Annotated in this window: 60 protein-coding genes and 1 riboswitch (2 of these 61 cut by a window edge); of the genes, 25 read left to right on the top strand and 35 right to left on the bottom strand. The window is 70.2% G+C overall.

The window, feature by feature from the left end; translation table 11 throughout:
- Positions 1-1372 carry the 5' portion of a circularly permuted type 2 ATP-grasp protein gene (locus tag EV193_RS29565; protein ID WP_130348231.1) on the bottom strand. 224 nt of this gene lie to the left of the window's left edge, so the window shows 1372 of its 1596 coding nt (coding positions 1-1372); it begins with the start codon at positions 1370-1372; its stop codon lies off the left edge, out of view.
- Between the two features lie 88 nt (positions 1373-1460).
- Here EV193_RS29565 and EV193_RS29560 point away from each other — a divergent pair, with 88 nt between their 5' ends.
- Both EV193_RS29560 and EV193_RS29555 read left to right on the top strand, forming a co-directional pair.
- Positions 1461-1961, top strand: coding sequence for a SigE family RNA polymerase sigma factor (locus EV193_RS29560; protein WP_130348230.1), 501 nt, complete (start codon positions 1461-1463; stop codon positions 1959-1961).
- Complete coding sequence (locus EV193_RS29555) at positions 1958-2992, top strand: hypothetical protein (RefSeq protein ID WP_130348229.1); 1035 nt, start codon at positions 1958-1960, stop codon at positions 2990-2992. Before EV193_RS29560 ends, EV193_RS29555 begins: the two co-directional genes overlap by 4 nt.
- Here the strand turns inward: EV193_RS29555 and EV193_RS29550 are convergent.
- On the bottom strand, positions 2982-3365 hold the full coding sequence (locus EV193_RS29550; protein WP_130348228.1) for a VOC family protein: 384 nt from the start codon (positions 3363-3365) through the stop codon (positions 2982-2984). The genes EV193_RS29555 and EV193_RS29550 overlap by 11 nt on opposite strands.
- A gap of 29 nt (positions 3366-3394) precedes the next feature.
- On the opposite strand from EV193_RS29550, the gene EV193_RS29545 reads away from it, so the two are divergent.
- From EV193_RS29545 to EV193_RS29535, 3 genes are all read left to right on the top strand, one after another.
- Complete coding sequence (locus tag EV193_RS29545) at positions 3395-3799, top strand: type II toxin-antitoxin system PemK/MazF family toxin (RefSeq protein WP_130348227.1); 405 nt, start codon at positions 3395-3397, stop codon at positions 3797-3799.
- Between the two features lie 83 nt (positions 3800-3882).
- On the top strand, positions 3883-4794 hold the full coding sequence (locus tag EV193_RS29540) for an SPFH domain-containing protein (protein ID WP_130348226.1): 912 nt from the start codon (positions 3883-3885) through the stop codon (positions 4792-4794).
- Between the two features lie 14 nt (positions 4795-4808).
- The gene (locus EV193_RS29535; protein WP_130348225.1) at positions 4809-5015 is read left to right on the top strand and encodes a type II toxin-antitoxin system antitoxin; all 207 of its coding nucleotides are present in this window, start codon (positions 4809-4811) and stop codon (positions 5013-5015) included.
- Between the two features lie 9 nt (positions 5016-5024).
- Here the strand turns inward: EV193_RS29535 and mscL are convergent, their stop codons facing one another.
- Positions 5025-5483, bottom strand: a complete 459-nt coding sequence (mscL, locus tag EV193_RS29530) for a large conductance mechanosensitive channel protein MscL (protein ID WP_130348224.1) — start codon at positions 5481-5483, stop codon at positions 5025-5027.
- Positions 5484-5751: 268 nt separating this feature from the next.
- Here mscL and rpsT point away from each other — a divergent pair, with 268 nt between their 5' ends.
- Positions 5752-6012, top strand: a complete 261-nt coding sequence (rpsT, locus tag EV193_RS29525) for a 30S ribosomal protein S20 (RefSeq protein WP_130348223.1) — start codon at positions 5752-5754, stop codon at positions 6010-6012.
- Positions 6013-6096: 84 nt separating this feature from the next.
- Positions 6097-6606 (top strand): acyl-CoA thioesterase, encoded by a 510-nt coding sequence (locus tag EV193_RS29520; RefSeq protein ID WP_242613765.1) that lies wholly within the window; start codon positions 6097-6099, stop codon positions 6604-6606.
- 3 nt (positions 6607-6609) lie between these two features.
- Here the strand turns inward: EV193_RS29520 and holA are convergent, their stop codons facing one another.
- Positions 6610-7578, bottom strand: coding sequence for a DNA polymerase III subunit delta (gene holA, locus EV193_RS29515; protein WP_130348221.1), 969 nt, complete (start codon positions 7576-7578; stop codon positions 6610-6612).
- Between the two features lie 158 nt (positions 7579-7736).
- A riboswitch (SAM riboswitch) is annotated at positions 7737-7861 on the top strand.
- 11 nt (positions 7862-7872) lie between these two features.
- Here holA and thrC point away from each other — a divergent pair.
- The gene (gene thrC, locus EV193_RS29510; RefSeq protein WP_130348220.1) at positions 7873-9141 is read left to right on the top strand and encodes a threonine synthase; all 1269 of its coding nucleotides are present in this window, start codon (positions 7873-7875) and stop codon (positions 9139-9141) included.
- 18 nt (positions 9142-9159) lie between these two features.
- Here thrC and EV193_RS29505 read toward each other — a convergent pair whose 3' ends face one another.
- The 6 genes from EV193_RS29505 to rsfS form a co-directional block, all read right to left on the bottom strand.
- Positions 9160-11580, bottom strand: a complete 2421-nt coding sequence (locus EV193_RS29505) for a DNA internalization-related competence protein ComEC/Rec2 (RefSeq protein WP_130348219.1) — start codon at positions 11578-11580, stop codon at positions 9160-9162.
- On the bottom strand, positions 11577-12404 hold the full coding sequence (locus tag EV193_RS29500; RefSeq protein WP_242613764.1) for a ComEA family DNA-binding protein: 828 nt from the start codon (positions 12402-12404) through the stop codon (positions 11577-11579). Before EV193_RS29500 ends, EV193_RS29505 begins: the two co-directional genes overlap by 4 nt.
- 87 nt (positions 12405-12491) lie before the next feature.
- On the bottom strand, positions 12492-13337 hold the full coding sequence (locus EV193_RS29495) for a DegV family protein (protein ID WP_130348218.1): 846 nt from the start codon (positions 13335-13337) through the stop codon (positions 12492-12494).
- Positions 13338-13354: 17 nt separating this feature from the next.
- Positions 13355-14080 (bottom strand): diglucosylglycerate octanoyltransferase, encoded by a 726-nt coding sequence (gene octT / locus EV193_RS29490; RefSeq protein ID WP_130348217.1) that lies wholly within the window; start codon positions 14078-14080, stop codon positions 13355-13357.
- Positions 14080-14694: a histidine phosphatase family protein gene (locus EV193_RS29485; protein WP_130348216.1), complete on the bottom strand. Its 615-nt coding sequence runs from the start codon at positions 14692-14694 to the stop codon at positions 14080-14082. The genes octT and EV193_RS29485 overlap by 1 nt, the downstream gene beginning before the upstream one ends.
- Positions 14691-15077 carry a ribosome silencing factor gene (gene rsfS / locus EV193_RS29480; RefSeq protein WP_130348215.1) on the bottom strand — a complete coding sequence of 129 codons (387 nt, stop codon included), beginning with the start codon at positions 15075-15077 and terminating at the stop codon, positions 14691-14693. The genes EV193_RS29485 and rsfS overlap by 4 nt, the downstream gene beginning before the upstream one ends.
- A gap of 127 nt (positions 15078-15204) precedes the next feature.
- Between rsfS and EV193_RS29475 the strand changes: the two genes are divergently transcribed.
- Positions 15205-15504 (top strand): hypothetical protein, encoded by a 300-nt coding sequence (locus EV193_RS29475; RefSeq protein ID WP_130348214.1) that lies wholly within the window; start codon positions 15205-15207, stop codon positions 15502-15504.
- Here the strand turns inward: EV193_RS29475 and nadD are convergent.
- A complete protein-coding gene (nadD, locus tag EV193_RS29470; RefSeq protein WP_130348213.1) occupies positions 15492-16082 on the bottom strand; it encodes a nicotinate-nucleotide adenylyltransferase in 591 nt (196 codons plus the stop codon). The genes EV193_RS29475 and nadD overlap by 13 nt on opposite strands.
- 119 nt (positions 16083-16201) lie before the next feature.
- Between nadD and EV193_RS29465 the strand changes: the two genes are divergently transcribed.
- Both EV193_RS29465 and EV193_RS29460 read left to right on the top strand, forming a co-directional pair.
- Positions 16202-18313 (top strand): RecQ family ATP-dependent DNA helicase, encoded by a 2112-nt coding sequence (locus tag EV193_RS29465; protein WP_130348212.1) that lies wholly within the window; start codon positions 16202-16204, stop codon positions 18311-18313.
- A 93-nt stretch (positions 18314-18406) separates the two neighbouring features.
- Entirely contained in the window at positions 18407-19696 is a 1290-nt protein-coding gene (locus EV193_RS29460; protein ID WP_130348211.1) for an MFS transporter, read from the top strand.
- Between the two features lie 4 nt (positions 19697-19700).
- On the opposite strand, the gene EV193_RS34290 is transcribed toward EV193_RS29460, so the two are convergent.
- Both EV193_RS34290 and EV193_RS34285 read right to left on the bottom strand, forming a co-directional pair.
- Positions 19701-20312, bottom strand: a complete 612-nt coding sequence (locus EV193_RS34290) for an FAD-dependent oxidoreductase (protein ID WP_242613763.1) — start codon at positions 20310-20312, stop codon at positions 19701-19703.
- Positions 20309-21007 carry an FAD-dependent oxidoreductase gene (locus EV193_RS34285; RefSeq protein WP_242613762.1) on the bottom strand — a complete coding sequence of 233 codons (699 nt, stop codon included), beginning with the start codon at positions 21005-21007 and terminating at the stop codon, positions 20309-20311. The genes EV193_RS34290 and EV193_RS34285 overlap by 4 nt, the downstream gene beginning before the upstream one ends.
- Positions 21008-21135: 128 nt before the next feature.
- Here EV193_RS34285 and EV193_RS29450 point away from each other — a divergent pair, with 128 nt between their 5' ends.
- Positions 21136-21774, top strand: coding sequence for a TetR/AcrR family transcriptional regulator (locus EV193_RS29450; RefSeq protein WP_130348210.1), 639 nt, complete (start codon positions 21136-21138; stop codon positions 21772-21774).
- Here the strand turns inward: EV193_RS29450 and proB are convergent.
- The 6 genes from proB to EV193_RS29420 all read right to left on the bottom strand — a co-directional run bounded on the left by proB (position 21761) and on the right by EV193_RS29420 (position 28864).
- Positions 21761-22888: a glutamate 5-kinase gene (gene proB, locus EV193_RS29445; RefSeq protein ID WP_130348209.1), complete on the bottom strand. Its 1128-nt coding sequence runs from the start codon at positions 22886-22888 to the stop codon at positions 21761-21763. The two genes, EV193_RS29450 and proB, sit on opposite strands and share 14 nt — an antisense overlap.
- Positions 22885-24345 (bottom strand): GTPase ObgE, encoded by a 1461-nt coding sequence (gene obgE / locus EV193_RS29440; RefSeq protein ID WP_130348208.1) that lies wholly within the window; start codon positions 24343-24345, stop codon positions 22885-22887. The genes proB and obgE overlap by 4 nt, the downstream gene beginning before the upstream one ends.
- Before the next feature lie 86 nt (positions 24346-24431).
- Positions 24432-24689: a 50S ribosomal protein L27 gene (gene rpmA, locus EV193_RS29435; RefSeq protein WP_130348207.1), complete on the bottom strand. Its 258-nt coding sequence runs from the start codon at positions 24687-24689 to the stop codon at positions 24432-24434.
- A 14-nt stretch (positions 24690-24703) separates the two neighbouring features.
- Positions 24704-25015 (bottom strand): 50S ribosomal protein L21, encoded by a 312-nt coding sequence (gene rplU, locus EV193_RS29430; RefSeq protein WP_130348206.1) that lies wholly within the window; start codon positions 25013-25015, stop codon positions 24704-24706.
- Positions 25016-25182: 167 nt separating this feature from the next.
- Positions 25183-27903, bottom strand: a complete 2721-nt coding sequence (locus tag EV193_RS29425; RefSeq protein ID WP_130348205.1) for a ribonuclease E/G — start codon at positions 27901-27903, stop codon at positions 25183-25185.
- 175 nt (positions 27904-28078) lie between these two features.
- Entirely contained in the window at positions 28079-28864 is a 786-nt protein-coding gene (locus EV193_RS29420) for a TIGR03936 family radical SAM-associated protein (RefSeq protein WP_130348204.1), read from the bottom strand.
- Positions 28865-29102: 238 nt separating this feature from the next.
- Here EV193_RS29420 and EV193_RS29415 point away from each other — a divergent pair, with 238 nt between their 5' ends.
- Genes EV193_RS29415 through EV193_RS29405 form a run of 3 tightly spaced genes read left to right on the top strand, consistent with a single transcriptional unit; the run spans position 29103 to position 31412 of the window.
- The gene (locus EV193_RS29415) at positions 29103-30608 is read left to right on the top strand and encodes a S8 family serine peptidase (protein WP_130348203.1); all 1506 of its coding nucleotides are present in this window, start codon (positions 29103-29105) and stop codon (positions 30606-30608) included.
- A gap of 1 nt (position 30609) precedes the next feature.
- Positions 30610-31047, top strand: a complete 438-nt coding sequence (locus tag EV193_RS29410; RefSeq protein ID WP_130348202.1) for a DUF6578 domain-containing protein — start codon at positions 30610-30612, stop codon at positions 31045-31047.
- Positions 31044-31412 (top strand): DUF6578 domain-containing protein, encoded by a 369-nt coding sequence (locus EV193_RS29405; protein WP_130348201.1) that lies wholly within the window; start codon positions 31044-31046, stop codon positions 31410-31412. The genes EV193_RS29410 and EV193_RS29405 overlap by 4 nt, the downstream gene beginning before the upstream one ends.
- On the opposite strand, the gene EV193_RS29400 is transcribed toward EV193_RS29405, so the two are convergent.
- From EV193_RS29400 to EV193_RS29365, 8 genes are all read right to left on the bottom strand, one after another.
- On the bottom strand, positions 31396-33327 hold the full coding sequence (locus EV193_RS29400; RefSeq protein ID WP_130348200.1) for a TIGR03960 family B12-binding radical SAM protein: 1932 nt from the start codon (positions 33325-33327) through the stop codon (positions 31396-31398). The genes EV193_RS29405 and EV193_RS29400 overlap by 17 nt on opposite strands.
- Positions 33328-33403: 76 nt before the next feature.
- Positions 33404-34318 carry a hypothetical protein gene (locus tag EV193_RS29395; RefSeq protein WP_130348199.1) on the bottom strand — a complete coding sequence of 305 codons (915 nt, stop codon included), beginning with the start codon at positions 34316-34318 and terminating at the stop codon, positions 33404-33406.
- A 162-nt stretch (positions 34319-34480) separates the two neighbouring features.
- Positions 34481-35332 (bottom strand): ABC transporter permease, encoded by an 852-nt coding sequence (locus tag EV193_RS29390; RefSeq protein WP_130348198.1) that lies wholly within the window; start codon positions 35330-35332, stop codon positions 34481-34483.
- Positions 35332-36141 carry an ABC transporter permease gene (locus EV193_RS29385; protein ID WP_242613760.1) on the bottom strand — a complete coding sequence of 270 codons (810 nt, stop codon included), beginning with the start codon at positions 36139-36141 and terminating at the stop codon, positions 35332-35334. The genes EV193_RS29390 and EV193_RS29385 overlap by 1 nt, the downstream gene beginning before the upstream one ends.
- A gap of 45 nt (positions 36142-36186) precedes the next feature.
- Positions 36187-37368 (bottom strand): S8 family peptidase, encoded by a 1182-nt coding sequence (locus tag EV193_RS29380; protein ID WP_130348197.1) that lies wholly within the window; start codon positions 37366-37368, stop codon positions 36187-36189.
- 20 nt (positions 37369-37388) lie between these two features.
- Positions 37389-38579, bottom strand: a complete 1191-nt coding sequence (locus EV193_RS29375) for a S8 family peptidase (RefSeq protein ID WP_130348196.1) — start codon at positions 38577-38579, stop codon at positions 37389-37391.
- A 172-nt stretch (positions 38580-38751) separates the two neighbouring features.
- Entirely contained in the window at positions 38752-39120 is a 369-nt protein-coding gene (locus EV193_RS29370) for a hypothetical protein (RefSeq protein ID WP_130348195.1), read from the bottom strand.
- Positions 39121-39303: 183 nt separating this feature from the next.
- Complete coding sequence (locus EV193_RS29365; RefSeq protein ID WP_130348194.1) at positions 39304-40236, bottom strand: ABC transporter ATP-binding protein; 933 nt, start codon at positions 40234-40236, stop codon at positions 39304-39306.
- A 121-nt stretch (positions 40237-40357) separates the two neighbouring features.
- Between EV193_RS29365 and EV193_RS29360 the strand changes: the two genes are divergently transcribed.
- From EV193_RS29360 to EV193_RS29340, 5 genes are read left to right on the top strand one after another with little or no spacing between them, the layout of a single operon-like run.
- Positions 40358-41227 carry a helix-turn-helix domain-containing protein gene (locus EV193_RS29360; protein WP_130348193.1) on the top strand — a complete coding sequence of 290 codons (870 nt, stop codon included), beginning with the start codon at positions 40358-40360 and terminating at the stop codon, positions 41225-41227.
- Positions 41218-41403: a DUF397 domain-containing protein gene (locus EV193_RS29355; protein WP_130348192.1), complete on the top strand. Its 186-nt coding sequence runs from the start codon at positions 41218-41220 to the stop codon at positions 41401-41403. The genes EV193_RS29360 and EV193_RS29355 overlap by 10 nt, the downstream gene beginning before the upstream one ends.
- 4 nt (positions 41404-41407) lie before the next feature.
- Positions 41408-41587 (top strand): DUF397 domain-containing protein, encoded by a 180-nt coding sequence (locus EV193_RS29350; protein ID WP_130348191.1) that lies wholly within the window; start codon positions 41408-41410, stop codon positions 41585-41587.
- Between the two features lie 27 nt (positions 41588-41614).
- Positions 41615-43219, top strand: a complete 1605-nt coding sequence (locus tag EV193_RS33860; RefSeq protein ID WP_207222858.1) for a serine/threonine-protein kinase — start codon at positions 41615-41617, stop codon at positions 43217-43219.
- 17 nt (positions 43220-43236) lie between these two features.
- Entirely contained in the window at positions 43237-43836 is a 600-nt protein-coding gene (locus EV193_RS29340) for a DJ-1/PfpI family protein (protein ID WP_130348190.1), read from the top strand.
- A gap of 21 nt (positions 43837-43857) precedes the next feature.
- Here the strand turns inward: EV193_RS29340 and EV193_RS29335 are convergent, their stop codons facing one another.
- From EV193_RS29335 to EV193_RS29325, 3 genes are read right to left on the bottom strand one after another with little or no spacing between them, the layout of a single operon-like run.
- Positions 43858-44244 (bottom strand): RidA family protein, encoded by a 387-nt coding sequence (locus EV193_RS29335; RefSeq protein WP_130348189.1) that lies wholly within the window; start codon positions 44242-44244, stop codon positions 43858-43860.
- Positions 44245-44248: 4 nt separating this feature from the next.
- Positions 44249-44659: a nucleoside-diphosphate kinase gene (ndk, locus tag EV193_RS29330; protein ID WP_130348188.1), complete on the bottom strand. Its 411-nt coding sequence runs from the start codon at positions 44657-44659 to the stop codon at positions 44249-44251.
- Between the two features lie 56 nt (positions 44660-44715).
- On the bottom strand, positions 44716-46242 hold the full coding sequence (locus EV193_RS29325) for an alkaline phosphatase D family protein (protein WP_130348187.1): 1527 nt from the start codon (positions 46240-46242) through the stop codon (positions 44716-44718).
- A gap of 77 nt (positions 46243-46319) precedes the next feature.
- On the opposite strand from EV193_RS29325, the gene EV193_RS29320 reads away from it, so the two are divergent.
- Entirely contained in the window at positions 46320-46682 is a 363-nt protein-coding gene (locus EV193_RS29320) for a GntR family transcriptional regulator (protein WP_130348186.1), read from the top strand.
- 204 nt (positions 46683-46886) lie between these two features.
- On the opposite strand, the gene EV193_RS29315 is transcribed toward EV193_RS29320, so the two are convergent.
- Entirely contained in the window at positions 46887-47264 is a 378-nt protein-coding gene (locus EV193_RS29315; RefSeq protein ID WP_130348185.1) for a DUF4233 domain-containing protein, read from the bottom strand.
- On the bottom strand, positions 47261-48628 hold the full coding sequence (gene folC / locus EV193_RS29310) for a bifunctional tetrahydrofolate synthase/dihydrofolate synthase (protein WP_130348184.1): 1368 nt from the start codon (positions 48626-48628) through the stop codon (positions 47261-47263). Before folC ends, EV193_RS29315 begins: the two co-directional genes overlap by 4 nt.
- 87 nt (positions 48629-48715) lie before the next feature.
- Here folC and EV193_RS29305 point away from each other — a divergent pair, with 87 nt between their 5' ends.
- Together EV193_RS29305 and EV193_RS29300 are read left to right on the top strand one after the other, a co-directional pair.
- Positions 48716-49678, top strand: a complete 963-nt coding sequence (locus EV193_RS29305) for an alpha/beta fold hydrolase (RefSeq protein WP_130348183.1) — start codon at positions 48716-48718, stop codon at positions 49676-49678.
- A gap of 84 nt (positions 49679-49762) precedes the next feature.
- Positions 49763-50524, top strand: coding sequence for an SDR family NAD(P)-dependent oxidoreductase (locus EV193_RS29300; RefSeq protein ID WP_130348182.1), 762 nt, complete (start codon positions 49763-49765; stop codon positions 50522-50524).
- 167 nt (positions 50525-50691) lie between these two features.
- Here EV193_RS29300 and EV193_RS29295 read toward each other — a convergent pair whose 3' ends face one another.
- A complete protein-coding gene (locus EV193_RS29295) occupies positions 50692-51582 on the bottom strand; it encodes an oxidoreductase (RefSeq protein WP_130348181.1) in 891 nt (296 codons plus the stop codon).
- 82 nt (positions 51583-51664) lie between these two features.
- Here EV193_RS29295 and EV193_RS29290 point away from each other — a divergent pair, with 82 nt between their 5' ends.
- Entirely contained in the window at positions 51665-52255 is a 591-nt protein-coding gene (locus EV193_RS29290) for a TetR/AcrR family transcriptional regulator (protein WP_130348180.1), read from the top strand.
- A gap of 10 nt (positions 52256-52265) precedes the next feature.
- Here the strand turns inward: EV193_RS29290 and EV193_RS29285 are convergent, their stop codons facing one another.
- Positions 52266-52844: a TIGR03086 family metal-binding protein gene (locus EV193_RS29285; protein ID WP_130348179.1), complete on the bottom strand. Its 579-nt coding sequence runs from the start codon at positions 52842-52844 to the stop codon at positions 52266-52268.
- A 210-nt stretch (positions 52845-53054) separates the two neighbouring features.
- On the opposite strand from EV193_RS29285, the gene EV193_RS29280 reads away from it, so the two are divergent.
- Positions 53055-53651, top strand: a complete 597-nt coding sequence (locus tag EV193_RS29280) for a helix-turn-helix domain-containing protein (protein ID WP_242613759.1) — start codon at positions 53055-53057, stop codon at positions 53649-53651.
- A 123-nt stretch (positions 53652-53774) separates the two neighbouring features.
- Here EV193_RS29280 and EV193_RS29275 read toward each other — a convergent pair whose 3' ends face one another.
- On the bottom strand, positions 53775-54866 hold the 3' portion of the coding sequence (locus EV193_RS29275) for an amidohydrolase family protein (RefSeq protein ID WP_130348178.1). Its footprint extends 240 nt past the window's final position; the window shows 1092 of its 1332 coding nt (coding positions 241-1332); its start codon lies beyond the right edge, outside the window — the gene reads right to left on this strand; it ends in the stop codon at positions 53775-53777.

Genomic DNA, 54866 nt, shown 5'->3' with positions numbered 1-54866 from the left:
GCAGTACGAACACCGATTCGCCGTCGTTGACCGCGAACGGACGCAGGTCGACGTGCCGGGGTCGCAGCCGGCCGCCGACCTTCGTCGGCACCGTGGACAACTGCACGACGGGCTGCGCGATCCAACTCCGTGGGTCGCTCCTTATCTTGCGGCGCAACGTGTTCAGCTCTTTCGCGGTGGCGTCCGGACCGAACACGATGCCGTAGCCGCCGGAACCCTCCACCGGTTTGACCACCAGTTCGTCGGTGCGGTCGAGCACCTGCGCACGCTCGTCGGGCAGCCAACAGCGGAAGGTGTCCACATTGGACAGCAGAGGCGTCTCGCCCAGGTAGTACTTCATGATCTCGGGCAGGTAGGCGTACACGAGCTTGTCGTCGCCGACGCCGTTGCCGACCGCGTTCGCGATCACCACGTTGCCCGCGCGGGCCGCGTTCAGCAGCCCGGCCACGCCCAGTACCGAGTCCGGCCGGAAGTGCACCGGGTCGAGGAACTCGTCGTCGATGCGCCGGTAGACCACGTCCACCTGGCGCTCCCCCTCGGTGGTGCGCACGTAGACCGCGTTGTCCCGGCAGAACAGGTCCCGCCCCTCGACCAGCTCCACGCCCATCTGCCTGGCCAGCAGCGAGTGCTCGAAATAGGCGGAGTTGTGCACGCCGGGGGTGAGCACGACGACCATCGGATCGGCCACGTTCGGCGCGGCCGCGGCGCGCAGCGAGCGCAGCAGGTGCACGGCGTAGTCGCCGACCGCGCGCACCCGGTGCTTGGCGAACAGGTCCGGGAACACGCGCGCCATCGTGCGGCGGTTCTCCATCACGTAGGACACCCCGGACGGGCAGCGCAGGTTGTCCTCCAGCACGCGGAAGACGCCGTCCGCGTCGCGCACGATGTCCACGCCGGAGACGTGAACGCGCACCCCGTTAGGCGGGTTCACCCCGGCGGCCTGGCGGTGGAAGTGCTGGCAGGAGGTGATCAGCCGTCGCGGCAGCACGCCGTCGCGGATGATCTGCTGATCGCCGTACACGTCGGCGAGGAACGCCTCCAGCGCGCGCACCCGCTGCACGATCCCGCGCTCCAGCCGGGACCACTCCTGCGCGGTGATCACGCGCGGGATCAGGTCGAGCGGGAACGGCCTTTCCTGGCCGGACAAGGAAAACGTGATGCCCTGGTCGACCAGCGCGCGGTCGAGCGCCTCGGAGCGGGCGGTCAGATCGGCGGCACTGGACGGCGCGAGCGAGTCGTGCAGCCGCCGGTAGGCCTGCCGCACGGTGGAGTCTGGCGCGAACATCTCGTCGTAGGCCTCGGCGTGCGGACGCTTCGGGTCGAGGTATCCACGGAACAGCTCCCCGTGCTGCTGCCTGCGTGTTCGGCCCATCTACGCATCTTGGTACACGATCCACGGCGCCCGCCAGCATCGCGTTCCGTCATATGCCAGAGTTGGCCCGACGAAGGGGATCGCGGGGATGGACTTCACGAGCTTCGCGGCGGAGCGGTTGCCGGTGATGCTCCGCTACGCCACCGTGCTCACCTGCGATCCGCATCTCGCCGAGGACATCGTCCAGGACGTGTTGATCAAGATGCAGCGCGCGTGGCCGAGGATCGGTCACGCGGACCGCCCGGACGCCTACGTGCGGCGCATGATCACCAACGAGTACCTGTCCTGGCGCAGGCGCAAGGCGTCGACCGTGGTGCCGCTGTCGCCCGACGTGCTGGCCGAGGTCGTGCCGTCGCTGGCCGACCAGGCGCACCAGTTCGACGAGCGCGACGCGATGATCGGCAAGATCTCCAAGCTGCCGCGCAAGCAGCGGGTGGCGCTCGCGCTGCGGTACTACTGCGGATACTCCGATCCGGAGATCGCCGAGGTCATGGACTGCGCGATCGGCACGGTGCGCAGTCACGTGTCCCGAGGGCTCGCCACGCTGCGGGTGCAGCCGGGCCTGGCCGCGCTGAAGGAGGTGCGATGACCGAGAAGCTGATCACCGAGGCGTTCCAGCGGCAGGCGGAACGCGCACCGGACGGCGGCCGGGTGCTCGCGGCTCTGCACGCGGCCGAGCGTGCGCACGACACGCGCCGGACCTGGCTGCGCCGGAGTGCGCTGGCCATGGCGGCGGCAGCGGTGGTCGCGGCGATCGCCGTGCCGGTGTCGCTGCTCGGCGGCGAGAGCGACGGCAACAGCGGGAACACCGGCGCGCCGGCGAACCCGCCGACCGTGCGGCCGGCGCCGGGCGCGACCGCCATGCCGTTCCGGCCGACGATCATCCCGAACGGTTTCACCGAGCGGATGCGGTGGGCCGGCGGGCCGAACGGCGAGTGGGGGCGGCTGTGGAGCGACCAGCCGCGCACCGACGCGCCCGGGTACCCGAGCGTGCAGCTCTGGTACGGGCCGAGGACGTCGTTGGCTCACCTGCCGGACGCCTCGCACACCGTCGAAGACGTCACGATCAAGGGTGCGCCCGGCAAGCTCGTCGAGGACCGCCGAACCAACGGCCGCACCGTGGACCTGTACTGGTATCCGTTGCCGGACAAGCAGTTCAAGCTGATGCTGTCCAATGTGGACACAGCGAGGAAGATCGCGACCGGCGCGGACGACCCGGTGACGCTCGACCCGTCGGCCGCGCTCGACCCGGTGCTGGCCGCCGGATGGCTGCCGCCCGGGACGCGGCAGGGTCAGATGACCGTGATCGGCTACCCGGGCCGCACGGAGATCACCATGGACGGCCGCGCCGGCCCCACCGACCTCGGGCCGGCTGCGGTGACCATGCGGGTGACCGACCAGTCGCAGCCTCCGGTGTCGAACGGTGATCCGGTTCTGGTGCGCGGCAGCGAAGGGCGCTACACCGAGGTCGCGGCGGTCCGGCACCTGGTGGTCCGCCTGCCGGACAGTCGCTGGCTGCTGGTGAGCACCTCGGAGAGGTACTCGCGCGAGGACCTCGTGCGAGTGGCCGACGGGCTGACGATCCAGCCGTCACCATCGTTCGGGTGGCTCACGCGCTGACGTCGATCCGCACGTCCGTCCGAAGTGGATGGTCGGGCGGGATCTCGACGAGCACGATCGGCACGCCGTCCGGGTCGGCGATCCACATCTCGTCGAGGCCCCACGGCTCCCGGCGCGGCTCGCGCAGCACGGTGACCGCGTCGCCGAGGTCGGCGGCCGCGGCGGCGAGATCGCGCACCTGCAACCACAGTGACACGCCGCCCGCGGAGCCCTCGCCCGTGCCGGACAACTCGAGAAAACCGTTGCCCAGAAAGAAGACCGTGCCACCGGGGAACGTCCGGTGGATCGCCAGCCCGAGTGTGTCCCGGTAGAACGCCAGCGACGCCTCCGGGTCGGACGGCCGGATCAACACGCGACTGCTCAACACCTCCATGCCTCTGTCCTACCCGTACGCTCGCCGTCGTGCACAAGGTGCGACAGGTTCCGACGACCGATCGCCCGGACCGGGTGACCTACTCCCCCGACCTGGACGGGCGCGCCGACCCGGGCGAGATCGTCTGGGCGTGGGTGCCCTACGAGGACGATCCGAGCCAGGGCAAGGACCGCCCGCTGCTCGTGGTCGGACGACACGAGACGACGCTGCGCGCGCTGATGCTGTCCAGCCGGGAGCCGGACGGGCACCACACCGAGGACTGGCACGCGCTCGGCTCGGGCACCTGGGACAGTCGCGGCCGGCCGTCGTTCCTGCGTTTGGACCGGCTGTACGAGTTGGCCGAGGACGGCATCCGGCGCGAGGGCTCCGTGCTGCCCGAGGACCGGTTCGCGCAGGTCGCGGACGTGTTGCAGGCCCGCTACGGCTGGTCCTGATCTTCCCAGCCCGCTGGGCCGTGTGGCTTCTCGTCGAAAAAAGTGATATCACTTTGCTAGACGGTCCACTCAGGGGAGATGCCATGAACGCCACCGCACCGACGATCAACGCACCCGACATGCCCGAGCCCCGCGTCCGCGAGCGGGTCGCGTTCGGCTCGCCCGGCCTGCCGTTCCTCGGCGGCGCTGTCGTTCTCGTCCTCGGCGGCGGGGTGGTGTTCGTCACCGGGGTACCGAACGTGGCACTGATGATCATCGGCGTGGTGCTGGTGCTCGCCGGCCTCGCGATCGGCGCCGGACTGATGATGGTCGCGCCCGGCGAGGCGCGAGTGATCCAGTTCCTCGGCCGCTACGTCGGCACCGTGCGCGAGGACGGCCTGCGCTGGGTGAACCCGTTCACCTACCGCCGCAAGGTGTCCACCAGGATCCGCAACCACGAGACGGCCGTGCTCAAGGTCAACGACGCGGACGGCAATCCGGTGCAGATCGCCGCGGTCGTGGTGTGGCAGGTCGCCGACACCGCGCGGGCGATGTTCGAGGTGGACGACTTCACCGAGTTCGTGGCGATCCAGACCGAGACCGCGGTGCGGCACATCGCCACCACCTACCCGTACGACACGCACGACATGGGCCGGCTTTCCTTGCGGGACAACGCCGAGGAGATCACCGAGAAGCTGTCGCTCGAGGTCGCCGCGCGGGTCGAGTCGGCCGGCGTGAACGTGATCGAGTCGCGCATCACGCACCTGGCCTACGCGCCGGAGATCGCCCAGGCGATGCTGCGCCGCCAGCAGGCCGGCGCGGTGGTCGCCGCCCGGCAGCGGATCGTGGAGGGCGCGGTCGGCATGGTCGAGTCGGCGCTGCAACGGCTGGCCGAGAACCAGGTCGTCGAGTTGGACGAGGAGCGCAAGGCCGCCATGGTGAGCAACCTGCTGGTGGTGCTCTGCGGCGATCGGGAAGCGCAGCCCGTGGTCAACACCGGATCGCTGTACCAGTAGCGAGTCACCTGATCATGGCCGAGCGCAAGAAGGTGCTGCTGCGGCTCGATCCGGCCGTACACGACGCGATCGCGCGGTGGGCGGCCGACGAGCTGCGCAGCACAAACGCGCAGATCGAGTTCCTGCTGCGGCGGGCACTCGCGGACGGCGGGCGGTCCCCGCGCGAAGCCGGGGACCTGCCCAAGCGCGGGCGGCCGCCGAAGCAGCCGCCCGCGTCCTGACCGTGTGGACTACCCGTCGGCGTGCTTGGTGCGGGAGACGACGATGTGCTCGTCTTCGTCCTCGACCTGCTCCGGGTCGATGTCGGCGGTGCAGAACTTGCACTTGAGCGCGTCGACCGGCACGAACTCCTTGCAGAACGGGCACTCCCGGCTGCCCTGGGCGCGGAAGTTGCCGAGGCCGAGCTTCTTCATCGCCTTCACCAGGGCGAACAGCACCAGGCCGAGCAGCAGGAAGTTCAGCAGCTCGGTGAGGAACGCGCCGTATTTCAGTTCGGCGCCGTTGACGCTGAACGACAGGTTGCTGAAGTCGGGCTTGCCGAAGATCGCCGCGACGAGCTGCATCAGGATGTTGCCGGCCAGGCTCTCCACCAGTGCCGCGAAAGCCGCGCCGATGATGAACCCGAGCGCCAGGTCCATCATGTTGCCGCCCATGGCGAACGCCTTGAATTCCTTCCACAGACCCTTCATCGCCGCCTCCACACAGCTCGTCCGACAAGGCGGCAGCAGAGTAGGCCGGACGGCTCAACCGAGCCACGCCAGACGGCGCAACGATCGAGTAGTGGCCCGGCAAACCCCCGGCCGGGTGGGCTGTTAGTCTTCTCCGGTCGTGCCGTGCGGCATTCCGACGTGGAGGAAGCCTGTTCGCCCGTTCTCGGGCGCCGGGGCCTTGGTCGACTTTCCCGCCGACCACAACACGCGGCGCGACGATCCGTGATCGATGTGAAGGAGTAGCCGAGTGGCGAACATCAAGTCTCAGGTCAAGCGCATCAAGACGAACGAGAAGGCGCGGCTGCGCAACAAGTCCGTCAAGTCCTCGGTGAAGACCGCGATCCGGAAGTTCCGCGAGGCGGCGGAGGCCGGCGAGAAGGACAAGGCCCTGGAGCTGCTCCAGGACGCCAGCCGCAAGCTGGACAAGGCGGCCGGCAAGGGCGTCATCCACACCAACCAGGCGGCCAACCGCAAGTCGGCCATGGCCAAGCGCGCCAACGCCCTCTGATTCACTTCCACGACGGCGCCATCCGATTCGGGTGGCGCCGTCGTGCTGTCCGGGTGCTGCTGATCGATGCGGCAGACTGCGGACATGGAGCCGGAGCCCAAGCCGACATCGGCCGCGCGCACGTCGCTGTCGCGGATCATGACCTCGCTGGACGTGAACCTGCTCGGCACCGTGCACGGTGGCGTGGTCATGAAACTGGTCGACGACGTGGCAGGGGCGGTGGCCCAGCGCCACTCCGGCGGCCCGGCGGTGACCGCGGCCGTGGACGGCATGACCTTTCTCGAGCCGGTGCGGGTCGGCGACCTTGTGCACGCGCACGCACAGGTGAACTGGGCGGGCCGCACGTCGATGGAGGTCGGCGTGCGGGTGGTGGCCGAGCCGTGGGACCAGGCGGGCGTGCCACCCAAGCACGTGGCCACCGCGTACCTGGTGTTCGTGGCGGTCAAGCCGGACGGCTCACCCCGCGAGGTGCCACCGGTGGTGGCGGAGACCGAGTCCGATCAGCGGCGCGGGCGTGAGGCGCGGATCCGGCGCAGGAGCCGGCTCGCCAGTCGTCAGGAGATCATGGCGAGCCGGGAATCCCGTGTGGACTGATCGTCAGGTCTTGCGACGGGCACGGGCGAGGCGCAGCACGGCGTGCTCCAGCGCGTAGCCCGCATCTGCGGCGGCACCCTTGACGTCGGCGTTCACGTCGGCGACGACGCCCATCGCCTCCGCCAGGCCGGCCGGCTGCCAACCCCGGGACTGACTCAGCGCCTTGCGCACCTTCCACGGCGGCAGGCCCAGCTCGCCGGCGAGCCGGTTCGGGTCGGACCGGCCGGCACCGGCGACTCTGGCCACCGTGCGCACCGCGTCGGCCAGCGCGTCGGCGACCAGCACGTGCGGCACGCCCATCTGCATGGCCCAGCGCAGCGACTCCAGCGCGGCCGGCACATCGCCGATGATCGCCTTCTCCGCGACGACGAACCCGGTCACCTCGGCCCGGCCGCGGTGGTACCGGCGCACGGCTGCCTCGTCCACCCGCCCGTCCGCGTCCGCGACGAGCTGCGCCGCGGCGGCGGCCAGTTCGCGGAGATCGTTGCCGACCGCGTCGATCAGCGCGGCCACTCCGCGCGCGTCCGCCTTGCCCCCGGCGCGCCGGACCTCGTTGCGCACGAAGGCGTCCCGGTCCGATGGCCTGGTGACCTTGGCGCACTCGATCACCTCGGCGCCGGCCTTGCGCAGTGCGGCCGGCAGTGCCTTCGCGGCCTTCGCCTGGCCGCCACCGGAGTGCACGACGACCAGCACGATGCCGTCGGCCGGCTCGCGGGCGTAGGACAGCAGCGCGTCGGCGATCTCCTGCCCAGCCTTCTGCGCGCCCTCCACCACAACCACCCTGGCCTCGGCGAACAGCGACGGGCTGACCAGTTCGACCAGCTCGGGCGGGGTGGTCTCGGCGGCCAGGACCCGGCTCAGCTCGGCGGCCGGCTCGGCTGATCGGGCGTCATCGAGCACCTGCCGGACGGCACGCTCGACCAGGAACTCCTCCTCGCCGAGCACGAGCCGCAACGGCGCCTGTTGACTCACCCGATCATCCTCGCACGCCCCACCGACCGCCCTCGGACGCCGCCCGCGTGTGGCACGGCTCTCGAATCGTGGAAGGGCGGTGGCCCCGGCGGAACCTCATGCCGTAGCGTGGCCGTACGCCGTTGTGTGCGTCAGCGCGGACGGCGACAACCGAATACCGCTCATCCAGAGGGGCAGAGGGATCGGCCCGTTGAAGCCCCGGCAACCGGCGTCACTCGCGAGTATTGCGAGTTGAGCGACGACCACGGTGCCAACTCCGACCCGTTCGCGGGAGAGATGAGGAGAGACCTCGCGATGACGACTGCCGTCAACACTTCCCCTGCCACTGGCACCGCTTTCGACCTCGGCCCCGCGCGTGCGCTGGCCTGCCGTGAGTGCGGGCACCAGATTCCCCTCGCCGCCGAATTCGCGTGCGCCGAGTGTTTCGGCCCGCTGGAGGTCGCCTACGAGTTCGGCGACATCCGGCGGGAGGACATCGAGTCCGGCCCCGAATCGATCTGGCGATACCGCGGCCTCCTTCCTGTTCCGTCCACTGTGGACACCTTTCCCAACACCGAGCCGGGGCGCACCAGGCTCGTCAAGGCCGACCGGCTCGCCGCGGCGCTCGGCGTGAAGTCGTTGTGGGTCAAGGACGACACCGGCAATCCAACCCACTCGTTCAAGGACCGCGTGGTGGCCGTCGCGCTCGCCGCCGCCCGCGAACTGGGCTTCAAGGTCCTGGCCTGTCCGTCGACCGGGAACCTCGCCAACGCGGTGGCCGCCGCGGCGGCGCGCGCCGGCTGGGAGTCGGTCGTGCTGATTCCCTCCTCTCTCGAGCGGGCCAAGGTCCTCACCACCGCCGTGTACGACGGCGCGCTGATCGCGGTGGACGGCAACTACGACGACGTCAACCGTCTCGCCACCGAGCTCGCGGCAGAGCACGAGGACTGGGCCTTCGTCAACGTCAATGTGCGGCCGTACTACGCGGAGGGCTCCAAGACCCTCGGTTTCGAGGTCGCCGAGCAGCTCGGTTGGCGGCTGCCCGGCCAGGTCGTCGTGCCGGTCGCCTCCGGTTCGCAGCTGACCAAGGTGGACAAGGGCTTCCGTGAGCTCGGCGAGCTGGGGCTCGTCGAGCCGACGCCGTACCGCGTGTTCGGCGCACAGGCCACCGGCTGCTCGCCGGTGTCGAGCGCATACAAGGCCGGCCAGGACGTGATCAGCCCGGTCAAGCCGGACACCATCGCCCGATCGCTCGCCATCGGCGCGCCGGCCGACGGGCCGTACGTGCTCGACACCGTGCGCCGTACCGGCGGCGCGGTCGAGGACGTCTCCGACCAGGAAGTGGTCGAGGCCATCCGGCTGCTCGCCAGGACCGAGGGCATCTTCGCCGAGACCGCCGGGGGGGTCACCGTCGCCACCGCGAAGAAGCTGATCGACAACGGCAAGCTCGACCCCGACGCCGACACCGTCCTGCTGATCACCGGCGACGGCCTGAAGACCCTGGACGCCATCCAGGACCAGGTCGGTCCGAAGGCCACCGTGCCGCCGTCGGCCGCCGCCGTGCGCGAAGCACTCGGGTACTGACGAACGCCTGACACCGACTCACCGAGGCGGTGCGCGCGGGCTTCCGCGTGCCACCGCTCTCGGGCCGGTATCACCCGGGACCACGGCTGTGTCGCCGCCTGTGTCGGTGCGGTACACGGCCGCCCCACCGCTGGTCAACTGGCCGACGGTGGCCGGACTCGGATGGCCGTACCGGTTGCCCGCACCCGAGCTGATCAACGCGATCTTGGGCCGGATCGCCGCCAGGAACTCCGGCGCCGTGTACCGCGATCCGTGATGGGGCACCTTCAGCACGTCGGCGGTCAGGTCCACGCCGGAGCTGAGCAGCTCGGCTTGTGCCAGCAGTTCGACGTCGCCGGTGAGCAACACGCTGCCGGCGCCCGTCTGAGCACGCAGCACCAGCGAACCGTTGTTGATCTCCGTACCGGTCACCTCACCGTCTACATAGGACACTCGTTCCGCCGGACCGAGAACGTCGATCGACAGGCCCGGCCAGCTCAGCCGCTGACCGCCGCCGAGTTGGACGACCGGCACGCCGGCACGCGCCGCCTCACCCCGGACCTGATGCCACGCCCACTCCGGCGCCCGCACCGGCCCCACCGCGACCGCGGCCACCCGCCGGTCCGCGAGCACCGCCGTCAACCCGCCGATGTGGTCGGCATGCAGGTGGGACAACACCAACAGCGGCACATCGGACACACCGAGCCGCCCGAGACAACCGGCGACCGGAGCCGCCTCCGGACCTGTATCGACCACCACCGCACTCCCCCGCTCGCCGGTCGCCACCACGATCGCGTCACCCTGCCCCACGTCGCACGCGGCGACCGTCCATCCGTCCGGCGGCCAGTCCGGAGCGATCACCCGCACCGGGATCAGCACGATCAGCAGCCCGGTCAGTGCCGCCGCGACGATCACCCGAAGCTTGCGGTTGCGCAGCGCCGCGAGCGTCACGACCGTCAGCACCATCAGCAGGAGCCCGCCCCACCAACCGCCCGGCCAGTCGAACGCGGCGCCGGGCACCGCCGCACCGTGCCGGCCGACCATGATCAGCCACCAGACCTCCGGGCCGGCCAGATGCACCAACGCCTCGGCCAGCCACGGCGCGACCGGCGCGCACAGGGCGGCGAGCACACCCAGCACGGTGGCCGGCGCGACCACGGGCGCGGCGAGCAGGTTCGCCAGCACCGCGATCACGCTGACCTGGCCCGACATGCCGGCGACGACCGGAGCCGTCACCACGTGCGCCGCCGCCGGGACCGCCAGCGCCTCGGCGATCCCGCGTGGCATGCCGCGCGCCGCCAGCGAGTCGGCCCATCGCGGTGCGACGAGCACCAGCCCACCGGTCGCCAGGACCGAGAGGGCGAACCCGAAGTCCACGGCGAGCGCCGGATCGAACAGCACGAGCACGATGACCGAGGCGGCGAGTGCGGGCAGCGCCATCCGTTGCCGCCCGAGTGCCAGCGCGATCAATCCGACGGCCGCCATCGCACCGGCCCGCAGCACACTCGGCTCCGGCCCGGCCAGCACGACGAACCCCACCAGTGCCAGGCCGGACCCGACCGCGGCGCCGCGCGGCCCGACCCGGAAAGCCCGCAGCAGCAACAGAACCGCCACGCAGACGATCGCCAAGTTCGTACCGCTGACCGCCAAGAGGTGCGACATGCCGGTCGTGCGGAACTCCTCGATCACGCGCCGAGGCAGGCTGTCGGTGTCTCCCACGACCAGCGCCGGCAGCAGCCCGGCCGACTCCGGCGAGAGCACGCCCGACGCCGCGCGAAGGCCGTCGCGCAGTCGGTCGGCGACCCGCTGCCACACCGGCGCCTCGTTGATCACCCGCGGCGGCCCGCGGACCCGCAGCGCGGCGACCGTCAGCTCCCCGGGCCGCGCGGACGTCAGCAGCCCGTCTGCCTCGACTTCGTGCCCTGGCAACAGATCCGCCCACTTCTCGGCCGGCGCCACGAGCAGTACGCGGCCATCGGAGTCGACCTCTCGATCCGCCACCCTCGCGTGCCGCACCTGTGCGGACAGCACGACCGCCTGCACGCCGCCCTGACGTCCACCGAAGCCTGAGGCGAACACGGGCCTGGGCCGCTCGCTGATCGACACCCGCAGGTGAGCGGCCGACCCGGCCGCCGCCGGCGCGCGCAGCGGATCTTCCCGCGCCTCGCGCAGCGTCAGGGTCAGCGGTGCGATCGAGGCCAGACCACACAGCAGCAACGACCACCCCGCGCCGCGCCTGATCCACCGGCGCCACACGGAATGCCGCCCCGCACGGCGCGCCAGCACGGCCACCCCCACGACGAACCCGGCCGCGCCGACGAGCGCCGCACAGCGCCAGTCGACGAGCAGGCCGAGCAGCGCCGCGGCCCACACCACGATCGCCGCCGGCACCAACCGCCAGTCGACGCGCGCGGCCGGATCGTCACGCTCCCGCGTGCCGGTGATCTCCAGGATGCTCATCGGACCGCCACCAGCTCGCGCAGACGGCCGAACCGGGTCGCACCGATGCCGTCGATCTCGCGGAGCTGATCCACCGACGCGAACCGGCCGTGCTTGGTGCGCCACTCGACGATCCGCTGGGCGGTCACCTGCCCCACGCCGGGCAACGTGTCCAACTGGGACGGTGACGCCGTGTTCAGGTCGATCTTGCCGCCGGGCGGTGCCGGCGCGTCCGGCTGCGGCCCCGCCTGGGCATCAGGCGGCGCGGGCACCCCGACGTAGATCTGCTCGCCGTCGGTAACCCGGCGAGCGAGGTTCAGCCCGCCGAGGTTCACCCCCGACGAGGCGCCACCGGCGGCGCGGATCACGTCCGCCACCCGCGCGCCCTCGGCGACCGTCACCAATCCAGGTGCGGTGACCTTGCCCACCACGCTCACCACGATCGACCCGCCGCGCTGTCCACTGTGGACAGGTGGAGGCGCGCCCACCTGCTGCAACCCAGGCGGGATCCCTTGTGCCACACCGCGATCCGGGCCGGTCACGACAACCGTCACCGCGACCATCGCCGCGACAGCCACGAGTGCGGCGAAGACCACGACCCGTCTGCGCCGCGGGCCGGCAGGCACCGACGCGCCGGGAACCCACCGCTCGATCAGCCGCCCGGCGCGGCCACCGGCGGCCGGCTCCTGTGGACGGTCGTCGTCGGTGACCTCCACCCACTCCTGGTCGGGTGGCAGCCCGGACGTGTCGGTGCCGGCCCGCCGCGCGTCGGCCGCGAGCCTGGCGAGCCGGCCACTCGCCGGCCCGCCGCGGTGTTGAGATCGTCGATGCGTCTTGTCGAACACGCATTCGACGCTAGGCGTGATCGAACGCCGTTCCGGCCGCCGAGACGAGATCTGTGGATAACTCGAGCCTGTGGATAAGTGACTCGCCTAATCGCGCGGGGACACCACGACGCCGACCACCCCGGGGCCGGTGTGCGCGCCGATCACGCCGCCCAATTCGGTCACCACGCACCCCGACGACGTCGGCACCAACTCGTCCAACTCGGTGGCCAGCTCCGCCGCACGCTCCGGTGCCGCCAGATGGTGCACCGCGATGTCGACCGGCCGCCCGGCCGCCGCCCGCGCCGCGAGATCGACCAGCCTGGCCAGCGCTCTGCTCATCGTGCGCACCTTCTCCAGCGGCACGATCTGCCCGTCGTCCACGTGCAACACCGGCTTCACCGACAGCGCGGTGCCCAACAGCGCGGCGGCCGGCCCGATCCGGCCACCCCGGCGAAGGTGCTCCAGCGTCTCGACCACGAAGAACGTGCTGGTCCGCGCGGCCGTGTCCACCGCGGCGGCCTCCACATCGGCGGGAGCGGCCCCCGCCGCGGCGTCCCCGGCCGCTTTCAGGACCGCGAAACCCAGCCCCATGCCGACCGTGCGCGAGTCCACGATCCGCACCCGCTCCACGTCCACCTCCTGGGTGGCCAGCCACGCCGACTCCCAGGTCGCCGACAGCTCACGGGACAAGTGCACGGACACGACCCCGTCCGCGCCGCCCTCGAGCAGCTCGCGATACACGGCGGCCATCTCCTGCGGAGTCGGCCGCGACGTCGTGACCACGCGACGCTGCGCGAACGCCTTGGACAACTCGGGCGGTCCGATGTCCACCCCGTCCAGCCCGCTCTCGCCGTCGATCAGCACGTGCAGCGGCACGACCCGGATGCCGTGCCGTTCGGCGAAACCGTCCGGCAGGTGCGCGGTGGAATCGGTGACGACAGCGACGGGCACGGCGGAAAGCCTACGGGTCAGCCGGCGCGCGGGCCGATCATCGGTGCGATGATCTCGGCCAACGCCTCGCCGACCAGTCGGTGCCCGTCCCAGCCCCAGTGCATGCCGTCCGGGTTGCCGTGCCCGCCGAGCACGTGGTCGGACACCAATCCGCCCAGGTCCAGCAGCGGCACCCCGGCCACTCGCCCCCACTCCTCGATCGCGACGACCGCCCGTTCGCGGGCGGAGTGCACGAGACCGTACGCCTCGGAGCGGTGCACCGGAGGCAGCACGCCCACCGCCGGCAGGCCCGGCCGCAGCGCCCTGATCGAGTCCAGCGTCTTGCTCAGATATTTCACGGTCAACGCGGCCGGCAGCGCCACCGGGCGCCCCCGGGTGGCGCGCGCGAGCCACGGCTGAGCGGTCAGATACCCCTTGCGCACCAGGCGGCGCAGCGGGTCCGGGCGCACGTACCGGATCCCCTCGCGCAGGTAGGTCGGCAGCGGCGAGGGCAACGTGTCCATGCTGCCCACGGCCAGCACCAGCACGTCCGCGCGCGGCAGCAGCGACCACACCCTCGGGTCACCGGACAGCGCCCAGAACGCGTCGCGCGCGGTCCAGCCGGGACCGGCCACGAGTTCGGCCACTCCCCCGAGCCGGTTCGCGGCGACGTTCGGCCACAGACCCGGCTCGTCGGACGGACGCGGCCCCTCCGGTCCGTGGTAGCTCAGTGAGTCGCCGAAAACCAGCAGGGTCGGCGCCATCACCCGGTGATGCCGGCGTTGTACGTGATCAGCCGCCAGGCCAGCCCGCTGCTCGTGCGCCGCTCCAGCACCGTCCAGTGGCAGTTGCCGATGCCGCCGAGCAGCGCCCAGGAGGTGACCGGCAACTCCAGCAGGCTCGCGGTCAGCGCCACGATCAACCCGCCGTGCGTGGCCAGCAGCGCCGTCTCCTGCTCACCCTCGTCGAGCGCGGCCACCGCCTCACGAGCCCGCGCGGCGACCTCCACCCGCGCCTCACCGCCGGGCGGCGCCCAGGTCGCGTCGGTCTGCCACAGCCGCCGGTCGCCCGGCCAGGCCGCGTCGATGTCGGCGCCCTTCTTGCCCTGCCACACGCCCAGGAACGTCTCGCGCAGCCGCTTGTCCACGCGCAGCGGCACGCCGGTCGCCTCGGTGAACACGGTCGCGGTGTCGGTGGCCCTGCGCAGGTCGGAGGCCACCACGAGGTCCGGCGAGAACCGGGCAAGGGCGGTGACCGCGAAGCGCGCCTGGTTCCAGCCGACCTCGGTCAACGACGAGTCGATGTGGCCCTGCATCCGGCCGGACGCGTTGTAGTCGGTCTCGCCGTGCCGCCAGAGCACGAGCCGCCGCAAGGTCACCGCGCCGCGTCCTCTTCCGGTACGCCGGCCGGCGTGAACTCGATGCGCGGGCAGTCCTTCCAGAGGCGCTCCAGCGCGTAGAAGTCCCGCTCTTCCTTGTGCTGCACGTGCACGACGACGTCGACGAAGTCCAGCAGCACCCAGCGACCCTCGCGTGCACCCTCGCGGCGGACGGGCTTGGTGCCGGCGCCGCGCATCTTCTCCTCGACGTGGTCGACGATCGCGCCCACCTGCCGCTCGTTGGCCGCGGCGGCGATCACGAAGCAGTCGGTGATCACCAACTGGTCCGACACGTCGAGGACGATCACGTCGCTCGCCAACTTGTCGGCGGCCGCGTTCGCAGCGACCAGGGCCAACTCGCGCGCCTCTTGCGTCGCTGTCACGTGGCTCCTCACGTCGTGGACGGGTATTCGAGCCTCACGAGAGTACCGTCACCCGAAAGGCTCGCCCTTCGGGTTGATCCCGTTCAGCGTGCCGTCACCGGAATCGCGCAGCGGTATGGTGGTCCGCATGGCCAGTCCAGAGCTGTCGCGGCGCGTTGATCGCCAGGCGGAAGATCTCCAGGCGATCGGTGACACGGTTCTGGACATCAAGGCAACCGTCGATCGCCACAGTCGTGAACTGGTCGGCATCCGCCGCGTTCAGACCGAGCACAGCCAGCAGCTGGCAGCCCTCCGGTCCGACGTCACCGAGATTCGATCCGACGTCACTGGGCTTCGATCCGAACTCGGCGAGGTCCGATCGGGCCTGAGCGAGGTCCGATCGGACCTGAGCGAGGTCCTCACGCTGCTCCGCGATCAATCGCGATAGAGGCCTCGCTTGGAGATGTACTGCACGACGCCGTCCGGCACCAGGTACCAGACGGGCTGACCAGCGGCGACGCGCACTCGGCAGGCGGTGGACGAGATCGCCATGGCCGGCACCTCGATCAGGCTCACCGATCCGCCGGGCAGGTGGTCGTCCACGAGGTGGTAGCCGGGGCGGTTGACGCCGATGAAGTGCGCCAGCTTGAACAGTTCGGCCACGCGGTGCCAGGACAGGATCTGCTCCAGCGCGTCGGCTCCGGTGATGAAGTACAGCTCGGCGTCGGGGTGCGCGGTGCGCAGGTCGGCCAGCGTGTCGACGGTGTAGGTGGCGCCGTCGCGGTCCACGTCCACCCTGCTGACCGAGAACCGCGGGTTGGACGCGGTGGCGATCACCGTCATCAGATAGCGGTCCTCGGCGGCGCTGACCTGCCGTTGGCTCTTCTGCCATGGCTGGCCGGTGGGGACGAAGATCACTTCGTCCAGGTCGAACCTGGCCTGCGCCTCGCTGGCGGAGACCAGGTGGCCGTGGTGGATCGGGTCGAACGTGCCGCCCATGATCCCGATGCGTCGCCGACCGGACATAGCTGATCAGCGTACGTGGCACCGCCGCGACCCGCCGAGGATCACGACTTCGGAGCCAGGGTGACCTTCACTACGCCGAATCCGTGCGTTCGTCGGGCGTGTGGAGTATCTGTTGGCGCATGGGAGACAACGAACTGCGTGACGCGGCCGAGAATCGACTGCGCGCGCTCGCCGGCCCCGACGCGACGCTGCGGGACGACCAGTGGGCGGCGATCAGCGCCCTGGTCGTCGAACGACGGCGCGCGCTCGTCGTGCAACGAACCGGCTGGGGCAAGTCCGCGGTGTACTTCATCGCGACGGCCCTGCTGCGCGGGTTAGGAGCCGGGCCGACGGTGATCGTGTCTCCGCTGCTGGCGCTGATGCGCAACCAGGTCGAGGCGGCCGGCCGGGCCGGCGTGCGCGCGGCCACGATCAACTCGGCGAATCCCGAGAAATGGCAGGCGGTCCAGGACGACGTGGCCTCCGGCGAGGTGGACGTGCTGCTGGTCAGCCCGGAGCGGCTGAACAATCCGGAGTTCCGCGACACGGTGTTGCCGGAGCTGACCAGGACGGCCGGCATGCTCGTGGTCGACGAGGCGCACTGCATCTCCGACTGGGGGCACGACTTCCGGCCCGACTACCGCAGACTGCGCTCGCTGCTCGGCGAGTTGCCGTCCGGCGTGCCGGTGCTCGCCACGACGGCGACCGCCAACGACCGGGTGGTGCGCGACGTGGCCGACCAACTCGGCATCGACGGCTCCGACGCGGTGGTGCTGCGCGGCCCGCTCGACCGGGAGAGCCTGCACCTCGCGGTGGTGCGGATCGGCACCGCGCAGGGCAGGCTGGGCTGGCTCGCCGACCGGCTTGGTGATCTCGAGGGCTCCGGGATCATCTACTCGCTGACCGTGGCGACCGCCGAGGAGGTCGCGTTCTTCTTGCGGGACAAGGGGTACGAGGTCGCCGCGTACACCGGCCGCACCGATCAGACCGAGCGGCTGCGCGCCGAGGAGGATCTGCTGAACAACCGGGTGAAGGCGCTGGTGGCGACCTCGGCGCTGGGGATGGGGTTCGACAAGCCTGACCTCGGGTTCGTCATCCACCTTGGTGCTCCGCAGTCGCCCATCGCGTACTACCAGCAGATCGGGCGTGCCGGTCGTGGTGTGCGCAGGGCGGACGTGATCCTGCTTCCGTCCACACAGGACAGAGACATCTGGGCGTACTTCGCTTCGCTCGCGTTCCCGGCGGAACGCCTTGTGCAGCAGGTGCTCCAGGTGCTCGGCGAGGCCGATCGTCCACTGTCGACGCCGGCACTGGAGCCGCACGTGGACCTGAACCGCACCCGGCTGGAGATGGTGCTGAAAGTGCTCGACGTGGACGGTGCGGTCCAGCGGGTGCGCGGCGGCTGGATCGCCACGGGGAAGCCGTGGGCCTACGACGGCGACCGGTACCAGAGGATCGCGGAAGCCAGGACGACCGAGCAGAACGCGGTGCTCGACTATCTGGACACCGAGTCGTGCCGGATGGAGTTCCTGCAGCGCCAGCTCGACGACCCGCACGCGCGGGCCTGCGGCCGGTGTGACAACTGCACCGGCAAGCGCTGGGACACCGCCGTGTCCGAGGAGTCCATGGCCTCGGCTCGGGCACGCCTGGGAAAAGCCGGCGTCGAGGTCGCCGAACGTCGGCAGTGGCCGACCGGGATGGGCGATCTCGGCGTTCCGCTGACCGGCAAGATCGCCGCGACCGAGCGAGCTGAGCCGGGGCGAGCGCTCGGCCGGCTCACCGACATCGGCTGGGGCAACCGTCTCCGCGAGCTGTTCGCGTCCACAGTGGACGGTGGGGTGCGGGACGGCGACGTGCCGGCCGACATGGTCGATGCCTGCGTGAAGGTGCTCGCCGAGTGGGACTGGTCGGCCCGACCGATCGGCGTGGTCACGGTCGGCTCCACCCGCCGTCCACAGCTGGTGTCCTCGTTCGGCGAACGGATCTCGTCGATCGGCCGGCTCCCGCTGCTCGGGGCACTGGAGGCGACCGACCGGGTGCAGCGCGCGAACAGCGCGTTGCGCGTGGCCGGCGTGTGGAAGTCGTTGCGGCTGGGCGATGATCTCACCGCGCGACTGTCCACTGTGGAGGGTCCGGTACTGCTGCTGGACGATCAGGTCGACACCGGCTGGACCATGGCCGTGGCCACGAAACTGCTGCGGGACGCCGGCGCGCCGGCCGTGCTGCCGTTCGCCCTGGCCTCGACGGGGTGACGGCGATGCCCCAACCAGGAAAGCCGATTGGTGGTCCACAAATCACCGTCGCTGTGGCAAGGTGCCAGAGCACCGAGCGAGGGCGAGGTAGACATGACCGACCAGGTGATCGAGGGCACGGCGGCCAGGCACCGGCTCCCCGTTCGCAAGCTCGTCGCGGCGAGCATCGGCAACGCCATCGAGTGGTACGACTGGACGGTCTACGCCGCTTTCGCGATCTACTTCGCCGGCGAGTTCTTCCCAGGTGGCGGCACGTTGTCGCAGATCAACACGTTCGCCACCTACGCGCTGGCGTTCTTCTTCCGCCCGCTCGGCGGCTTGCTGCTCGGCCGGTTCGCCGACCTGCGCGGACGGCGTCCGGCCATGATCCTCACGATCGTGCTGATGGCCGGCGGCTCACTGCTCATCGGCATCCTGCCTACCTACGACCAGATCGGCTGGTTCGCCCCGCTCCTGCTGATCCTCGCGCGGATCGCGCAGGGGTTGTCGGTCGGCGGCGAGGTGTCCAACGCCTCGGCCTATCTCGCCGAGATCGCCCCCACGGAGCGGCGCGGGCGCTACTCGGCGTTCTTCTACATCTCCACCGGGACGGCCGTGCTGATCGCCTCGGTTCTCGGATACGTGCTGAGCAAGAACCTGACCTCGCAGCAGATGAGCGACTTCGGCTGGCGGATCCCGTTCATCATCGGCGGCGTGCTCGGGCTCGTCGGACTGTGGCTGCGCCGCAGCCTCGCCGAGACGGAGCTGTTCGAGGCGAAGAAGGACACCGCCCGCAGGGTGCGGCATCCGTTGCGCACCACCCTGCGGGAGCACCCGAAGGCCGTCGGCCAGCTCGTCGGGTTCACGCTGCTGTCGACGCTGTGCTACTACACCTTCTTCAGCGCACTGCAGCCGTTCGCGGTCAAGACCCGTCGCGCCGACGCCTACGACGTCTTCCTCGCGCTGTCGATCGCCACCGCGTTGTTCGTGCTGCTGCAGTACCCGATGGGCGCGTTGTCCGACCGGGTCGGCCGAAAACCGCAGCTGCTGGCCTGGTCGGCGGCGATGGTCGTGCTGACCGTGCCACTGTCCACTTTGGTCAAACCGGGCTTCGGCAATCTGCTCGTGGTGTTCTGTGTCGGACTGGCCATGTACACGGCGATGACCTCGATCGCGCCGGCGGTCATGAGCGAGCTGTTCCCCACCGAACTGCGCGGCCTTGGCATCGGCGCCTGGTACAACCTCACGGTCGCGCTGTTCGGCGGGACGGCCCCGCTGGTGATCAGCGTGCTGGCCGCGGCGGGCCTGCAGACGGTGTTCTTCTGGTACGTCTCGATCGGCGCGCTGATCGCGTTCCTGGTGATCCTGACGTTGCCGGAGACCAAGGCCAGCGAGCTGAAATAGCAGCTCACTCGGTTCCGTGGTCGCCGAACACCTTGCGCTTCAACGGGCCGACGGCGTTGAGCACCCGCAGCACGGTCTTGAACATGATCTTGGCCGGCCGATTACCCGAGACGGACTGCTCGGCGGTGCGCAGCGAGTCGCGGACGGCCTTGAACCCGTAGGCCCGCATCGCCGATTCGTAGTCGCTGATCGCGTCGAGGAGCTCGGCCTCGCCACGGGACACGGCGACCAGCGCCCGGCACAGCAGTCGCGCGTCGCGCAGTGCGGTGTTGGCGCCGATGCCGCGAAACGGCGTCATGCTGTGGATCGCGTCGCCGAGCAGGGTCACGGTGCTGGCCGGCCACGGATCGATCGGAACGGAGGTGCGGATCGGGAGCAGCGACACGGTTTCCTCGGGCGATCGCTCGACGAGCGCGCGCAGGGCCGGATGCCAGTCGCCGATCAGCTCGCCGACCGTCTCCCGCAGGCGCGCACCGTCCATAGTGGACAGTCCGTCGGGATAACCGTCATGTCGGGCGAAGTAGGCCCACAGCAGGTAGCTGCCGGTGTTGTCGAACAGCACGGCGTCGACCTCGGCCGTCTCGTCGTTGTCGCCGATGCCGTCGACAGCGGTCACGCCGTCCAGGTCGTGCGGCGCGACGAACATGCCGCGGGCCCGGGTGCGATCACGCTGTTCGGACCGTCGCACAGCCGCGCGGGTAACGCGGCGCGCACCTCGTCGGTCAGCGGGAGCTTGCCGCCCACGTTGATCACACCGGTGTCGACGCGTTCGGCGTGCGGCAGGTACTGGCGGCGCACCCGCGAGTTGGCGCCGTCTGCGGCGACCACAACGTCACCCACCGCCGTGCTGCCGTCGGCGAAGTGGCAGGTGATCGTGCCGTCCGCGTTGCGCTCGTAGCGCTCGAACACCTTGTCGTAGTGCAGCACTTCGTCCAACTCGGAGGACAGCACCTGGTGCAGCGTGATCCGGCTGACCGAGTAGTGCGTCGCGGTCGGATCGTGCTGGCCGCGCGTCAGATCGTTCTCGCTGAGGTGCATCAGCTCGCCGAGTTGCTCGGTGATCATGCCGAAGTTGTTGCCGGACGTGCCGGTGGTCGCGACGAACGCCTCCCACAGGTGGGACGGCAGGCACTCGTGCAGCGCGCGTGAACCGTGCGGGTTGATGTGCACGCGGAAGCCTTGCAGGCGCTCGGTTCTGCTGCGCGAGCGCTCGTACACGGCGACGCTCACGCCTGCCTGACGCAACCCCTGCGCCAGGCACAGGCCGCCGGTGCCGCCGCCGATGACGACGACGTGGATCCGCTTGGACATCGGAAGCTCCTCTGTTTCGGTGTCGGTTCCACATCACTATCAACCAAATGGATGATTAAGTCAACCGTACAGATGACAGAGTTGTCCGGATGTCGAGTTGTGGGGTGATCGTGAGCTAGCGTGAACGCGTGCCAGCGAAGGAGCCACCACCGCGATCACCCCGCCGCGCCCCGACCGGTGGCGAGCGTCGCCGTGACCCGGAGCGCACCAAGGCCCGGATCATCGACGCCGCCAAGATCGAGTTCAGCGCGAAGGGCTACGCCGCGACCAGGGTCGCCGACATCGCGGACCGCGCGGGCGTCAACAAGCAGCTGATCTCGTACTACTTCGGTGGCAAGGAAGGCCTGCACGCCGAACTCAACAACCAGTGGCGGGAGACCGGCTCCGCCATCGCCGACCTGGAACGGCCACTGGATGCCGTGGTCGCCGACTTCGTCATGAGCACGCTGCACGAGCGGGAAGCCGCGCGCATGCTCGTGTGGTCGAACATGTCCACCGACGAAGGGGCGTTCCGAAAGGACCCGGCACAGGTGGCGTTCCTGCGCGGCCAGGTCGACAACCTGCGCCGGCGCCAGGAATCGGGTGAGCTGCCCGCCGACCTGGATCCGGCACACCTGATGCTCGCCCTGTTCGCCGCGGCCAGCGCCGTGGTCGCCCTCCCGCGGATCGCGGAGATCGTCTGCGACGAGGATCCCTCGTTGCCCGAGTTCACCGAGAAGTACGCCGACCAGATCGCCCGTCTCGTCAAGCACCTCAGCGGGTCGTGAGAGGCACCAGGTCGTCGGCGTGCACCACTTCGCGGCGCTGTTCGGCCAGCAGGTCGTGGCTGGAACGGCCGATCAGTCCCGGCAGTTCGCCGGCGTCGAAGGCGACCACTCCTCTGGCGACCACCACGCCCGCCGGATCGAGCAGCTCGACCACGTCGCCGGCCTCGAACGCGCCGTCCATCGCGACGATCCCCGCCGCCAGCAGCGAACGGCGTCGGCCCACCACGGCGGCCACCGCGCCGGCGTCCAGGTGCAGCCGGCCGGTCGCGTCGGCCGCGTAGCCGAGCCAGAACCGGCGTGCGCTCAGCCTGCGGTCGGTGGCGGCGAACGCCGTGCCGACATCCGCGCCGCCGAGTGCCCGAGGCGCGTCGGCCGCCGAGGCCAGCAACACGGGAACGCCTGCGGCCGCGGCGAGTTGAGCCGCCGCGAGCTTGCTCGTCATGCCGCCGGTGCCGAGCCCGGAAGCACCAACACTGTCCGCCCGCACACCGTCCACATCGGACGGTTCGGCCACCTCGCCGATCAGCCGCGCGCCGTCCCGCCGAGGGTCACCGTCGTACAGACCGTCCACATCGGACAGAAGAACCAGCGCGTCCGCGCCGATCAGGTGGGCCACCAGCGCGGCCAGCCGGTCGTTGTCGCCGAAGCGGATCTCCTCGGTGGCGACCGTGTCGTTCTCGTTCACCACCGGCACCACGCCGAGCGCGAGCAGCCGCTCGAGTGTGCGCTGCGCGTTGCGGTAGTGCGAGCGGCGGACCACGTCGTCGGAGGTGAGCAGCACCTGTCCGACCCGAAGCGAATGCCGGGCGAACGACGCCACGTAGGCGTGCCCGAGCGCGAGTTGCCCGACGCTGGCCGCCGCCTGCTGAGTCGCGAGATCACGCGGCCGGCGCGCGATGCCCAGTGGCGCAAGGCCGGCGGCGATCGCACCGGAGGACACCAGGATCATCTGCGTGTCCCGCCCGCAGCGCGCGGCGACCGCGTCGACCAGCGCGTCGAGGCGGGTCACGTCGAGGCCACCCGCCGCGGTGGTGAGCGACGACGAGCCGACCTTCACCACCACCCGGCGCGCCTCGGCGATCAGCCGCCGGCTCGCCGAGCCAGAGTGACTCATTCCCCGTCGTCCCCTGTTCCGCGCGCTGTTTCGTCGCCGTGTACTCGCCGGGCCTGCTTGGCGGCCTTGCGATCCGCGGCGTTCGCTCGGTCGGTCTGGTCCAGCCGCGTGTCGGTGCCCCGGCCGGACATCATCACCGCGACACCGGCCGGCGTGGACGGCTCCCAGTCGAACTGCATCCGGCCGATGGTGACCGGGCTCCCCGGCTTCGCACCCTTCGCGGCGAGCGCCTCCTCGACGCCGAGCCGCGCGAGCCGGTCGCCCAGATAGCCGATCGCCTCGTCGTTGTCGAAGTTGGTCTGCCGAACCCACCGCTCCGGCCGCTCGCCGCGCACGATGAACCCGCCGTCGATCTCCGGGTCCGGCTCGACGGTGAAGCCGGAGTCGTCCACGGCGGTGGGCCGCAGCACGACCCGCGTGCGCTCCGGAGCCGGCTTGCTCGCCCGGTCCGCCTCCACCACCTCGCCGAGTGCGAAGGTCAACTCGCGCAAGCCTTTCTGACTCGCCGTCGACACCTCGAACACCCGCCAGCCGCGCGCCTCCATCTCGGGGCGCACGATCTCGGCCAGGTCGGCCGCGTCCGGGATATCGATCTTGTTGAGCACGACGATCCTCGGCCGCTCGGCGAGATCGTCACCGAGCGACGGCGTGTACTGGGCCAGCTCCGCCTCCACGGCGTCCACATCGGACACCGGATCGCGGTCCGGCTCCTCGGTCGCGCAGTCCACCACGTGCACCAGCACCGCGCACCGCTCGATGTGCCGCAGGAAGTCCAACCCCAACCCCTTGCCCTGGCTGGCGCCGGGAATCAGGCCGGGCACGTCGGCCACGGTGAACACCGACTCCCCCGCGGTGACCACACCGAGGTTCGGCACCAGCGTGGTGAACGGGTAGTCGGCGATCTTCGGCCGGGCCGCGGACAGCACGGCGATCAGCGACGACTTGCCGGCCGAGGGGAAGCCGATCAGCCCCACGTCGGCGACCGAACGCAGCTCCAGCACCAGATCGCGAGCGTCACCCGGCTCGCCGAGCAGCGCGAACCCGGGCGCCTTGCGGGCCTTCGACGCGAGTGCGGCGTTGCCCAGCCCGCCCCGGCCGCCACGGGCGGCGACGTACTGGGTGCCGTGGCCGACCAGGTCGGCGAGCACCTCGCCGTCCTCGGTGAGCACCACGGTGCCGTCCGGGACCTTCAGCTCCAGCCCCTCGCCGTTGGCGCCGCTGCGGTTGCTGCCCTGCCCCTGCTTGCCGTTGGTGGCCTTGGCGTTCGGGCGGAAGTGGAAGTCGAGCAGGGTGTGCACGCCGGCGTCCACGACGAGCGTGACATCGCCGCCGTTGCCGCCGTTGCCGCCGTCCGGGCCGCCGAGCGGCTTGAACTTCTCCCGGTGCACCGACGCGCACCCGTTTCCGCCGTCGCCGGCGGAGACATGGATGACCACGCGGTCAACGAATCGGGACACGGGTTCCTCTCAACACAAAAGACGAGGGGCGAGCCGGTGCGATCCCGGCCCGCCCCTCGTCGGAGCTTGTTCCTCGTCCGGGCCGGTCAGCCCTCGGACGGGACGATGTTGACGGTCTTGCGACCGCGCTTCTCGCCGAACTGGACCGCACCGGCGGCCAGCGCGAACAGGGTGTCGTCATTGCCGCGGCCGACGTTCACACCCGGGTGGAACTTGGTGCCACGCTGGCGGACCAGGATCTCGCCGGCATTGACGACCTGGCCGCCGAAGCGCTTCACACCGAGGCGCTGAGCGTTGGAGTCGCGCCCGTTGCGAGAGCTGGACGCACCCTTCTTGTGTGCCATGGCTAGTCAGGTCCTCACTTGGTCTTGATGCCGGTGACCTCGACACGGGTCAGCTTCTGCCGGTGACCCTGCCGCTTGTGGTACCCGGTCTTGTTCTTGAACTTGTGGATACGGATCTTGGGGCCCTTGGTCTGCTCGACGACCTTGCCGGTCACCGAAACCTTGGCCAGCTTGTCGGCGTCGGTGGTGACGTCGGCACCATCGACGACCAGCAGCGCGGGCAAGTTGAGTTCGGTGCCGGGCGCGCCATCGAGCTTCTCGACCTCGACGACGTCGCCGACAGCCACCTTGTACTGCTTGCCGCCGGTCTTGACGATCGCGTACATCGGGACGGAAGTCTCCTGCTACTCGACGATGGGGCCACACGTGCCCGTTGGACTCGGGATGTTCCCGGCTGGGGCTACGCACGACACGGCCCACCGAATGGCGGGCCGTGTAACAGGTTACGTGGCCGCCGGAAACGGGGTCAAACCGGGGTCGGTTAACGCACTGTTCAGCTCTCCGGCAGTGCGTTGACCGGGGGCCCGGCCGGGCGCGACGCCGTACGCCGGGAACGGCGACGGGCCGGCCTGGCCTGCGGCTCCGGCTCCTCGGTGGCCTGCTCGGTCGCCTGTTCGGGCACAGCCGGCCCAGCGGCCGGTTCAGCGGCCTGCCCCGGCCCGTGGCCGTTGCGCTGGCCGGTGTCCCGCGTGGCCTCCGAGTCGGACCCCGTAGGCGCACCGCTGCCGGTGGTGTCCTCAGCGTGCTCCTCGGACTGCGGGCGCTTGCGGTCCTTGTCGTGCTCCTTGGCCGCGGCCTTGGCGATCGCGCCGACGGCCTCTCGTGCCGCGTCCTTGGCCTTCTCCGCCGCCTTGTCCGCCTTCTCGGCCCCCTTGTCGACCCTCTCGGCCTCGCCGTTGCCCCGGCCGCGCGAGCGCCGCCCGGAGCCGTTGGCCCCCGACTTCGACCCGTTCGAGCCGCCACCGCCGCCGGACTTGGTCACCGGCTCGGTGGACACCATCAGGCCGCGGCCCTTGCAGTGCTCACACGTCGTGGAGAACGCCTCGAGCAGGCCGGTACCGACCCGCTTGCGCGTCATCTGCACCAGGCCGAGCGAGGTGACCTCGGCGACCTGGTGGCGGGTGCGGTCGCGGCCGAGACACTCGGTGAGCCGCCGCAGCACCAGGTCGCGGTTGGACTCCAGCACCATGTCGATGAAGTCGATCACGATGATGCCGCCGATGTCGCGCAGCCGGAGCTGGCGCACGATCTCCTCGGCGGATTCGAGGTTGTTGCGGGTGACCGTCTCCTCGAGGTTGCCGCCGGAGCCGGTGAACTTGCCGGTGTTCACGTCGATCACCGTCATCGCCTCGGTGCGGTCGATGATCAGGTAACCGCCGGACGGCAGCCACACCTTGCGGTCCAGCGCCTTGAGCAGCTGTTCGTCCACCCGGTACTCGGCGAACACGTCCTTGTTGCTGACGTGCCGGCGCAGCCGCTGGCTCAGCTCGGGCGCGACGTGCCGCACGTAGGAGTCGATGGTGTCCCAGGCGTCGTCGCCCTCGACCACCAGCGAGGCGAAGTCCTCGGTGAACAGGTCGCGCACGACCTTGATCAGCAGGTCCGGCTCCTCGTACAGCAGTGCCGGCGCGTTGGCCCGCTTGACGCCGTTGCCGCCCTCGGACTTGTCCTTGATCACCTGCCACTGGGCCTGCAGGCGGCGGACGTCGCGGTCCAACTCCTCCTCGCTGATGCCCTCCGACGCGGTGCGGATGATCACGCCGGCGTCCTCGGGGACCACGCGCTTGAGGATGTCCTTGAGCCGTCGCCGCTCGTTCTCCGGCAGCTTGCGGCTGATGCCGGTGGCGCCGCCGCCTGGCACGTACACCAGGAATCGGCCCGGCAGTGAGATCTGCGTGGTCAGCCGCGCGCCCTTGTGGCCGACCGGGTCCTTGGTGACCTGCACCAGGACGCTGTCGCCGGTGGACAGGGCCTGTTCGATCTTGCGCGCCTTGCCCTCCAGGCCGGCCGCGTCCCAGTCGACCTCACCGGCGTAGAGCACGGCGTTGCGACCGCGGCCGATGTCCACGAACGCGGCTTCCATGGATGGCAGCACGTTCTGCACGCGGCCCAGGTAGACGTTGCCGACCAGCGAGCCGGAGCCCTGCGAGGTGACGAAGTGCTCGACCAGCACGCCGTCCTCGAGCACCGCCATCTGCACGCGGTCGCCGTGCTCGCGGACGATCATGGTCCGCTCGACGGCCTCGCGGCGGGCCAGGAACTCGGCCTCGGACAGGACCGGCGCGCGCCTGCGGCCCGCCTCCCGCCCGTCGCGGCGGCGCTGGCGCTTGGCCTCCAGGCGGGTCGAGCCGCGGACGCTGCGCACCTCGTCGCGACCGGAGTCGGACTTCTCCTCGCGCGCCTCGCGGACGTGCACGACGGTGTTGGGCGGGTCGTCCTCGGTGGTCGCCTCGCCGTCGTCGCCGGTACCCCGCCGGCGACGGCGGCGACGGCGACGCTTGTTGTTGCCGCCGTCCGAGTCGCCGTCGTCGGAGGCCTGCTCGTCGGACTCGTCCTGCTCGGACTGGTCGTCCTTGCCGCCGGACTTGGACTTGGCGTCGGACTTGTCGCTCTTGTCGCCGCCCTTGTCCTCGGCGTCGTCGGCGTCGCCCTGCGGGCCGCCCTTGCCCCGTCCGCGACCGCGCCGGCCGCGCCGGCGCCGCCTGCGGGCGTTGGCGTCCTCGTCGTCGCCCCCGTCGGCATCGCCGTCGGTGTCACCGTCGGCGTCACTGTCGGCGTCCGAGGTCTCGTCGCGCTCCTCGACCGGCGCGGGGGCCGGCTCGGCCTGGTTGACCGGCTTGGCAGCCTTCTGCTCGCTCGGCGGCAGGAACAGCGGCGACGCCGAGGCGAACACGGGCGCCGGCGGCTTGCCGGGTGCGGATTCCTGCTGGTCGTCGGGTTCGGCCTCGACCTCGTCGACGACCTCGCCGTCGACCTCGGTGACACCGAGGGACTCGGCGACCTTCAGCGCCACCTCCTTGGCGACGCTGGACTGCGCGCTACGCACGGGCTCACCCAGTTGGGTGAGCGCCGCCATGACGTCGCGGCTGCTGCTGCCGAGCAGCTTGGCCAGCGCGTGCACCCGCACCTTGGCCGGCAAGCCGGCCAGCGCTGTGTTGGTGGGTGTGGTGGTATCCCCGCCGGTGGAACCGGCAGGTGTTTCTGTCTTCGACATGTAGCTCCTCCACCCCCGGGCGCGTCCCTGCCGACCCGGTGCGTGCACCAGGTGACGAAAACGCGGCCGCTCAGGGGCCTTGTTGTCAGTTCCGCCTCGTCGCGCTCGCGACAGGACGGGAATCCTTGCCCGCGTCGCCTGCTCGCCCGGCCGGAGCCGATCGAGTGACGACAGGTCAGTCGACGTCGTGCCGTTGCTTCTGCTCCCCGGGCGCCCATCCCGCCGCCGCCTTGTCCGGGGCCAGCGGGTCGGACAACCGACCATCGTCGTCTAGCCGACCCTGGGCCATCCGTGTCGCCTTGGCGGGCACAGGCGGCTCCAGGTCAGCGACGACGCGAAGCGCGTTCAACACGTCATCGGGTCGTACCGCGGGTGTCGTTTGCCGCACGACCACGTCGAGTATCCCACACGGCTCGCCGTGATCCGACGTATCGGCCGCGAGAGTCGGCGAATCGTTGGTCACACCAGCGTGTTCGACACGCGCGGTGACGATCGCGCCGCGCGCGTCGATCGTGCGGTAACCGTTCTTGGTGAGGCGCCGCACGGCGATCTCCTCGGCGGCCAGCGCCGCGCGCACGGCGTCGGCGAGCACCGCGGCCGGGACACCGGGCAGTTCGATCCGCCAGCGGCTGGCCTCGATCCGCTCGGCGAGCCCGCCTTCGGCCGCCTGCACGGCCTCGACCAGGTCCAACCCGTCCGGAAGCACCTCGTCCAACTGGGCCAGCAACCCCGCCGGCTCCAGGGCGCTGACGACCTGGATCTCGACGTACTCGGCCTCGCTGGCCACCCCGGTCGGTGCCGCGCCGACCCACGAGATCTTCGGGTGCGGGTTGAAGCCCTGCGAGTACGCCATGGGCACGTGCGCCCGCCGCAACGCCCGCTCGAAGGCGCGCGCGATGTCGCGGTGTGACGTAAACCGCAGCCTCCCCCGTTTGGCGTAACGTAGGCGCAGCTTCTGCACCGGCGGTGGCGAAGGGTTACTCGGCTCGGTCTTGCGGCTCAGTTGTTACTCCTTCTGGTGGTGTCTGGCTGCTCCGCTGGTGGGGAACACGCCGGGCTGGCACGGTACCCGCAGGCTGAATTCGCCCGACGCGCTTGTCTAGCACGCCACCCGTGGCTACCGTCCGCAGCAGCGGACAGCCGGCTTCGATCCGGCCGAGGTGAGGATGGAGGTCCTCGCAGTGCCCCTGCTCCGCCGCATGAGGGCCGTACTTGCCTGCGTCGCGGTGTTCGGATCGGCGATTCTCTCCGGTCACGTCGCGCAGGCCCAGACGCGGACCCAGACGCACGCGCCGGTGGCCGATCCGGCGCCCGACGCGCGGGCCGACTGCGCCGACACCGGCGACGAGCTGCGCTACCTGGTCGTGTTCGACCGGGGCACGACGCAGCAGGCCGCCGAGGCGGAGATCGCGCAGGCGTGCGGTCGCACCACCGTGTACTACCCGCAGATCGCGGTCGCGGTGGTCACCTCCGACGCGGTCGCCTTCGCCGACGCGATCGGGCGGGAGCGGGCGTTCAGCGCGGAGGGCGAGGCGATCAGCCGCCCCGACGACGGCCCCGGCCGCAGGCGGATCGCCGACGAGACGACACCGACGCACGCGCCGATCACCTCCGGCGCGGAGGCGGTGAGCGAGGCGGACCGCACCGACGAGCAATGGAACATGCGGCTGATCGGCGCCGAGAAGGCGCACGCCGTCACCGAGGGCAGCCGCGACGTGGTGGTGGGCGTGCTGGACTCCGGCATCGACCCGAAGCACCCCGACCTGGCCAAGGCGCTCGATCCGGCGCTGTCGGCCGGCTGTCTGACCGGCAGGCCGGACCCGTCGCCGCGGGCGTGGGAGCCGACCTCCTCGGCGCACGGCACGCACGTCGCCGGGATCATCGCGGCTGCCGACGACGGGAAGGGCGTCACCGGGGTGGCGCCGGGCGTGCGGGTCGCGTCGGTCAAGGTCGTGGACGACTCGGGCTTCATCTACCCGGAGTACGCGGTGTGCGGGCTGATGTGGGCGGCGGCCAAGGGCATGACGGTCACGAACAACAGCTACTTCGTGGACCCGTGGCTGTTCACCTGCGACACCGGCCGGCGCGAGCACGTGGTGTACGAGGCGGTGCGGCGCGCGGTGGACTACGCGAGCGGTGCCGGCGTGGCCCACGTGGCGGCGGCGACCAACTCGGCGAGCGATCTGACCAAGCCGCGCGCGCAGAACGGCAAGCTGGACCGGGGCGGCGTGGCATCGTCGAACCAGGCGCGGCAGATGGACTCCAGTTGTGACGTGCTGCCGGCCGGACTGCGTGGGGTGACCGCGGTGTCCGCCGTGGGGCCGAACAAGTTGAAGGCGGGCTACAGCGCGTACGGGCTGGGTGTGGTCGACGTGGCGGCACCGGGCGGCGAGCGCGCGGAGGGCGCCGATCCGGAGGCGGGCTGCGTGCTGTCGACGGTTCCGAACGGGTACGAGTACTCGTGCGGCACGTCGATGGCCACCCCGCACGCGACCGGTGTGCTGGCACTGCTCGCCTCGGCCAAGCCGCACGCGTCGCCGACACAGTTGGCCAGATCCCTTGCGACACAAGCGGAATCGCTGCCGTGTCCGACCGACTACGACCTGAACGGCTCCGGCACGCAGGACGCGTACTGCTCGGGGTACGGCCCGTTCAACGGGTTCCACGGCCACGGACTGGTGGACGCGCTCGCCGCGGTCAACTGACGTGCTGACCGTCCCCGTCTTCGTCGAGGCGTGGCAGATGGACTGCTGCGGCGCGGATTTCTCCGTCGGCGACGAGGTGAACTGGTCGCTTCGTGCGAGTCCTTGGTACACAGCACATCTGGCCGATGTCTGTCCACAGTGGAGCGTGCACGGCCTGGTGGCGCGGACCGGCGAGAAGACGGCGACGGTGACCTACGGCGGGCTGACCGTGCTGGACGAGCTGTCCTGGCCGACTCCGAAGACCGCGAAGATCACCGGTGTGCTGCTGCACGACTTCCACTCCTCCGAGGAGTTTCCCGCGACACCGGGGGTGGTGCGGGCGATCAGCGCGGTGCTGGACTACGGTCCACGCGGTACGAAGATCCGCGAGGGCGCCCGCACCGCCGCGACGGCGGGAACCGGCGATCTGTTGGTATCACTGGAGATTCGCGACACATGAGCACCGTTTCGGTCATGGTGGAGGACTGGCAGTACGACTGCTGCGGCGAGGCTTTCGCCGTCGGCGACACCGTGACGTGGAGACTGCACGACGCCGCGTGGTGGGTCGAACTGTTCGCAGACGACGCGCCCAGTGGGCTCCTGACCCAGGAGCACCACAGCGGGGTACCCGATCATCCGCCCACGACGACCGGCGTGGTGCGCCGGATCCGCCAGGTCGCGTTCCGCACGCGCCAAGAGGACCGGGTGATTCACCGGATCCCGGGCACCGCCACCTTCCTGGAGACCGACAGCCCGACCACGCACTCGATGGAGGGCCGGCACGCCGGGTGGTTGGTGGACCTGGAGATCAGCCCACCGGAGTGATCGGCAGCAGGGTGCGCCCGGTCGGGCCGACCTCGATGTCGGTGCCCATGGACGGGCACACGCCGCAGTCGAAGCACGGGGTCCAGCGGCAGTCGTCCTGCTCCTCCTCGGACAGCGAGTCCTGCCAGTCGTCCCACAGCCACTGCTTGTCCAGGCCGGAGTCGAGGTGGTCCCAGGGCAGGACCTCCTCCTCCGTGCGCTCACGGGTGGTGAACCAGGCGACGTCGACGCCGAGCTGCTCCAGTTCCGTTGTACCGCAACGAATCCAGCGCTCGTAGGAGAAGTGCTCGGTCCACCCGTCGAACCGGCCGCCGTCGCGCCAGACCGCCTCGATCACCCGGCCGACCCGGCGGTCGCCCCGGGACAGCAGGCCTTCGACCAGCGACGGCTTGCCGTCGTGGTAGCGCATGCCGATGTTGCGGCCGAGGCTGCGATCACTGTCGGAGTTGACCGCCGTGCGCAGTTTGCGCAGCCGGTCGTCCACGGTGTCCGGGTCGCACTGGGACGCCCACTGGAACGGCGTGTGCGGCTTCGGCACGAACCCGCCGATCGAGATCGTGCAGCGAATGTCCTTGCGGCCACTGGCTTTCCGGCCCTCGCGGATGACGTTCTTGGCCATCTCGGCGATCTGCAGGACGTCGTCGTCGGTCTCGGTCGGCAGCCCGCACATGAAGTACAGCTTCACCTGCCGCCAGCCGTTCGCGTAGGCGGCGCTGACCGTCCTGATGAGATCGTCCTCGGAGACCATCTTGTTGATGACCTTGCGAATCCGCTCGCTGCCGCCCTCGGGCGCGAAGGTCAGCCCGGAGCGCCGCCCGTTGCGGGACAGCTCGTTCGCGAGATCGATGTTAAACGCGTCCACGCGGGTGGACGGCAGCGACAGGCCGGTGTTGGTGCCCTCGTACCGGTCGGCGAGCCCCTTGGTGATCTCCCCGATCTCGGAGTGGTCGGCGCTGGACAGCGACAGCAGCCCGACCTCCTCGAAACCGCTGGCCGCGAGACCCTTGTGCACCATGTCGCCGATGCCCTCGATGGAGCGCTCGCGGACCGGGCGGGTGATCATGCCGGCCTGGCAGAACCGGCAGCCTCGGGTGCAGCCGCGGAAGATCTCCACGCTCATCCGCTCGTGCACGCTCTCCGCGAGCGGCACCAGCGGCTTCTTCGGGTACGGCCAGGCGTCCAGGTCCATCGTGGTGCGCTTGGACACGCGCTGCGGCACGCGGTCGCGGTTCGGCGTGACACTCGCGATCGCGTGGTCGGCGCCGTATTCGACGTCGTAGAACTTCGGCACGTAGACGCTGCCGGTCTCGGCGAGCCGGGTCAGCAGCTCGTCGCGCCCGCCCGGCCGGCCCTGCGCCTTCCACGCCTTCACGATGTCGGTGATCTCGCCGACCGACTCCTCGCCGTCGCCGAGCACCGCCACGTCGACGAAGTCCGCGATCGGCTCGGGGTTGAACGCGGCGTGTCCGCCGGCCACGACGACCGGGTGGTCGACGGTGCGCTCCGCGGCGTGCAGCGGGATTCCGGCGAGGTCGAGCGCGGTGAGCAGGTTGGTGTACCCGAGTTCGGTGGCGAAGCTGACGCCGAGCAGGTCGAACTCGCCGACCGGGCGGTGACCGTCCACGGTGAACTGCGGGACGCCGTGCTCGCGCATCAGCGCCTCGAGGTCCGGCCAGACGGCGTAGGTGCGTTCGGCGAGCGCGTCGGGCCGCTCGTTGAGCACCTCGTAGAGGATCATGACGCCCTGGTTGGGCAGCCCGACCTCGTAGGCGTCCGGGTACATCAGCGCCCAGCGCACGTCCGCGGAGTCCCAGTCCTTGACGGTGGCGTTCAGCTCGCCGCCGACGTACTGGACCGGCTTGGACACGCGCGGCAACAGCGCTTCCAACCTGGGAAAGACAGACTCGACACTCATGGTGCCACCAGGGTAACCGCTACGCCGGACCCCCGTTTGTGGGTCTTCAAGACCAGCAGACCCGCAGGACGATCACCTAAATCGACCGCAAACCCTGCCGCGGCTGCAAAGCATTCCGCACGGACGCCACAAACCGGGCAGGGTCTTCGATGACGTCCCACCAGGTGTATCGCAAGATTGTCCAACCGAGCGCCACGAGTGCGTTCTGCCGCTCGCGGTCTCGATACAACGCCTGCGGCGCGTCGTGCACCCGCCGGCCGTCATATTCGATGCCAGTACGCAACGTTGGATACGCCGCATCCAGCCTGGCGATTATCCGGCCGCCCGGCGCCGCGACGACATACTGAGCCGTGGGCGCGGGAACACTAGCGTCAGCGAGCGCGAGCCGGCCGGCCGTCTCCAGGATCGACTCCGCCATGCCGTCCACCTCGTCCAACCGCTGCGCGGCCACCCGGACACCCACACCGCCTCGCCACCTGCGAACGACTTCCGCGATCTCCCCGCGAGAGCAGAGTCGTTGGCGCAGCAGGTCATCGACGACCCAGACTGCCTGCAGCCGGTCCAGCGAGCTCAGGAGGTCCGCCGCCGTCCGCGCGACGGACGTGATCGGAACAGCGTCCGGGGCCACCACGTCACCGAGTGAAAACGTTCGCGTATGAAACTTTAGATCCTTGCGATCGCGCCGACGAAGTTCGACTGGCACGGTGACGTGCTCTCTGCGACGACCCGGCGGTAGCGCCAGGCCGTGCACTCGGCCTGCTGTTTCATGGCTCGCGACCGCTTGATGCACTCCGCAGCTCAAGATGGCTGCACGCGCCGCCACCATCGGCGTCAGGTCGACGTCGCGCGGCAGGTAGACGGCACGTTGCACCCTGCGCAGTCGACCCGACCGGAGCGCCACGAGGACGCGATCCGGATCGACCGCGAGCAGGGCCTTGTCACGAAGGAGAAGTCCGTCCCGTTCCAGGAGCGGCAACCACCAATTGTCCACGCGCCAGAGGATGCATGCTTTTCGCCGCTGGAGCTGACCATGATGATCAACATGTGGATAACTTCCGCAAGGCTCGTCTCCACACACACTCACGGCGGACGGTTTGCTGGTCTTCAAGACCCCTTGTCACAGGGTTTGCTGGTCTTGAAGACCAACAAACGGCTATTTGAGCAACAGGGTGCCGAGGCGGCGGGAGGCGACCACGACACCGATCGCCGCCATCACCACGAAGTACGCGCAGTGGCCGATCATCGACACGTCCAGCACGCCGATGGTGAGCCCGCGCATCAGCTCGATCCCGTGGTACAGCGGGAAGATCCGCACCACCACCTGCAGCGCGTCCGGGTACACCGTCAGCGGGTACAGCGTCGTGGAGAACAGGAACATCGGGATCACCGCGAGCTGCACCAGGTCGAAGTCCTGCCACGAGCGCATGAACGTCGTGCACGCCATCCCCACCGCGGCGAACGCGAACGCGATCAGCAGCGCGGCGGGCAGCGCGAGCAGCGCCCACGGCGACAGGATCAGGCCCATGCCGAGCATCACGGCGAGGAACCCGGTGGCGTACAGGCCGCCGCGGATCAGCGCCCACACGATCTCCCCCACCGCCACGTCGATCGGCCCGAGCGGCGTGGCCAGCATCGCGTCGTAGAGCCGCGCGTACTTGAACTTGAAGAAGATGTTGAACGTGGAGTCGAAGATCGCGCCGTTCATCGCCGACGCGGCGAGCAGGCCGGGCGCGACGAACGCCGCGTAGCTGATCGGCGCACCGCCCGGACCGACCACGTCACCGATCAGCGTGCCGAACCCGTACCCCATGCCGAACAGGAAGAACAGCGGCTCGAAGAAGCCGGACACCAGTGCGAGCCAGGCCTTCCGGTAGACCAGCAGCGAGCGCTCGATGAGCACCCGCGCCCGGCCGACGTACATGCCGGGCGGAACGACCCGCAGCAGCAGGCCGCCGGCCCGCGTACCTGGCGAGTCCACTGTGGACGGTGAGGCGATCCTGGTCATCAGGTCTCCAACCGCCTGCGGAACACTCTGGCGGCGAGCACGCAGCCGACGGCCAGCATCACCGCGAGGAACGCCATGTGCCCGACGGCCGGCCAGAACGACAGCGTCCCGAACGTCACTCCCCTGGTCAGCTCGGCGCCGTGCCACACCGGCGTCAGCCACACCAGTGGCTCGATCCAGCCGGGCAGCTGGGACACCGGGAAGAACACCCCGGCGAAGATCGTCATCGGCATCACGATGAACCGGAAGATCGCCGCGAAGCCACCGTCGCCGTCCTTGGTGCCGGCGTAGGCGATCACCGGTGCGGCGAACGCCATGCCGGCGAGCACCGCGAACAGCAGCGCCAGCACGATCCCCGGCCCGGCGGCGGCGCCCAGGATCGCGGTGACCGCGACGAAGATCGCCCCGGAACCGAACAACCGCAATCCGATCCACAGCAGTTGCCCGCCGAACACCTGGCCGGGCGTGATCGGCGCGGTGACCATCGCCCAGTACACCCGCTGCCACTTGAACCCGGACAGGATCGGGTAGGTCGACTCGAACGCGGCGTTCTGCACCGCGGCGGTCACCAGCAGCGCGGGCGCCAGGTAGTCCACATAGGACATTCCGCCGAACGCGGCGGTCGAGCGCACCTGCGAGCCGAGCCCGTAGCCGATGGACAGCAGGAACAGCAGCGGCACCACGATGCTGGAGAACACCGTGGAGCGCCAGTTGCGGCGGTACCAGACCCACATGCTCTCCACGACGAGCCAGGCGGGACGCATGCCTCGCCCGACTCGTCGTGGTGCCGTGGTCGGTTCCCCAGTCACGTCGGCCACGGTAACCGGCAGCACCGACGGACCGGGAACGGTTTTCTACAGACCGGCCATGTTCAGCAGGCGATTGGCCGTGCCGCCGGTGTCACCGCCCTGGATGACGTCCGGCGTGGCGTTGTCCACGATCCACTTCTCCACGTCGGCCGGCGTGGCGTCCGGCTTGCCCTGCCGGTACAGCGCCGCGGCTCCGGTGACGTGCGGCGCGGACATCGACGTGCCGCTCTTCTCGCCGGTGCCACCGCCCGGCACGGTGGACAGCACATTGGTGCCCGGCGCGTAGACGTCGACGCACTTGCCGGTGCTCGACGAGGACGCGCGCTTGTCGTCCTTGGTGGAGTTGGCCACGACGGTGGCACCACGGGCGCCACGCGGCAGCACGTCGCACGAGTCACCGCCGGTGTTGCCGGACGACGTGCCGAGGAACACTCCCGATTCGATCATCTTCTCCACCGCGGTGCGCAGCGCGTCGGAGTTGGTCTCGAAGTACCACGAGAGGTTGGCGACCGCGGGCCGCTTGGCGTTCTTGGCGACCCAGTCCAACGCGGCGATGTTCTGTGACTCGGTGGCGTCGGTGCCGGCACAGGTCTGGATCTTCACCGCGTGCAGGCTCGCCTTCTTGGCGACGCCGTAGGTCTTCGACCCGATGGTGCCGGCCACGTGCGTGCCATGACTGTTGCAGTCCTTGTTCTCGTCCGGCGTCCCGACGTCGTCGCTGACGTCCAGGTCCTTCGTGGCGCGACCTTCGAAATCGGGGTGGGTCGTGTCGATGCCGGTGTCCATCACGTAGACGTGCACACCTTCGCCGGTGGCGTTGTAGGTGTAGGACTTCGACAGCGGCAGGTTCTTCTGATCCACCCGGTCAAGGCCCCAGGTCGGGTCCTTCTGGGTGTCGTCGAGCCGCAGCGCGACCCGCACGTCGCGCTGGATCGCGGCCACGGATCCGTTGCGGCGCACCGAGGTCAGCGCCTCCGGCGTGAGCGTCGCGGCGAACCCGTGCACCGTGGACGTGTAGACGAAACGCGGCTGGATCCCGGCCGCGGCGGTGACCGCGCCGATGTCGGTGCCGGGTTTCAGCGTGACGATGTACTGGTCGGCCACCGCCGTGCCGTAGCTCGGCGTCGACACGGCGACCTCCGATACGGGTGCCGCGGTGGCGACGGTGGGTGCGATGACGGCGGCCGCGCCGAGTGCGGCGGCGACACCGATGATACGAGCGCGCATTCTGTTGCCCTCCAACGGTTCTACAGGCCGGCGGTCTTCAGCAGGCGGTTGACGGTGCCGCCGGTGTCGCCGCCGCCGACGATGTCCGGCGTGGCGTTGTCGGTGATCCACTTGCCCACCTCGGCGGGCGTGGCGTCCGGCTTGCCCTGCCGGTACAGCGCGGCGACGCCGGCCGCGTGCGGAGTGGACATCGAGGTGCCGCTCTTCTCACCGGTGCCCCCACCCGGAACGGTCGACAGGACGGCGGTGCCCGGCGCGTAGACGTCGACGCACTTGCCGGTGCTGGACGACGAGGACCGCTTGTCCTCCTTGGTGGAGTTGGCCACCACGGTCGCCGCCTCCACCGCGCGCGGCAGCCGGTCACACGAGTCGTCGCCGGTGTTGCCGGCCGAGGCCGCGAGGAAGACCCCCGAGTCGATCATCTTCTGAATGGCGGTGCGCACCGCCTCGGAGTTGGCGTAGTTCCACGAGGTGTTGGCCACCGCGGGCTTCTTCGCGTTCGCGGTGACCCAGTCGAACGCCTTGATCAACGCGGAGTCGGTGAACCCGCCGCCGGTGCAGCCGGCGAGCTTGATCCCGTGCAGCGTGGACTTCTTCGCCACACCGTAGGTCTTCGACCCGATGGTGCCGGCGACGTGCGTGCCGTGGCCGACGCAGTCCTTGTGCTCGTCCGGCGTGCCGGCGTCCTTGCTCACGTCCAGGTCCGACGTCGCGCGGCCCTCGAACTCGGGGTGGCTCGCCTCCAGCCCGGAGTCGATCACGTACGCGTGCACGCCCTGGCCGGTGGCGTTGTAGGTGTAGGACTTCGACAGCGGCAGCTTCTCCTGGTCCACCCGGTCCAGGCCCCAGGTCGGGTCCTTCTGGGTGTCGTCGTAGAAGTCGGCCACGCGCACGTCGCGCTGGATCGCGGCCACGGACCCGTTGCGACGCAAGGAGTTCAGCGCTTCGGTGCTGAGCGTCGCGGAGAACCCGTGCAGGACCGAGGTGTACACGAAGCGCGGCTGGACACCCGTCGCGGCGGTGATCGCCGGGAGGTCGGCCCCCGGCTTCAACGTCACGATGTAGTCGTCCGGCACGGCGGTGCCGTAGCTCGGGACCGCGACCGCGATCTCGGGCTGAGCGGGTTCGGCCGCGGCCGTCGTGGCGACGACGGGTACGGCCACCGCGGCGGTGCCCAGTACCGCCGCGGTGATCAACGTTCGAGCGCGCATGCTGCTGTCCTTCACGCGAGGAAGACCACCCGATCAGGTGATCAATGCTCGAACGGTACGTCGGCCACCGCCTGCGGCAGACCCGGAGAAAGTAGGGATTCACCTGGGGTTCACGCGAGAGCGGGCCTCCGGCGGCAGTCCGCCGCCAAAGGCCCGCTCGGGTGACGCCAGATCAGCGCACGACGGTGATCGTCACGCTGCCCGCGTTGCCGCCGCCGATCCGCGCGGTGACGGTGTACTCGCCCGGCTGGACGTTCGCGATGCGCGCCACGCCCTGGTAGTGACCGTTCTGGTCGACGGTCACCGCGGCCGAGCCGCCGTCACCGGGGTACGGGTCGTCAGCCTGGCGGGCGAACGCCGGCGAGCCGACCCAGTTGAACGTCTCCGGCCCGGCGTCGCCGGACACGCGCAGCTCCTCACCGGCCCGGACGACGGTGCGGTCCACCGTCAGCGGCGCCTCGGCGCTCGCGGTGCCGGTCAGGCCGAACACGGCCACGACCACTGCGACCAGGGCGAACAGTGCTGCGGAAATCTTGCGCATGGTTGTGCGCTCCTCCCCTTCGTTGCGGATCACTTCACACATCCAGAGACGTCAACATGAACCATCAGGTTGCGTCGGTTGGAAAGTTCCCCACCATCGGATGCGGTGGCCACTCTGCCACGAACGGGTGAGTACCCGCCGTAAAGATCTACAAAGCGTGATTTGGTTAACTCCGAGGCAACCTCAGTCGACGAGCGTGCGACCGGTGAGCCGGAGGAAGACGTCCTCCAGCGTGCTGCGGCGGACCAGGCTGGACAACGGGCGCACTCCCCTGCCGTGCGCCGCCTCCAACGCCGCCTCGCCGTTGGAGGTGTAGAGCAGCAGGCGATCCGGCAGCACCTCGACCCGGTCCGCCAGACCGTCCACAGTGGACTCCACTCCGTCCTGATCCCCCGGCGTGAACCGCAGTTCGAGCACCTCCTTGGAGGAGTACTCGGCGATCAGCTCGCTCGGGCTGCCCTCGGCGACGATCTTCCCGCCGTCCATCACCACGAGCCGGTCGCACAACTGCTCGGCCTCGTCCATGTAATGCGTGGTGACGATGAGTGTCACGCCGGAGTGCTTGAGCCGGAAAAGCCTGTCCCACAACAGATGCCGGGCCTGCGGGTCGAGGCCGGTGGTCGGCTCGTCGAGCAGCAGCAGCTCCGGGTCGTTGATCAGCGAGCGGGCGATCGTGAGCCGCCGCTTCATGCCGCCGGACAGCGGGTCCACCTCGTCGTCGGCGCGCTCGGTGAGCTGGGCGAAGTCGAGCAGCTCGGTCGCCTTCTCGCGCACGACGGCGCGCGGCATGCCGAAGTAGCGGCCGTAGATCTGCAGGTTCTGCCGGACGGTCAGCTCGGTGTCCAGGTTGTCGAGCTGCGGGACCACGCCGAGGCGCGCACGGATCGCCGGGCCGTCGCGGTCCGGGTCCATGCCGAGGACGGAGAGTTCGCCGCCACTGCGGGGCGAATTGCAGGCGATCATGCGCATGGTGGAGGACTTGCCAGCGCCGTTGGGGCCGAGGAACCCGAACGCCTCGCCGCGCCGGACGTCGAGGTCGATCCCGCGCACCGCCTCGAAGTCCCCGAACTTCTTGATCAGCCCGCGCGCGCGTACGAGCGCCCCGTTGCCCTCCATGCCGGCCAGCCTATGCGCCGCCACCGACGAGCGGCCATCCGTTTAGGACGGCGTGGGAATCCCACCCCGGCACGTCCCGCATGGATAGTTGAGTCACACACCGTGCACGAAAGGACACGCAGTGGCCGACCCTCCTGTGAGCCCGTTGATCAGCCGCCTCCAGCTTGGCCGGGAACTCCGGGCGCTCCGAGTCGGTATGGGCATCACCTTGGAACAAGTGGAGGCGGACCTCGACATGTCGAGCAGCCGGCTCGCCCGCATCGAGTTGGGCGCGCAGTCGGTCGACGCCTTCACCGTCCGCGCGCTGCTCGACTACTACGGGGCCTCCATCGACGACCGCGAACGACTCATCGACATGGCGAGGGCGACGGCGAAACGCCCGTGGTGGCGAGTGTTGGGCCTCACCGCGCAGGGATATGTGGCGCTGGAGGCCGAGGCGGTAGGCGTGCACAACTACGAGTTCGGCTACGTTCCCGGGCTGCTGCAGACCGAGGGCTACGCGCGCTCGCTGTTCGAGGACCAGTTCCCGTCGTCCGATGTGGACAGGCATCTCGCCATCCGGATCAACCGGCGGTGGCGTCTGGAAGAGGGTGGTCCGCTGACACTGCACGCGATCGTCAACGAGGTCGCGCTGATCCATCCGATCGGCTCGGCGTCGATCATGGCCGACCAACTGCGCTACCTGGCGAAGGCCGTCGACCATCCGAACATCACCCTGCAGATGCTACCGATCGCGCGTGGACTCACCCCTGGCCTTCGCGGGTCGTTCTCGCTGCTGATGTTCCCGCCGCACACGATCGACGACATCGGGTATCACGAGCACCCCGCCGGCAGCCTCCGTCTGCCCAAGCGGGACGAGACGTCGACACTGCGCGTGACCTTCACCGAAGTGCGTAAGATGGCCCTCGACGAAACCGAGTCCTCCCGTGCGTTCGCGCGGCTCGCCGATGTGTGGGAGGAGGGCCGCATAGGAGACGTGCCGTGGAGCTGAACCGCCCGTCCTGGCGCAAGAGCAGCCGAAGCAATGGGGGCGGCGACGGCAACTGCGTCGAACTCGCCTACATCGGACCCGACGCCGCCGTGCGCGACTCCAAAAACACCGTCGGACCGCGCATCGCCTTGCCCGGCAACGGCTTCCGGGCTCTCGTCCGACACGTGCGCGGCTGATCGCATGCGTCCCACCCACTGGCGCAAGAGCAGCCGAAGCAATGACGGCGGCGACGGCAACTGCGTCGAGCTGGCCTACACCGGCCCTACGGCGGCGGTGCGTGACTCCAAGAACACCGGCGGACCACGGCTTTCCCTGTCCGACAACGGTTTCCGGGTCTTCATCCGACACGTGCGCGCCTGATCACGTCCACCCCACTACGATGCGCGCATGCATGAATTGGGGGCGTCCGACGTCCGCGAGGTGGGCAACTATCACCTGATCGCCTCGCTCGGTCAGGGTGGCATGGGCACGGTCGCGCTCGGTGTCGCGCCGGACGGGCGGCTCGTCGCCGTCAAACAGGTGCACTCGGGTTTCGCGCGGGACGAGGACTTCCGCGCCCGGTTCCGCCGTGAGGTCGACGCCTCGCGCATGGTCTCCGGCGCCTACACCGCGGCCGTGGTGGACGCCGATCCGAACGCCGACATCCCGTGGCTCGCGTCGACGTTCGTGATCGGCCCGTCGTTGGACACCACAGGGCCACTCCCCGAGGAATCCGTGCTCCGGCTCGCCGCGGGGCTGGCCACCGCGCTGGCCGAGATCCACCGCGTCGGGCTGATCCACCGCGACCTCAAGCCGTCCAACGTGCTGCTCGCCGAGGACGGCCCCAGGGTGATCGACTTCGGCATCGCCCGCGCCGCCGAGGGCAACGCCGACCTGACGCACACCGGCTCGGTGATCGGCTCTCCCGGCTTCATGTCGCCGGAACAGGCCGAGGGCCGCGATCTCACGCCCGCGTCCGACATGTTCTCCCTGGGCACGATTCTCGCCATGGCCACCACCGGCAGAGGCCCGTTCGCCGGACCGTCGGCCCCCGCGACCCTCTACAACGTCGTGCACAACCAGCCCGACCTCACAGGCGTTCCGGAACGGCTGTTGCGGATCATCGAGCCGTGCCTGGCCAAGCAGCCGGAGGCGCGCCCCAGCCCGCGGGCACTGCTCGCACTCGTCGGCCGCGTGCCACCCGCCGCCAAACCGTGGCCGCCCGCCGTGCACGACCTCATCGCCCGCCAGCAGGCCGACGTCACCCGGTTCACCAACCCGGACCGCACGATCGCCACGCCGACGTCGACCGTCGCCGCACACGCCGGGCCGACCACGGTCAGCCAGGAGACGCGGCCCATCGCGCCCGTCTACAGCCAGCAGAAACCCGTTGCGCCACAACGGAAACGCCCGTCGAAGAACCTGATCGCCGGAATCATCGCGGGTGTGGCGGTGCTCGTCGGCGGTGGAGTCACGGCGTTCCTGTTGCTCACCAACGGCGACAGCACCGGCGGCGGGTCCGCACCGACCACGCCGGCCGAGGCGTACGCCGACGCCTACGGCAAGGCGCCCACCTGTCAGGAGCTGTCGGCCACCGCGGCAGGCGGGCGCGAGCACCTGACGAGCAGAGCCACGATGGACAACACCGACACGCCACACTGCTTCTGGGCGGCACAGGGCGGCGGGCCGGACGGCGACGTCACGCTGCACGTCCAGGTCAAGCTGCTGCGGTCGATCAAGGACGTCAGCAGCGGCGCGCAGAAATCGGCCGACTGGTTCAACCGGGCGACGGCCGGCTCGGAGAACGCCGACGTCGGCCTCGGTGAGCGGGCCGTCTGGTCGAAGAACCTGGCCGGCCGGCCCGACTCCTGCGAGCTGGCCGTGCTGGACAAGAACGTGGCGATCGTGGTGAGCCTCGGCGGGTCGAGCACGCCGGACGGCGTCACGCCGCAGTGCCGGCCGGCCACCCAGGAGATCGCCAAGTCGGTGATGGCCGGCATCGGACGCGGCTGACCTGGTTGACTGGCGGCATGACTGATCAACCGCGCAAGATCGGCATCGTGCTGTTCCCGGACGTCGAGGAGTTGGACGCGGTCGGCCCCTGGCAGGTGCTCGCGTACTGGGCCAAGGCGTTCCCGGACGACGGCTACGAGGTGTTCACGCTGTCCCGCGACGGCAAGCCCGTGGCGTGCGCCAAAGGCCTCACGATCATGCCGCACCACAGCTTCGAGGACGCGCCGGCGATGGAGGTGCTGCTGCACCCCGGCGGCCGGGGCACCCGTCCGCAGCTCGCCGACGAGTCATACCTGGAATGGGTGCGCGCCCAAAGCGCCACCGTGCCGCTGATGACCAGCGTGTGCACCGGCGCGCTGGTGTTCGCCGCGGCCGGCCTGCTGCGCGACCGGCCGGCCACCACGTACTGGGCGTCGCTGGACCTGCTGCGCGAGCTGGACCCCACCATCGAGGTGCGCCCCGAGGACCGGTTCGTCGACGACGGCGACGTGATCACCTCGGCCGGTGTCTCCGCCGGCATCGACATGGCACTGCACCTGGTCGCCCGGCTCAGCTCGACCGAGCGGGCGCGCGAGGTGCGGCGTGGCATCCAGTACGACCCCGCTCCCCCGGTCTGATCCCCTTGTGGCACAAGGAGATCAGCCGGCGGCGATGACCTCGATCTCGACCAGCCAGTCGTCGGCCAGCGTCTGCGCGACGATCGCCGTGGTCGGCACCACCCGCCCGTCGAGCGCGGCGACTCGCGCCACCGCGTTCGGCCCGGCGTAGTCGACGTCGCGCAGGTAGCTGGTGACCCGGACGATGTTGTCCACGGTCATGTCCGCCGACGCGAGGATCGCCCGGATGTTGGACCAGATCAGCTCGAGATGCTCGGTCAAGGTCTCAGCGGCGACCCCGTCGTGGTCCAGCCCCATCGTGCCGGAGACGAACAGGAACCGTTGTGCGCCACGGACTTCCATGGCGTGCGCGTAGTCGCCGGTCGGCGGGTAGACGCCGTCGCTTGGGCTGTGCGGGATCGCCTCCACGCGGTCAGCCGAGGTCCGGGAACCAGAGCTTGATCTCGCGCGCGGCGGACTCCGGCGAGTCGGAACCGTGCACGATGTTGTTCTGCACCACGGTGGCGAAGTCGCCGCGGATGCTGCCGTTGTTCGCCTTCACCGGGTCGGTGGCGCCGGCGAGCTGGCGGAACGCCTCGATCGCGCGCTCACCCTCGACGACGAGGGCCACGACCTGGCCGGAGGTGATGAACTCGAGCAGGCTCTCGTAGAACCCCTTGCCCTGGTGCTCGGCGTAGTGCTGCTCGGCGATGTCACGCTTCACCGTGCGCAGTTCGAGGGCGGCCAGCGTCAGGCCCTTGCGCTCGATGCGCGAGATGACCTCGCCGACGAGACCACGGCCGACGCCGTCGGGCTTGACCAGAACCAGGGTGCGCTCAGACACGACGGACCGTACTCCTTTGTGCGGTGTTACCAGGTGCGCGCAGCCTATCCGACGCCTCAACGGCCATGTCGCCGCAGGGTTTTCGTCCACAACGCGGTGCCGGCACCGTCGCGCAGGTGCACGGTCAGCTCGCCGCCGCGATCGATCTCGATCTCGCCGAAGTGCTGGTACCCGTCCATCGGCCCGCCGCCGGGCGCGGCCGGGTGGTGGGTGAACTCCACCTTCGGGCCGAACGTCGGGTCGAGCGGGTTGGGGCCACCGGTGCCGGCGTTGATCGGCCCGGACACGAACTCCCAGAACGGGTCGAAGTCGCCGACGGCCGCGCGATCCGGCGAGTAGTGGTGCGCCGCGGTGTAGTGCACGTCCGCGGTCAGCCACACCACGTTCCGCACCCGGCCGGCGATCGACCGCAGCACCCAGGCCAGCTCGTGCTCCCGGGCTCCCGGCGCACCGGGCAGACCGTTGGCCACGCCCTCGATCCCCGCGCCGTCCGGCACCACCAGCCCGATCGGCAGGTCGGCCGCGATGATCTTCCAGGTGGCGGTGCTGCGCCGCAGGCCGTCGACCAGCCAGCGCGCCTGCCGCTCGCCGAGCACATGCCCGGCACCGTCGCGCGGCGCGTTGTTGGCGTCCTTGTAGCTGCGCATGTCGAGCACGAACACCTCGAGGTGCGCGCCGTAGTGGAACTTCCGGTACACCCGCCCGTCGACGGCCCGCGCGGTGTCGATCGGCAGCCACTCGTGGAACGCCTGGAACCCGCGCGCGGCAAGGACATCCACCCGCTTCTCGGTGTAGCGCGGGTCCACCAGCACCTCACCCGGGTACCAGTTGTTGGTGACCTCGTGGTCGTCCCATTGCGCGATCATGGGCGCCCGTGCGGCGAGCGCGCGCACGTTGTGGTCGAGCAAGTTGTAGGCGAACTGGCCACGGTACTCGGCGAGCGTCTCGGCCACCTTCGACTTCTCCGGCGTGACGATGTTGCGCCACACCCGGCCGTCGGGCAGCGTCACCGTCTCGGCGAGCACGCCGTCGGCGTACACGGTGTCGCCGCTGTGCAGAAAGAAGTCCGGCTCGCGGGCGGCCATCGACGCGTACGCGGTCATGCCGCCGATGTCCGGGTTGATCCCCCAGCCCTGGCCGGCGGTGTCACCCGTCCACACGAACCGCGCCGGCGCGGGACCGTACGGTGCCGTACGGAACGATCCGGTGAGCCGCTCGCTCGCGACCCGCCCGTCCAAATCCTCGGCGCGCACCCGGTAGTGGATCTCTTGTCCCGGCGGCAAATGCCGCAGCGACACGGTCCCGGTGCCGTCCGTCTCCGGCGTGAGCACCGGCCCGGTGATCAGCCGCGACCGCGTGAACGACGGGTCCGGCGACACCTCGACCAGCATCCGCGACGGCCGGTCCGCCCTCGTCCACACCAGCGCGCCGTCCGTGCGCACATCACCCGACTGCACGCCGTGCGTCAGCACCGGACGCCCGGACCTGGTCAACCCGACCGCCGGGGTGGCACTCAGCGCACCCGTCGCCAGTGCCGCCGATCCGACCAGTCCCGCACGGAGAATCGTTCGCCTGCTCGTCATGGCCGGATTTCTAACTCCGGAACACGGCGGCCTCACCAACTGCGGCCGTCCGCGCGGTGAACACGTACGGTTCACCCGTGCAGATCGACATCGATTCGTCGTCAGCCGAACCCCCGTACGAACAGGTGCGTGGCCAGATCGCGCGGCAGATCATCGACCACACACTGGCCGTAGGCACCCGGCTGCCGACCGTGCGGGCGCTGGCCGCCGATCTCGGCATCGCGGTGAACACGGTCGCCCGGTCCTACCGCGAACTGGAGGAGGCGGGCCTGGTCGAGACGCGCGGCAGGGCCGGCACCTACGTCAGCGCGGCCGGCGAGAGCGCGCGAGCCGCCGTGCAACGCGCCGCCCGGGAGTACGCGGCCAACGCGACCGCGCTCGGCATCGGCCGGGACGAGGCGCTGCGCATGATCGAGGCCGCCCTCGACGAGGCTCGCTAAGCGGCTGCTGAACAACGTCGTGCTGTCTGAAACTTAGCGATCGCTCCGTTCATGTTTTGCGTACTTTAGCCCGCTAAAGTCCCTCAGCCACGGAGAAAGCCCAGGTCAACCACGATCATCAGGGCGCGGAGAACGTGAGGGTGATGCACAGACGGCCCAACGTGGTGGTGGGCCACCACCTCGCGGGCCTTGTTCAGCCCACTCCTAGTCGACCTGCTGGCTGGGCAGTGTGCCCTCGGCCATTTTGCGCGCCACCAAGCGGCGGATGATCAGGAAGTAGATCCACACCGCCGCGAAGATCACGCCGACGATGGCCAGCACCGGCACGATGAGCCCGGCCAGAACCAGCACGCCCTGCATCGCCAGCCCGAACAGGACAGCCCACGGCCGCCTGGCGAACCGGCAGCCGACGATCAGCACCAACCCGAGCACGGCGACCACGACGAGCTGGAAGGTGGTCGGCCCGCCGTCTGCCTTCGCCACGACGAGCATCGCCAGCAGCACGACGATCGCTTCCAGGATCAGCGTCGCCGCGATCACCCCGCCGAACGATTTCAGCGGATCCTTGATCGGCGTGCTCACGCGGGCTCCTTGCCGAACAGGGCGCGCGCCTCACCCACGGTGACAACCGATCCGGTGACCACCACGCCGGCGCCGGACATCGGCTCGCCACTGTCGACGATCTCCTCGGCGAGCCGCACGGCGGTCTCGATCGCGTCGTCCAGCCTCGGCTCCACCAACACTCGATCGTCGCCGATCACCTCGCGCGCGATCGTCGCCAGTTCGTCGACGTCCATCGCGCGTGGCGAGGAGTTGCGGGTGACCACGACCTCGGAGGCCACCGAATCGAGCGCCTCCAGGATGCCGCGCGCGTCCTTGTCGGCCATCACGCCGACCACGGCGACCAGCTTGCGGAAGTCGAACTCCTCGTCCAGCGCCGCCGCGAGCGCCCGCGCGCCGTGCGGGTTGTGCGCGGCGTCCACGAACACGCTCGGCGCCTGCCGGACGCGCTCCAGCCGGCCGGGCACCACGAGGCCGGCGAAACCCTCGCGGATCGCCTCCACGTCGAGCTGTCGGCCGGCACCCGCGCCGAAGAACGCCTCGACCGCGGCCAGCGCGAGCACGGCATTGCCGGCCTGGTGCGCGCCGTGCAGCGGAAGGAAGATCTCGTCGTACACGCCGCCGAGCCCCTGCAGCTTGAGCATCTGGCCACCGACCGCGACCTTGCGCTCCAGCACGCCGAACTCCAGCCCCTGCCGGGCAACCGTGGCGTCCACCTCGGCGCACCGCTCCAGCAGGACGGCCGCGACCTCGGGGCGCTGCTCGGCGAGCACCGCGACCGAGCCGGGCTTGACGATGCCGGCCTTCTCCTTGGCGATCGCGGTCACGTCGTCGCCGAGATACTCGACGTGGTCGACGTCGATCGGGCACACCACGGCGACCTTCGCGTCGGCCACGTTGGTCGCGTCCCAGGAGCCGCCGAGGCCGACCTCGATCACGGCCGCCTCCACCGGCGCGTCGGCGAACGCGGCGAACGCCATCCCGGTGAGCACCTCGAACTTGCTCATCGCCGGCCCGCCCAGTTCGTCCACAATGGACACATAGGGGCGGAGATCGGTGTAGGCGTCGACGTAGGCCGCCGGGGCGATCGGCGAGCCGTCCAGCGCGATCCGCTCGGTGACGAGCTGCAGGTGCGGGCTGGTGTACCGGCCGACGCGCAGCCCGATGCGGGTCAGCAGCGAGTCGATCATCCGCGAGGTGGACGACTTGCCGTTGGTACCGGCCACGTGCAGCACCGGGTAGGTCCGCTGCGGCTCGCCGAGGATGTCCACGAGCGCGGCGATCCGCTCCAGTGACGGCTCGATCTTGGTCTCCGGCCAGCGCTGGTTCAGCTCGGCCTCGACCGCACGCAACGCCTCGAGCACTTCGGGATCCACTACGGACACGCGGGCAGTCTAGGTGGTGGCCGCGGTGCGAACTCATCCGCAACCCTGCGGAAACGCGCACACAACAGTGGTGCGGCGCAATGAGGTATGGCCGTGCCCGCGATCGAACCCGAGCCGCTGGACGTCAGCCTGCGTTTCCGTACGATCCACGGCTACCGCCGGGCGTACCGCGTGGGCGGACGTGGCCCGGCGCTGCTGCTCATCCACGGCATCAGCGACTCGTCGGAGACCTGGCAGTCCGTTCTCGGTGATCTGGCGAAGCGGTACACGGTGATCGCGCCGGACCTGCTCGGCCACGGCGATTCGGACAAACCGCGCGCGGACTACTCGGCGGCGGCCTACGCCTGCGGGATGCGCGATCTGCTGTCCGTGCTCGACATCTCGCGGGTCACGGTGATCGGCCACTCGCTGGGCGGCGGGGTCGCCGCCCAGTTCGCTTACCAGTTCCCGGAGCGCTGTGAGCGACTGGTGCTGGTGTGCGGAGGCGGCGCGGGCCGGGCGGTACACCCGATGCTCCGGCTCGCGGCCGGACCGTGGGCCGAACTGGCTCTGCCCGCGGTCACCTCGGCGCCGGTCAGCTCGGTGATCAGCTTCGTGCTGTCGGCCGTGCCCGGGTTGTCCGGGATGGGCACTCGCACCGATCTCGCGTACGTGCTGCGGCGGTACCAGCTGCTGCGAGAACCCAGGGCGCGCAAGGCTTTCCTGCGCACACTGCGCGCCGTGGTCGATCAGCGCGGGCAGGTGGTGACCCTGCTCGACCGCAGCTACCTGGCCACCGGGATCCCCACGCTGCTGATCTGGGGCGAGCACGACCGGATCGTGCCGGCCGAGCAGGCCGCGGTGGCGCGGGCGGCCATGCCGGGCAGCCGGCTGGAGATCTTCCCGTCGTCGGGGCACTTCCCGCAGCACGACGACCCGGAGCGGTTCGTCGCCGTGCTGGACGAGTTCATGGAGACCACCTCGCCCGCCGAGTACGACGCGGCGCGCTGGCGCACGATGCTGCGCGACGGGCGGCCGGGCGATCCGAACGAGATGTCCTCCGGGTCCTAACGCGACGGCCGAAAGCTGCCAGCATCGCGGCCCTCACCCGGCTTGACTCGAACTCGATTCATCAAGCCAGGAAAGGGAAAACCAATGTCGTCTCGTTTGGACTCGAAGGTGATCGTGGTCACCGGTGGCACGTCGGGCATCGGACGGGCGGTCGCCGAGCGGGTCGCCTCGGAAGGCGCCCGCGTGGTGCTGGGCGCGCGTCGCAAGGACGTCGGCGAGGAGGTGGCCGCCGGCATCCGCGCCCGCGGCGGACGGGCGGTGTTCGTGCCGACGGACGTGACCGCGCCCGAGGAGGTGGCCGCGCTGGTCCGCACCGCGGTGGACGAGTTCGGGCGGCTCGACGGCGCGTTCAACAACGCCGGCACGGTCAGCGCGTTCGGCCCGGTGCAGGACATCGACCCGGACGCGTGGCACGCCGAGATCGACGCGAACCTGACCAGCGTGTTCCACAGCATGCGGCACGAGATCCCGGCGATCCTCGAATCGGGGGGTGGCGCGATCCTCAACAACGCGTCCAACCTCGGGGTGGTCGGCATGCCCTCGGTGTCGCCGTACGTGGCGGCCAAGCACGCCGTGGTCGGCCTGACTCGCGCGGCCGCGCTGGAGACCGCCGAGCAGGGCGTGCGGGTGAACGCCCTGGTCACCGGTGGTGTGGACACGCCGCTGTTCCGGAGCACGATGGGCACCACGCCGGAGGACCGGGCCGCGATCGCGGCGTTGCACCCGGTCAACCGGATCGCCGAGCCGGAGGAGATCGCGGCGTTCGCGGCGTTCCTGCTCAGCGACGAGTCGACGTTCGTCACCGGTGCCGCGCTCGCCGTCGACGGCGGCTTCACCACCCGCTGATCACGGTCCGATGTGGACGGTCCGGTTCGGACTGTCCACATGGGCCACCACCGCGCGAGTTCCGCGTTCAGACACGCCGAGTCCCGCGCTCGAGCAGCCGGATGGGCCTGCATGAGCGCGGGACTCGCTGGTGCACAGCGCGGGACTCGCGCGTTCGGGTGACGGCGTCAAGCGGTGGCGTTGAGCGGGAAGGTGACGCCGGTCAGCCGCTCGGACTCGGCCCACAGCCGGGTGGCCAGGGCCTGGTCGTGCGCCGCCTTGCTGCGCTTCGCGAGCGCCGGGGCACCGCGCATCTCGCCGATCCCCTTCGGGCCGATGTAGTCACCGCTGGCCAGGTCGGCGGTCGCCGCGTAGAGGGTGGGCAGCGCACCGGCGTCCGCGTGTTGGGCGAACAGCTTGTTGCCGACGGCCATGAAGGCGTGCAGGAGCGGGCGCTCGGTGTGGCCCTGCAGGTTGGTCGCCGCCCAGCCGGGGTGCGCCGCCGTCACCAGCACCGGACTGTCCACTTCGGTCAGTCGACGGCGCAGTTCCCGCACGAACAGCAGGTTGGCGAGTTTGGACTGGGCGTAGGCGCCGGCCGACGAGTAGCGCTTGGTCCTGTTCAGGTCGTCGAAGTCGATCTTGCCGCGCCAGTGCGCGCCGGAGGCCACGACGACCACCCGGCCGGTCACGTGCGGTAGCAGCAGGTTGGTCAGCGCGAAGTGGCCGAGGTGGTTGGTGCCGAGCTGCATCTCGAAGCCGTCCGCCGTGGCGCGCTGCGGGACCAGCATCACGCCGGCGTTGTTGATCAGCAGGTCGATGTCGCCGCTCCAGCCCTCGGCGAAGGCGCGCACGGACGCCAGGTCGGCGAGGTCGAGCGCGCGCACCTCGGTACTTCCGTCGATGGTCGCGGCGGCCGCCTCACCTTTGGCCCGGTCGCGTACGGCGAGGACGACGTGCGCGCCCTTCTCGGCGAGCGCACGGGCGGCGCTCAGGCCGATCCCGCTGTTGGCGCCGGTGACGACGGCGGTGCGCCCGGTCAGGTCCGGCAGGTTCTCGGTGCTCCAGTTCTTCGTCATGACTCGAATGTAGGCAGCGTCAACTATGATGTCAATGCCAACATTGATGACGCTGACAACATCCTCAGCTAGGGTGATGGACATGGCCCCCCGCTACCACCACGGAGACCTGCGTGCCGCGCTGCTCGACGGCGCGCTGGAGATGCTGCGCGAGCGCGGCGTCGAGGCGCTGTCACTGCGCGAGCTGGCGCGCGAGATCGGGGTCAGCCACGCCGCGCCCAGCCGGCACTTCAAGGACAAGCGCGCCTTGCTGGACGCCTTGGCGCTCAAGGGTTTCCAGCGCCTCAGCGAGGTGATGGCCGAGGCGATTGGCCGCCGGGGCGCGTTCTCCACGAGGTTTCGCGCGACGGCGGCCGCCTATGTCGACTTCGCGGTGAAGGACGCGGCGCTGCTCGACGTCATGTACACCAACAAGCACGCTCCCGACGTGCCCGCCGAGCTGCTCGAGGCCGGCATGCGACTCGGCGAGGTCGTCCTCGGGATGATCGTGGACGGACAGCGTGCGGGCAAGGTCCGCTCCGGTGACCCCACCCGCGTCAGCATGCTGATCCTGACCAGCCTGCACGGGTTCGCCAGCCTGCGCGCCAGCGGCATGCTGCCCGCCGAGGGCGCGGACAAGGCACTCGACGCTCTCGTGAGCGACCTCGCCCGCGCGATCCGCCCGGAGGCGTAGGCCCGACCGGTCAGCCCGCCCAAGACGGGTCGCGGCCGGCGAGGCCGAGCACGCGGTCCACGGTGGCGGACGAGGCCGGCACGATCACCTCGGGCCCGTAGACCTTCATCTGCCGTCCCTGTTCGGCGCTGCGCGTGACCTCCTCGAGCAGGTATTCGAGGACGTCCTCGTCCCACGCCGGATGCTGGCCGGTCGCCCGTGCCAGGTCCCAACCGTGGATGACCAGCTCGCCGACGACCATGCCGGCGATCAGCGGCGCCGGCAGCTCCATCGGGCCCATGCTCGTGACGCCCTCCCACGCGCTGGGCCGGCTCCAGGCCTCGACGAGACGGGCGACGTGCGCGTCGAGCACGGCCGCCCAGTCACCTTCGGTCAGGTCCACGTCCGTCTCGGCCTCGGCCGGAGGAGGCACGGATTCCTTGTACGCGGCCCCGACCAGCGACGGTCCCCAGAACAGCAGATGGTTCACCAGCTTGCGGACGTCGTACTCGGCGCAGGGAGTACGCATGCCGAGCTGGTCCGGCTTGATGTCGTTGATGATCTCCACCATGGGTGCGGCCGCGCGAGCCACGAGCTGTGCGTCAGACATGGCGCCAGGAAAGCACTGCCGGCGGCGGCTGTCTTGAACAAACGCGACTCTAGACTCGCGGCATGACCAGGGACGCGCGCGAACTCGGGAGTGCGTGGACGACGTTCCAGCGCCACACGTTCCCGAGCCCGTCGCCGGACCTGGCCCGCTATGTCGAGCGCTACTGGCTGGTCTCCTGGACCTACGAGGAGCCCTACCGGCAAACTGATCGTGCCGTACCCGAACGTGCACCTGACCTTCCGAGACGGCCGCGCGACGGTGAACGGTGTGCACAGCGGGCACCAGATCAAGGTGTTGGACGGCACCGGCGGCGTGTTCGGAGTGGCGTTCCGGCCCGGCTGCTTCCGGCCGTTCCTGCGCGCGTCCGTCTCGACGATCACCGACCGGTCGATCGACGCCGGTGCGGTGTTCGGCCCCGAGCTGCCGGAACCGGTCGACGTGGAGACCGTCGACCGGTTCCTCCTCGCGCGACTGCCCGAGCCCGATCCCACCGCGGACGACGTCGCGGACATCGTCGCGAAGATCGCGGCGAACCCGATGATCACGAGGGTCGACTCGCTGGCGCGCGAACTGGACACCAGTGTCCGGCGGTTGCAGCGGTTGTTCGCCGAATACGTCGGCATCGGGCCGAAATGGGTCATCCGACGCTACCGGCTGCACGAGGTGACCGAGCGGCTGGCCAACGGCGCGGAGATCGACTGGGCGTCGCTCGCCGCCGAGCTCGGGTACGCCGATCAGGCGCACTTCGCCCGCGACTTCAAGAAGATGTTCGGCGAGCCGCCCACGCGGTACGCCGAGCGATACTAGTACCACAGGGCCTTCCGGCGTGTCGTGAGCCAGGCTAACGGGTCGAGCCCGCTGAACCTCTTAGCCGCGCTAACGGGTTCAGCGGGCTCGACCCGGTTGTGGCCCTGTAGTACTAGGTCGACGTCAGCGAGGGGCGCGGTCGACCGGGTAGCCGTTCTTCCAGATCATGGCGACATCGCGGACGGCGGCGACGTCCTCGGTCGGATCACCGTTGACCAGCAGCAGATCGGCGCGCAGCCCGGGAGCGATCCGGCCACGGTCGGCGAGGTCGTAGATCCGAGCCGGAGCCGCGGTGGCCGCGGCGAGCGCCTGCGCCGGGGTCAGGCCCGCGCCGACGAGATGGGTCAGCTCGGCCAGCAGAGTGGCGCCGTGTGCCCAGAAACCGAAGGCGCCGCCACCGCCGGCGTCGGTACCCGCGGTGATCGGCACGCCCGCCGAGTGCAGCCGCAGCACGTTGCTCGCGGCCATCTGGAGCAGGGTCGGCGGGCAGCCGGGCTGCCTGTTCCGCAGGGCCCGGAGCTGCGTCTCGGACAAGTACGGATGCACCCGCGGGTCGCGCAGCAGATCGTCGGAGCCGCGTCCACAGTCCACAATGGACAGTGTGGGCGTGACGAAGGTGCCACGCGCACGAGCCGCTCGGACGAACGCGTCGTCGGTCGGGTCGATGAAGATGTGGACCAGGCCGTCGGCGCCGGCGTCGACCGCGATCCTGGCGAGGTTCAGCGCGGCCACGTGACCGACCGCCAGGCGGCCACGGCGATGAGCGGCCGCGACGACCGCGCGAAGCTGCGCCGGGCTGAGCGTGGGAAAGTCCAGTCCGAAGATCTTGCCGTCGTCGAGCATGAACTTGATGAAGTCGGAGCCCTCCGCGACCCGATCCGCGACGAGCCGGCCCGGGTCGTCGCCCGGCCCCAGCCGTGCGATCTTCGGAAGGTTCGGCACGGTGTCGGCGGGCAGCCCCTTCTCGACCGTGACGAGGTCGCCGGAGGACCACACGTCGGCTTGGTCGGTGCGCTGCCACGACTGGCGCTGCCGTCGCGCGGCGGGGATCCGGGCCGGATCGCCCCACGTGTCCAGTTGAGTGGTGACACCGAAGCGCAGGGCGTCCCGACCGTCCACGGCCGGATCGGCGCCGAAGAACGCGAACGAGTGCGTGTGTCCGTCGATCAGACCGGGGAGCAAGGTCTTGCCGCGCCCGTCGTGGATCGGGACGCC

The organism is Herbihabitans rhizosphaerae, from assembly GCF_004216555.1.
Lineage (GTDB): Bacteria > Actinomycetota > Actinomycetes > Mycobacteriales > Pseudonocardiaceae > Herbihabitans > Herbihabitans rhizosphaerae.
Note: the sequence above shows the minus strand (reverse complement) of the source record. Positions and strands in the feature narration are given on the sequence as shown.

Excerpts from the sequence above, each read along its gene's own strand:
- EV193_RS29285 (WP_130348179.1), bottom strand. The coding sequence starts at position 52,844 with ATGTCTGACGCACAGCTCGTGGCTCGCGCGGCCGCACCCATGGTGGAG.
- EV193_RS33860 (WP_207222858.1), top strand. The coding sequence starts at position 41,615 with ATGCATGAATTGGGGGCGTCCGACGTCCGCGAGGTGGGCAACTATCAC.
- EV193_RS29460 (WP_130348211.1), top strand. The coding sequence starts at position 18,407 with ATGACCGACCAGGTGATCGAGGGCACGGCGGCCAGGCACCGGCTCCCC.
- EV193_RS29350 (WP_130348191.1), top strand. The coding sequence starts at position 41,408 with ATGCGTCCCACCCACTGGCGCAAGAGCAGCCGAAGCAATGACGGCGGC.
- proB (WP_130348209.1), bottom strand. The coding sequence starts at position 22,888 with ATGAGTCACTCTGGCTCGGCGAGCCGGCGGCTGATCGCCGAGGCGCGC.
- thrC (WP_130348220.1), top strand. The coding sequence starts at position 7,873 with ATGACGACTGCCGTCAACACTTCCCCTGCCACTGGCACCGCTTTCGAC.
- rpmA (WP_130348207.1), bottom strand. The coding sequence starts at position 24,689 with ATGGCACACAAGAAGGGTGCGTCCAGCTCTCGCAACGGGCGCGACTCC.
- EV193_RS34285 (WP_242613762.1), bottom strand. The coding sequence starts at position 21,007 with ATGTCCAAGCGGATCCACGTCGTCGTCATCGGCGGCGGCACCGGCGGC.
- EV193_RS29380 (WP_130348197.1), bottom strand. The coding sequence starts at position 37,368 with ATGCGCGCTCGTATCATCGGTGTCGCCGCCGCACTCGGCGCGGCCGCC.
- EV193_RS29550 (WP_130348228.1), bottom strand. The coding sequence starts at position 3,365 with ATGGAGGTGTTGAGCAGTCGCGTGTTGATCCGGCCGTCCGACCCGGAG.
- rplU (WP_130348206.1), bottom strand. The coding sequence starts at position 25,015 with ATGTACGCGATCGTCAAGACCGGCGGCAAGCAGTACAAGGTGGCTGTC.
- EV193_RS29325 (WP_130348187.1), bottom strand. The coding sequence starts at position 46,242 with ATGACGAGCAGGCGAACGATTCTCCGTGCGGGACTGGTCGGATCGGCG.
- EV193_RS29475 (WP_130348214.1), top strand. The coding sequence starts at position 15,205 with ATGGCCAGTCCAGAGCTGTCGCGGCGCGTTGATCGCCAGGCGGAAGAT.
- EV193_RS29415 (WP_130348203.1), top strand. The coding sequence starts at position 29,103 with ATGAGGGCCGTACTTGCCTGCGTCGCGGTGTTCGGATCGGCGATTCTC.
- mscL (WP_130348224.1), bottom strand. The coding sequence starts at position 5,483 with ATGAAGGGTCTGTGGAAGGAATTCAAGGCGTTCGCCATGGGCGGCAAC.
- EV193_RS29405 (WP_130348201.1), top strand. The coding sequence starts at position 31,044 with ATGAGCACCGTTTCGGTCATGGTGGAGGACTGGCAGTACGACTGCTGC.
- EV193_RS29340 (WP_130348190.1), top strand. The coding sequence starts at position 43,237 with ATGACTGATCAACCGCGCAAGATCGGCATCGTGCTGTTCCCGGACGTC.
- octT (WP_130348217.1), bottom strand. The coding sequence starts at position 14,080 with ATGGCGCCGACCCTGCTGGTTTTCGGCGACTCACTGAGCTACCACGGA.
- EV193_RS29365 (WP_130348194.1), bottom strand. The coding sequence starts at position 40,236 with ATGGAGGGCAACGGGGCGCTCGTACGCGCGCGCGGGCTGATCAAGAAG.
- EV193_RS29540 (WP_130348226.1), top strand. The coding sequence starts at position 3,883 with ATGAACGCCACCGCACCGACGATCAACGCACCCGACATGCCCGAGCCC.
- EV193_RS29400 (WP_130348200.1), bottom strand. The coding sequence starts at position 33,327 with ATGAGTGTCGAGTCTGTCTTTCCCAGGTTGGAAGCGCTGTTGCCGCGC.
- EV193_RS29295 (WP_130348181.1), bottom strand. The coding sequence starts at position 51,582 with ATGACGAAGAACTGGAGCACCGAGAACCTGCCGGACCTGACCGGGCGC.
- EV193_RS29375 (WP_130348196.1), bottom strand. The coding sequence starts at position 38,579 with ATGCGCGCTCGAACGTTGATCACCGCGGCGGTACTGGGCACCGCCGCG.
- EV193_RS29425 (WP_130348205.1), bottom strand. The coding sequence starts at position 27,903 with ATGTCGAAGACAGAAACACCTGCCGGTTCCACCGGCGGGGATACCACC.
- EV193_RS29560 (WP_130348230.1), top strand. The coding sequence starts at position 1,461 with ATGGACTTCACGAGCTTCGCGGCGGAGCGGTTGCCGGTGATGCTCCGC.
- EV193_RS29300 (WP_130348182.1), top strand. The coding sequence starts at position 49,763 with ATGTCGTCTCGTTTGGACTCGAAGGTGATCGTGGTCACCGGTGGCACG.
- EV193_RS29370 (WP_130348195.1), bottom strand. The coding sequence starts at position 39,120 with ATGCGCAAGATTTCCGCAGCACTGTTCGCCCTGGTCGCAGTGGTCGTG.
- EV193_RS29305 (WP_130348183.1), top strand. The coding sequence starts at position 48,716 with ATGGCCGTGCCCGCGATCGAACCCGAGCCGCTGGACGTCAGCCTGCGT.
- EV193_RS29290 (WP_130348180.1), top strand. The coding sequence starts at position 51,665 with ATGGCCCCCCGCTACCACCACGGAGACCTGCGTGCCGCGCTGCTCGAC.
- nadD (WP_130348213.1), bottom strand. The coding sequence starts at position 16,082 with ATGTCCGGTCGGCGACGCATCGGGATCATGGGCGGCACGTTCGACCCG.
- EV193_RS29390 (WP_130348198.1), bottom strand. The coding sequence starts at position 35,332 with ATGACCAGGATCGCCTCACCGTCCACAGTGGACTCGCCAGGTACGCGG.
- EV193_RS29505 (WP_130348219.1), bottom strand. The coding sequence starts at position 11,580 with ATGAGCATCCTGGAGATCACCGGCACGCGGGAGCGTGACGATCCGGCC.
- EV193_RS29465 (WP_130348212.1), top strand. The coding sequence starts at position 16,202 with ATGGGAGACAACGAACTGCGTGACGCGGCCGAGAATCGACTGCGCGCG.
- EV193_RS29520 (WP_242613765.1), top strand. The coding sequence starts at position 6,097 with ATGGAGCCGGAGCCCAAGCCGACATCGGCCGCGCGCACGTCGCTGTCG.
- EV193_RS29555 (WP_130348229.1), top strand. The coding sequence starts at position 1,958 with ATGACCGAGAAGCTGATCACCGAGGCGTTCCAGCGGCAGGCGGAACGC.
- EV193_RS29535 (WP_130348225.1), top strand. The coding sequence starts at position 4,809 with ATGGCCGAGCGCAAGAAGGTGCTGCTGCGGCTCGATCCGGCCGTACAC.